Source organism: Blastococcus sp. SYSU DS0828 (genome assembly GCF_054050975.1).
Map to the genome: position 1 here is coordinate 1 of NZ_JBJHAK010000019.1, position 56,280 is coordinate 56,280.

General features: G+C 74.8%; 56 protein-coding genes (1 of these 56 only partly in view). 22 read left to right on the forward strand and 34 right to left on the reverse strand.

What is annotated here, in order from left to right; genetic code table 11:
* Positions 1-424: 424 nt before the first annotated feature.
* The 10 genes from tyrS to ACI79Q_RS14815 are packed head-to-tail and all read right to left on the reverse strand — an operon-like array spanning position 425 to position 10,581.
* Positions 425-1,717, reverse strand: a complete 1,293-nt coding sequence (tyrS, locus tag ACI79Q_RS14770) for a tyrosine--tRNA ligase (protein WP_456591015.1) — start codon at positions 1,715-1,717, stop codon at positions 425-427.
* The gene (locus tag ACI79Q_RS14775; protein ID WP_456614914.1) at positions 1,714-2,379 is read right to left on the reverse strand and encodes a DNA-3-methyladenine glycosylase; all 666 of its coding nucleotides are present in this window, start codon (positions 2,377-2,379) and stop codon (positions 1,714-1,716) included. Before ACI79Q_RS14775 ends, tyrS begins: the two co-directional genes overlap by 4 nt.
* A gap of 2 nt (positions 2,380-2,381) precedes the next feature.
* On the reverse strand, positions 2,382-3,824 hold the full coding sequence (argH, locus tag ACI79Q_RS14780; RefSeq protein WP_456614915.1) for an argininosuccinate lyase: 1,443 nt from the start codon (positions 3,822-3,824) through the stop codon (positions 2,382-2,384).
* Positions 3,821-4,360, reverse strand: a complete 540-nt coding sequence (locus ACI79Q_RS14785; protein WP_456591018.1) for an arginine repressor — start codon at positions 4,358-4,360, stop codon at positions 3,821-3,823. The genes argH and ACI79Q_RS14785 overlap by 4 nt, the downstream gene beginning before the upstream one ends.
* 28 nt (positions 4,361-4,388) lie before the next feature.
* The gene (gene argF, locus ACI79Q_RS14790) at positions 4,389-5,333 is read right to left on the reverse strand and encodes an ornithine carbamoyltransferase (protein ID WP_456591019.1); all 945 of its coding nucleotides are present in this window, start codon (positions 5,331-5,333) and stop codon (positions 4,389-4,391) included.
* Positions 5,330-6,520: an acetylornithine transaminase gene (locus ACI79Q_RS14795; protein ID WP_456614916.1), complete on the reverse strand. Its 1,191-nt coding sequence runs from the start codon at positions 6,518-6,520 to the stop codon at positions 5,330-5,332. The genes argF and ACI79Q_RS14795 overlap by 4 nt, the downstream gene beginning before the upstream one ends.
* Entirely contained in the window at positions 6,517-7,488 is a 972-nt protein-coding gene (gene argB, locus ACI79Q_RS14800) for an acetylglutamate kinase (RefSeq protein ID WP_456591021.1), read from the reverse strand. The genes ACI79Q_RS14795 and argB overlap by 4 nt, the downstream gene beginning before the upstream one ends.
* A gap of 59 nt (positions 7,489-7,547) precedes the next feature.
* On the reverse strand, positions 7,548-8,699 hold the full coding sequence (gene argJ / locus ACI79Q_RS14805; protein ID WP_456599412.1) for a bifunctional glutamate N-acetyltransferase/amino-acid acetyltransferase ArgJ: 1,152 nt from the start codon (positions 8,697-8,699) through the stop codon (positions 7,548-7,550).
* Entirely contained in the window at positions 8,696-9,736 is a 1,041-nt protein-coding gene (argC, locus tag ACI79Q_RS14810; RefSeq protein WP_456614917.1) for an N-acetyl-gamma-glutamyl-phosphate reductase, read from the reverse strand. Before argC ends, argJ begins: the two co-directional genes overlap by 4 nt.
* 59 nt (positions 9,737-9,795) lie before the next feature.
* On the reverse strand, positions 9,796-10,581 hold the full coding sequence (locus ACI79Q_RS14815; RefSeq protein WP_456599410.1) for an alpha/beta hydrolase: 786 nt from the start codon (positions 10,579-10,581) through the stop codon (positions 9,796-9,798).
* 55 nt (positions 10,582-10,636) lie between these two features.
* Here ACI79Q_RS14815 and ACI79Q_RS14820 point away from each other — a divergent pair, with 55 nt between their 5' ends.
* Together ACI79Q_RS14820 and ACI79Q_RS14825 are read left to right on the forward strand one after the other, a co-directional pair.
* Complete coding sequence (locus ACI79Q_RS14820; protein ID WP_456591030.1) at positions 10,637-11,485, forward strand: tryptophan 2,3-dioxygenase; 849 nt, start codon at positions 10,637-10,639, stop codon at positions 11,483-11,485.
* A 4-nt stretch (positions 11,486-11,489) separates the two neighbouring features.
* The gene (locus tag ACI79Q_RS14825) at positions 11,490-12,767 is read left to right on the forward strand and encodes a kynureninase (RefSeq protein WP_456614918.1); all 1,278 of its coding nucleotides are present in this window, start codon (positions 11,490-11,492) and stop codon (positions 12,765-12,767) included.
* 89 nt (positions 12,768-12,856) lie between these two features.
* Here the strand turns inward: ACI79Q_RS14825 and ACI79Q_RS14830 are convergent, their stop codons facing one another.
* The 4 genes from ACI79Q_RS14830 to pheS form a co-directional block, all read right to left on the reverse strand.
* Positions 12,857-13,201: a hypothetical protein gene (locus ACI79Q_RS14830; protein ID WP_456591032.1), complete on the reverse strand. Its 345-nt coding sequence runs from the start codon at positions 13,199-13,201 to the stop codon at positions 12,857-12,859.
* A gap of 104 nt (positions 13,202-13,305) precedes the next feature.
* Positions 13,306-14,145: an SDR family NAD(P)-dependent oxidoreductase gene (locus ACI79Q_RS14835; protein WP_456614919.1), complete on the reverse strand. Its 840-nt coding sequence runs from the start codon at positions 14,143-14,145 to the stop codon at positions 13,306-13,308.
* On the reverse strand, positions 14,138-16,600 hold the full coding sequence (pheT, locus tag ACI79Q_RS14840) for a phenylalanine--tRNA ligase subunit beta (RefSeq protein ID WP_456614920.1): 2,463 nt from the start codon (positions 16,598-16,600) through the stop codon (positions 14,138-14,140). The genes ACI79Q_RS14835 and pheT overlap by 8 nt, the downstream gene beginning before the upstream one ends.
* The gene (gene pheS, locus ACI79Q_RS14845; RefSeq protein WP_456597939.1) at positions 16,597-17,664 is read right to left on the reverse strand and encodes a phenylalanine--tRNA ligase subunit alpha; all 1,068 of its coding nucleotides are present in this window, start codon (positions 17,662-17,664) and stop codon (positions 16,597-16,599) included. Before pheS ends, pheT begins: the two co-directional genes overlap by 4 nt.
* 184 nt (positions 17,665-17,848) lie before the next feature.
* Between pheS and ACI79Q_RS14850 the strand changes: the two genes are divergently transcribed.
* Complete coding sequence (locus ACI79Q_RS14850; protein WP_456591036.1) at positions 17,849-18,691, forward strand: EamA family transporter; 843 nt, start codon at positions 17,849-17,851, stop codon at positions 18,689-18,691.
* A gap of 70 nt (positions 18,692-18,761) precedes the next feature.
* Positions 18,762-21,011: an EAL domain-containing protein gene (locus ACI79Q_RS14855; RefSeq protein WP_456591037.1), complete on the forward strand. Its 2,250-nt coding sequence runs from the start codon at positions 18,762-18,764 to the stop codon at positions 21,009-21,011.
* 54 nt (positions 21,012-21,065) lie between these two features.
* On the opposite strand, the gene ACI79Q_RS14860 is transcribed toward ACI79Q_RS14855, so the two are convergent.
* The 6 genes from ACI79Q_RS14860 to ACI79Q_RS14885 form a co-directional block, all read right to left on the reverse strand.
* Positions 21,066-21,725: a TetR/AcrR family transcriptional regulator gene (locus tag ACI79Q_RS14860; protein ID WP_456599405.1), complete on the reverse strand. Its 660-nt coding sequence runs from the start codon at positions 21,723-21,725 to the stop codon at positions 21,066-21,068.
* Positions 21,726-21,884: 159 nt separating this feature from the next.
* A complete protein-coding gene (locus tag ACI79Q_RS14865) occupies positions 21,885-22,697 on the reverse strand; it encodes a TrmH family RNA methyltransferase (protein WP_456591039.1) in 813 nt (270 codons plus the stop codon).
* Between the two features lie 214 nt (positions 22,698-22,911).
* Entirely contained in the window at positions 22,912-23,301 is a 390-nt protein-coding gene (rplT, locus tag ACI79Q_RS14870; protein ID WP_135097047.1) for a 50S ribosomal protein L20, read from the reverse strand.
* A gap of 41 nt (positions 23,302-23,342) precedes the next feature.
* The gene (rpmI, locus tag ACI79Q_RS14875; protein WP_456591040.1) at positions 23,343-23,537 is read right to left on the reverse strand and encodes a 50S ribosomal protein L35; all 195 of its coding nucleotides are present in this window, start codon (positions 23,535-23,537) and stop codon (positions 23,343-23,345) included.
* 88 nt (positions 23,538-23,625) lie between these two features.
* A complete protein-coding gene (infC, locus tag ACI79Q_RS14880; RefSeq protein ID WP_456562349.1) occupies positions 23,626-24,201 on the reverse strand; it encodes a translation initiation factor IF-3 in 576 nt (191 codons plus the stop codon).
* A 413-nt stretch (positions 24,202-24,614) separates the two neighbouring features.
* Positions 24,615-25,106 (reverse strand): PH domain-containing protein, encoded by a 492-nt coding sequence (locus ACI79Q_RS14885; protein WP_456591041.1) that lies wholly within the window; start codon positions 25,104-25,106, stop codon positions 24,615-24,617.
* A gap of 52 nt (positions 25,107-25,158) precedes the next feature.
* Between ACI79Q_RS14885 and ACI79Q_RS14890 the strand changes: the two genes are divergently transcribed.
* From ACI79Q_RS14890 to ACI79Q_RS14900, 3 genes are all read left to right on the forward strand, one after another.
* Positions 25,159-26,208 (forward strand): MBL fold metallo-hydrolase, encoded by a 1,050-nt coding sequence (locus tag ACI79Q_RS14890; RefSeq protein WP_456591042.1) that lies wholly within the window; start codon positions 25,159-25,161, stop codon positions 26,206-26,208.
* Positions 26,187-26,750 (forward strand): uridine kinase family protein, encoded by a 564-nt coding sequence (locus ACI79Q_RS14895; protein WP_456597932.1) that lies wholly within the window; start codon positions 26,187-26,189, stop codon positions 26,748-26,750. The genes ACI79Q_RS14890 and ACI79Q_RS14895 overlap by 22 nt, the downstream gene beginning before the upstream one ends.
* 94 nt (positions 26,751-26,844) lie before the next feature.
* Positions 26,845-27,963: a uroporphyrinogen-III synthase gene (locus tag ACI79Q_RS14900; protein WP_456591044.1), complete on the forward strand. Its 1,119-nt coding sequence runs from the start codon at positions 26,845-26,847 to the stop codon at positions 27,961-27,963.
* Between the two features lie 15 nt (positions 27,964-27,978).
* On the opposite strand, the gene ACI79Q_RS14905 is transcribed toward ACI79Q_RS14900, so the two are convergent.
* Positions 27,979-28,554, reverse strand: a complete 576-nt coding sequence (locus ACI79Q_RS14905) for a GNAT family N-acetyltransferase (RefSeq protein WP_456614921.1) — start codon at positions 28,552-28,554, stop codon at positions 27,979-27,981.
* 186 nt (positions 28,555-28,740) lie between these two features.
* On the opposite strand from ACI79Q_RS14905, the gene ACI79Q_RS14910 reads away from it, so the two are divergent.
* From ACI79Q_RS14910 to ACI79Q_RS14920, 3 genes are all read left to right on the forward strand, one after another.
* Positions 28,741-30,177 carry an MFS transporter gene (locus ACI79Q_RS14910; RefSeq protein WP_456614922.1) on the forward strand — a complete coding sequence of 479 codons (1,437 nt, stop codon included), beginning with the start codon at positions 28,741-28,743 and terminating at the stop codon, positions 30,175-30,177.
* Positions 30,178-30,304: 127 nt separating this feature from the next.
* A complete protein-coding gene (locus ACI79Q_RS14915; protein ID WP_456614923.1) occupies positions 30,305-31,096 on the forward strand; it encodes a hypothetical protein in 792 nt (263 codons plus the stop codon).
* A 96-nt stretch (positions 31,097-31,192) separates the two neighbouring features.
* Positions 31,193-31,366: a hypothetical protein gene (locus ACI79Q_RS14920; RefSeq protein ID WP_456614924.1), complete on the forward strand. Its 174-nt coding sequence runs from the start codon at positions 31,193-31,195 to the stop codon at positions 31,364-31,366.
* Here ACI79Q_RS14920 and ACI79Q_RS14925 read toward each other — a convergent pair.
* On the reverse strand, positions 31,363-31,989 hold the full coding sequence (locus ACI79Q_RS14925) for a class I SAM-dependent methyltransferase (protein ID WP_456614925.1): 627 nt from the start codon (positions 31,987-31,989) through the stop codon (positions 31,363-31,365). The two genes, ACI79Q_RS14920 and ACI79Q_RS14925, sit on opposite strands and share 4 nt — an antisense overlap.
* Positions 31,986-32,933: an NAD(P)/FAD-dependent oxidoreductase gene (locus ACI79Q_RS14930; RefSeq protein ID WP_456614926.1), complete on the reverse strand. Its 948-nt coding sequence runs from the start codon at positions 32,931-32,933 to the stop codon at positions 31,986-31,988. The genes ACI79Q_RS14925 and ACI79Q_RS14930 overlap by 4 nt, the downstream gene beginning before the upstream one ends.
* Before the next feature lie 68 nt (positions 32,934-33,001).
* Between ACI79Q_RS14930 and ACI79Q_RS14935 the strand changes: the two genes are divergently transcribed.
* On the forward strand, positions 33,002-33,595 hold the full coding sequence (locus tag ACI79Q_RS14935; RefSeq protein ID WP_456599399.1) for a helix-turn-helix domain-containing protein: 594 nt from the start codon (positions 33,002-33,004) through the stop codon (positions 33,593-33,595).
* On the opposite strand, the gene ACI79Q_RS14940 is transcribed toward ACI79Q_RS14935, so the two are convergent.
* The 3 genes from ACI79Q_RS14940 to ACI79Q_RS14950 are packed head-to-tail and all read right to left on the reverse strand — an operon-like array spanning position 33,585 to position 39,149.
* Positions 33,585-34,019 carry a Rieske (2Fe-2S) protein gene (locus ACI79Q_RS14940; RefSeq protein ID WP_456591052.1) on the reverse strand — a complete coding sequence of 145 codons (435 nt, stop codon included), beginning with the start codon at positions 34,017-34,019 and terminating at the stop codon, positions 33,585-33,587. The two genes, ACI79Q_RS14935 and ACI79Q_RS14940, sit on opposite strands and share 11 nt — an antisense overlap.
* On the reverse strand, positions 34,016-36,544 hold the full coding sequence (gene nirB / locus ACI79Q_RS14945; protein WP_456614927.1) for a nitrite reductase large subunit NirB: 2,529 nt from the start codon (positions 36,542-36,544) through the stop codon (positions 34,016-34,018). Before nirB ends, ACI79Q_RS14940 begins: the two co-directional genes overlap by 4 nt.
* Position 36,545: 1 nt before the next feature.
* Entirely contained in the window at positions 36,546-39,149 is a 2,604-nt protein-coding gene (locus ACI79Q_RS14950; RefSeq protein ID WP_456614928.1) for a molybdopterin oxidoreductase family protein, read from the reverse strand.
* 147 nt (positions 39,150-39,296) lie between these two features.
* Between ACI79Q_RS14950 and ACI79Q_RS14955 the strand changes: the two genes are divergently transcribed.
* The 8 genes from ACI79Q_RS14955 (at position 39,297) to ACI79Q_RS14990 (ending at position 45,483) form a co-directional block, all read left to right on the forward strand.
* Positions 39,297-40,091, forward strand: coding sequence for a TetR/AcrR family transcriptional regulator (locus ACI79Q_RS14955; protein WP_456614929.1), 795 nt, complete (start codon positions 39,297-39,299; stop codon positions 40,089-40,091).
* 137 nt (positions 40,092-40,228) lie between these two features.
* Positions 40,229-41,011, forward strand: coding sequence for a DUF2382 domain-containing protein (locus ACI79Q_RS14960; protein WP_456599394.1), 783 nt, complete (start codon positions 40,229-40,231; stop codon positions 41,009-41,011).
* A 116-nt stretch (positions 41,012-41,127) separates the two neighbouring features.
* Positions 41,128-41,748, forward strand: a complete 621-nt coding sequence (locus ACI79Q_RS14965) for a hypothetical protein (RefSeq protein ID WP_456614930.1) — start codon at positions 41,128-41,130, stop codon at positions 41,746-41,748.
* A gap of 121 nt (positions 41,749-41,869) precedes the next feature.
* The gene (locus tag ACI79Q_RS14970; protein ID WP_456614931.1) at positions 41,870-42,532 is read left to right on the forward strand and encodes an N-acetyltransferase; all 663 of its coding nucleotides are present in this window, start codon (positions 41,870-41,872) and stop codon (positions 42,530-42,532) included.
* A 49-nt stretch (positions 42,533-42,581) separates the two neighbouring features.
* Entirely contained in the window at positions 42,582-43,481 is a 900-nt protein-coding gene (locus ACI79Q_RS14975; protein ID WP_456599392.1) for an alpha/beta hydrolase fold domain-containing protein, read from the forward strand.
* A gap of 129 nt (positions 43,482-43,610) precedes the next feature.
* Positions 43,611-43,961, forward strand: coding sequence for a YciI family protein (locus ACI79Q_RS14980; RefSeq protein ID WP_456599391.1), 351 nt, complete (start codon positions 43,611-43,613; stop codon positions 43,959-43,961).
* A 5-nt stretch (positions 43,962-43,966) separates the two neighbouring features.
* Positions 43,967-45,205: an RNA polymerase sigma factor gene (locus tag ACI79Q_RS14985; RefSeq protein WP_456599390.1), complete on the forward strand. Its 1,239-nt coding sequence runs from the start codon at positions 43,967-43,969 to the stop codon at positions 45,203-45,205.
* Entirely contained in the window at positions 45,202-45,483 is a 282-nt protein-coding gene (locus ACI79Q_RS14990) for a DUF1905 domain-containing protein (protein ID WP_456591285.1), read from the forward strand. The genes ACI79Q_RS14985 and ACI79Q_RS14990 overlap by 4 nt, the downstream gene beginning before the upstream one ends.
* 54 nt (positions 45,484-45,537) lie before the next feature.
* On the opposite strand, the gene arfB is transcribed toward ACI79Q_RS14990, so the two are convergent.
* The 3 genes from arfB to yidD are packed head-to-tail and all read right to left on the reverse strand — an operon-like array spanning position 45,538 to position 47,555.
* Complete coding sequence (arfB, locus tag ACI79Q_RS14995) at positions 45,538-45,978, reverse strand: alternative ribosome rescue aminoacyl-tRNA hydrolase ArfB (RefSeq protein ID WP_456597914.1); 441 nt, start codon at positions 45,976-45,978, stop codon at positions 45,538-45,540.
* A 22-nt stretch (positions 45,979-46,000) separates the two neighbouring features.
* Positions 46,001-47,023 carry a phosphotransferase gene (locus tag ACI79Q_RS15000; protein ID WP_456597913.1) on the reverse strand — a complete coding sequence of 341 codons (1,023 nt, stop codon included), beginning with the start codon at positions 47,021-47,023 and terminating at the stop codon, positions 46,001-46,003.
* A 46-nt stretch (positions 47,024-47,069) separates the two neighbouring features.
* Positions 47,070-47,555, reverse strand: coding sequence for a membrane protein insertion efficiency factor YidD (gene yidD / locus ACI79Q_RS15005; protein ID WP_456591288.1), 486 nt, complete (start codon positions 47,553-47,555; stop codon positions 47,070-47,072).
* Between the two features lie 32 nt (positions 47,556-47,587).
* On the opposite strand from yidD, the gene mmuM reads away from it, so the two are divergent.
* Positions 47,588-48,481, forward strand: coding sequence for a homocysteine S-methyltransferase (mmuM, locus tag ACI79Q_RS15010; RefSeq protein WP_456614932.1), 894 nt, complete (start codon positions 47,588-47,590; stop codon positions 48,479-48,481).
* Positions 48,482-48,548: 67 nt separating this feature from the next.
* Here the strand turns inward: mmuM and ACI79Q_RS15015 are convergent, their stop codons facing one another.
* Positions 48,549-49,406: an SDR family oxidoreductase gene (locus tag ACI79Q_RS15015; protein ID WP_456597911.1), complete on the reverse strand. Its 858-nt coding sequence runs from the start codon at positions 49,404-49,406 to the stop codon at positions 48,549-48,551.
* 217 nt (positions 49,407-49,623) lie between these two features.
* Complete coding sequence (locus ACI79Q_RS15020; RefSeq protein ID WP_456614933.1) at positions 49,624-49,755, reverse strand: hypothetical protein; 132 nt, start codon at positions 49,753-49,755, stop codon at positions 49,624-49,626.
* A 171-nt stretch (positions 49,756-49,926) separates the two neighbouring features.
* On the opposite strand from ACI79Q_RS15020, the gene ACI79Q_RS15025 reads away from it, so the two are divergent.
* Positions 49,927-52,482, forward strand: coding sequence for a DEAD/DEAH box helicase (locus ACI79Q_RS15025; protein WP_456614934.1), 2,556 nt, complete (start codon positions 49,927-49,929; stop codon positions 52,480-52,482).
* 47 nt (positions 52,483-52,529) lie between these two features.
* Here the strand turns inward: ACI79Q_RS15025 and ACI79Q_RS15030 are convergent, their stop codons facing one another.
* The 3 genes from ACI79Q_RS15030 to ACI79Q_RS15040 form a co-directional block, all read right to left on the reverse strand.
* Positions 52,530-54,044 carry an aldehyde dehydrogenase (NADP(+)) gene (locus ACI79Q_RS15030; RefSeq protein WP_456614935.1) on the reverse strand — a complete coding sequence of 505 codons (1,515 nt, stop codon included), beginning with the start codon at positions 54,042-54,044 and terminating at the stop codon, positions 52,530-52,532.
* A gap of 55 nt (positions 54,045-54,099) precedes the next feature.
* Entirely contained in the window at positions 54,100-55,014 is a 915-nt protein-coding gene (gene kdgD / locus ACI79Q_RS15035; protein WP_456588716.1) for a 5-dehydro-4-deoxyglucarate dehydratase, read from the reverse strand.
* 153 nt (positions 55,015-55,167) lie between these two features.
* Positions 55,168-56,058: a LysR substrate-binding domain-containing protein gene (locus ACI79Q_RS15040; RefSeq protein WP_456588715.1), complete on the reverse strand. Its 891-nt coding sequence runs from the start codon at positions 56,056-56,058 to the stop codon at positions 55,168-55,170.
* Positions 56,059-56,198: 140 nt separating this feature from the next.
* Between ACI79Q_RS15040 and ACI79Q_RS15045 the strand changes: the two genes are divergently transcribed.
* Positions 56,199-56,280, forward strand: partial view of a universal stress protein gene (locus tag ACI79Q_RS15045; RefSeq protein ID WP_456588714.1) — the 5' end (the start) only. 308 nt of this gene lie beyond the right edge of the window; 82 of the gene's 390 nt are visible here — the first part of the coding sequence; its start codon is at positions 56,199-56,201; its stop codon lies beyond the right edge, outside the window.

Sequence of the window (56,280 nt, forward strand, 5' to 3'; positions counted from 1 at the left end):
TAAGCACGCCGCCAGCGTTCGTCCTGAGCCAGGATCAAACTCTCCGTAGATGATTTGATCGCAGCTGAGAACCGCGAGCTGACACTCGCGATATCAATCAACCAAAGGAATCCCAGCCCCAACCACACAGTGGCCAGGGCACGGGGTATTACTTGGCACTGACTTTCGGCACGCTGTTGAGTTCTCAAGGAGCGGACGCGCAAGAACTAGACCCTCGCGGGCTTCGTCCCTGGCTGGATGTCCAACTCTACGCCGGTTTCCAGTGACCCGCTACCCGGGCCCCGGTCCGGCGGCCCTTCCGGGCCGCGCGGCGCAAAGAGAAAGTTACACGGCGCCCAGGGGCGGGTCAAACCCGGGGTCCGTGACGCCCGACACGCTGCGGCCACGCCCCCGACATCGACCGTTCACACGGGGCGCGGCGGCCTCAGCCGGCCCGGCGCACGCCCGCGATCGACCGCTTCCCCCTGCGAAGGACGAGCCACCCCCCGGGCAGCCAGGCCCCCTGCGCCGGCACGGCGTCGGCATCGGTGATCCGCTCGTTGTTGAGGTAGGCGCCGCCCTCCTTCACCGTGCGCCGCGCCTCGGACAGGCTGCCCACGAGCCCCGTCTGCTGCAGGAGCTGGGCGATCGTCGGCACGTCGCCGCCCACGGTGGTGCTCCCGGCCTCCTCCAGCGCGGCCGTCAGGGTGGCTGCGTCGAGGGAGGCGAGGTCGTCCCGGCCGAACAGCGCCCGCCCGGCTGCCTCGGCCTGGCGGAGCTGCTCGGGGCCGTGCACGAGGAGGGTCAGCTCCTCGGCCAGCGCCCGCTGCGCCGCCCTGGCTGCCGGCCGCTCGAGGCTCTCGGTCACCAGGGCCGCCACCTCCTCGGCGGGACGCTCGGAGTAGAGGGGCAGCCACGCGCGGGCGTCGGCGTCCTCGGCGTTCAGCCAGAACTGGAAGAAGGCGTACGGCGACGTGAGCTTCGGGTCCAGCCACACCGCCCCGCCTTCGGACTTCCCGAACTTGGTGCCGTCGGCCTTGGTCACCAGGGGGGTGCTCAGCGCGTGCACCCGCGCACCCTCGGTCCGCCGGACCAGGTCGATGCCCGCGGTGAGGTTGCCCCACTGGTCGGAGCCGCCGGTCTGCAGCGTGACCCCGTGCCGCCGGTGCAGCTCCCGGTAGTCGTTGGCCTGCAGGATCTGGTAGCTGAACTCGGTGTAGCTGATGCCCGCCTCCGAGTTCAGCCGGGCCGACACCGCCTCCTTGGCCAGCATCTGGCTGACCCGGAAGTGCTTGCCGAGCTCGCGGAGGAAGTCGATCGCCGACACCGGGGCGGTCCAGTCCAGGTTGTTCACGTAGATCGGGGGGCGCGCCCCCTCCGCCTCCGCAGGCAGCTCCAGGAAGGGTGCGACCTGCTCGCGGATGCGCTCCACCCACGTGGCGACGGTGTCGCGGTCGTTGAGCTGGCGCTCGGAGGACGGGCGCGGGTCACCGATCAGGCCGGTCGCCCCGCCCACGAGCACCACGGGCTGGTGCCCGGCCCGCTGGAGGGCGCGCAGGACCATGAACTGGAGCAGGTGCCCGACGTGCAGGCTCTGCGCGGTCGGGTCGAAGCCGGCGTAGTACGCGACCGGACCCTCGGCGAGATGGGCGCGCAGCGCGGCCTCGTCGGTGCTCTGGGCGATCAGCCCGCGGCGGTGCAGCTCGTCGATCACTCCGGGCTCGGTTGAGGGGGTCACGGGGGTCCATCCTGCCCGGCGCGCCTGCGCCGCGGCTTCCCACCCGCCCGGAACGGGCTCACCGACGGAGCGCCGGTCTCCCAGAAGCGCCACGGGAGCTCGGCGGCCACGCTGATGCCGACCCGCGGTCCGGCGGAGACGGCGGCCGGCGCCGACCCCCGGTGCAGCCGCACGGGCGAGCCCGGGTCCAGCAGGTCGGTGCCGAGATCGGCGCGCCCGATGCCCAACGCCTGGGTGAGCCGGGCGGGTCCACCGGCGAGGTCGCGCGGGGTGCGGGCGGAGGGTCGGCGCGCGCGGGCCAGCTCCTCCCCCACGACCACCTCACCGGCGCGCAGCAGCACCGCCTCGCCGTCGCCCTCGGGGCCCACCACGACATTGGCGCACCAGTGCACGCCGTAGGAGAAGTACACGTAGAGCCGCCCGGGTGGTCCGAACATGATCGCCGCCCGCGGCGTCGGGCCCCGGTGCGAGTGCGCCGCGGGATCGATCCCGGACCCCGAGTAGGCCTCGACCTCGGTCAGCCGTAGCGCGACCGTGCCCTCGGGGCGCTCGGTGACCACCCAGCAGCCGAGCAGCGAGCGGGCGACGACGTCGACCGGCCCGAGCAGGTCCTCCGCGCGGACGAGGGGGCCGGGCCCGGGCCGGGCGGGGTGGGACGACACGCTCAGAGGGCCGGCGCCACCGGCGACGACGACGCCCAGCGCCCGTGCTCGGAGGCGAGGTCCTTCAGCGTCGCGAGCTGCTCGGCGACCCGCTCGGGCGCCGTCCCGCCCCGGGTGCTGCGGGCGGCCAGCGCGCCGCGGACCGACAGGACCGAGCGCACGTCGGGGGTCAGCCGCTCGTCGATGCCGGCCAGCTGGTCGTCGTCGAGCTGGTCGAGCTCCAGGCCCGCCTCCTCGCTGAAGGCGACCATCGCACCGCTGATCTCGTGCGCCGAGCGGAACGGCACTCCCTGGCGCACCAGCCACTCCGCGACGTCGGTGGCGAGCGCGAAGCCCTGCGGTGCGGCGGCCTCGAGCACCTCGGGGCGGAGCGTGAGCGTCGCGATCATCCCGGAGACCGCGGGCAGCAGGAGGAGCAGCTGGTCCATGGAGTCGAAGACCGGCTCCTTGTCCTCCTGCAGGTCCCGGTCGTAGGCGAGCGGCAGACCCTTGAGCATGGTGAGGATGCCGGTCAGGTTGCCGACGAACCGGCCGGACTTGCCCCGCGCCAGCTCGGCGATGTCGGGGTTCTTCTTCTGCGGCATGATCGACGAGCCGGTGGCCCAGGCGTCGTCGAGCCGGGCCCAGCCGAACTCGGTCGACGTCCAGAGCACGACCTCCTCGCCCAGCCGGGAGAGGTGCACGCCGAGCAGCGCGGCGACGAAGCAGAACTCCGCGGCGAAGTCGCGGTCGCTCACGCCGTCGATGGAGTTGTCCGAGGCGCGGTCGAACCCGAGCTCGGCGGCGACGGCGTCGGGGTCCAGGGGCAGCGAGGAGCCGGCGAGGGCGCCGGAGCCGTAGGGGCTCACGGCCGCGCGCTTGTCCCAGTCGATCAGCCGGTCGACGTCGCGGGCGAAGGAGTGGGCGTGCGCGAGCAGCTGGTGGCTGATGAGCACCGGCTGGGCGTGCTGCAGGTGCGTCATCCCCGGGGCCGCGACGTCGCGGTACCGCTCGGCCAGGCCGAGCAGCGCGAACTCCAGGGAGGAGAGCTCGCCGACCAGCGCCCGCACGGTGTGACGCAGGTAGAGCCGCAGGTCGGTGGCGATCTGGTCGTTGCGGCTGCGGCCGGCGCGCAGCTTGCCGCCGAGCGCGCCGAGCTTCTCGGTGAGGCCGCGCTCCAGGGCCTCGTGCACGTCCTCGTCGCTCTCGATCGCGGTGAACGTGCCGGCCTCGACCTCGTCCGAGAGCTCGCGCAGTGCGCCGAGCATCTGCTCCAGCTCGTCGTCGGTGAGCAGACCGGCGCGGTGCAGCACGCGGGCGTGCGCGCGCGATCCGGCCAGGTCGAACGGAGCCAGCTGCCAGTCGAAGTGGGTCGACTTGGACAGCGCCGCCATCGCCGGCGACGGGCCACCGCCGAACCGTCCGCCCCAGAGGCGGGTCTGCGATCCAGGTGCCGTGCTGCTCACGTGCCGGGTTCCTCTTCCAGGTCGGCGCTCAGTTCGGGATAGACGGCCGGCGTGCGCTGCGCGAGCGCCCGCAGCCGGTCGGCCAGGGCCGGCCCCCCGTCGGGCGCGCGGGAGACGACCAGCAGAGTGTCGTCCCCCGCGATGGTGCCGAGCACGTCGGGGAGGCCGACCTTGTCCAGCGCGGAGGCCAGGAACTGCGCCGCGCCGGGCGGTGTCCGAAGGACCGCCAGGTTGGCGCTGCCCTCGGCTCCGGTCAGCAGGTCGGCGAGCAGGCGGGTGAGCCGGGCGGGCGCGGCCTGCGCCGGGCGCAGCGGCGCGTTCTCCGGCGGCAGCACGTAGGACGCCGGAGCGCCGTCGGAACCGCGCAGCTTCACCGCGCCGAGCTCCTCCAGGTCCCGCGAGAGCGTCGCCTGGGTGACCTCGATGCCCGACTCGGCCAGCAGCACGGCCAGCTGCGTCTGCGAGGTGATCGCCCGCGCCTCGATCAGCTCGCGGATCCGTGCCTGGCGCGCCGAGCGGGTGAGGGCGGAGGTCACGCGCGCCCTCCGGGACGGACGGGCCCGGTCACGACCGCTCCAGGAGCCACGCGAGCAGCGCCTTCTGGGCGTGCAGCCGGTTCTCCGCCTCGTCCCAGACCGCGCTCTGCGGGCCGTCGATCACCTCTGCGGCGATCTCCTTGCCGCGGTAGGCCGGGAGGCAGTGCAGGACGACGGCGTCGTCGGCGGCGCGGGCGAGGGCGGCGCCGTCCAGCGCATAGGGCAGGAACGGTGCGACGCGCGCGTCGTACTCGTCCTCCTGCCCCATCGACACCCAGGTGTCGGTGACCAGCACGTCGGCGCCCTCGGCGGCCTGCGCGGCGTCGGCGGTCCAGGCCACCGAGCCCCCGGTCCCCGCCGCGATCTTCGCTGCGCGGTCGAGGACCGCCGGGTCCGGCCGGAACGACTCCGGTGAGCCGATCCGCACGTGCATGCCGGCGGTGGCGCCGCCGAGCAGGTAGGAGTGCGCCATGTTGTTGGCGCCGTCACCGAGGTAGGTCATCGAGCGCCCGGCCAGCGAGCCCTTCCGCTCGATCACCGTCTGCAGGTCGGCCAGGATCTGGCAGGGGTGGTACTCGTCGGTGAGCGCGTTGACCACGGGCACCCGGCTCACCGACGCCATCGCCTCGATGCGGTCCTGGCCGAAGGTCCGCCAGACGATCGCGGCGGCCTGGCGGTCGAGCACCCGGGTGGTGTCCTCGATCGGCTCGCCGCGTCCCAGCTGGCTGCTGCCGGCGTCGATGACCAGCGGGTACCCGCCGAGCTCGGCGACGCCGACGGAGAACGACACCCGGGTGCGGGTGGAGGGCTTGTCGAACAGCACCGCCACGGCCCGGGGCACCCCGTTGGCCGCGCGCAGCGGGGTGGGCGCCTCGGCGGTGTGCCGGGTCGCCTTGAGCGAGGCGGCCAGGGCGAGCACCTCGGCCTGCTCGGCCGGGGTGAGGTCGTCGTCCTTGAGGAAGTGCCGGGTCACTGGTGGTTCTCCATCGCGGTGTCGAGGGCGGCAGGGAGCCCGGCCACGAAGGCGTCCACCTGCTGGTCGGTCAGGACGAGCGGCGGCGCGAGCCGGAGCACGCCCGGCGCGACGGCGTTGGTCAGGAAGCCGGCGGCCCGCAGCGTGGTCTCCAGCGGCGCGGCGACGTCGGCGGTGAGGACGACGCCGAGCAGCGCGCCCCTCCCCCGGACCCCGCTGATGCCCGGGTGCCCGAGCGCCTCGATGCCGGCGGTGAACCGGTGCTCGAGCTCCTTGGCCCGCTCCAGCAGGCCCTCGTCGCGGATGGTGTCGAGGACGGCCAGAGCGGCGGCGGCGGCGATCGGGTTGCCGCCGAAGGTGGAGCCGTGCGAGCCGGCCGTCAGCAGGTCGGCCGCCTCGCCGAAGGCGAGCATCGCCCCGATCGGCAGCCCACCGCCGAGCGCCTTGGCCAGCGTGACGACGTCGGGGTGCAGGCCGTCGGCCTGGTGGGCGAACCACGAGCCGGTGCGGCCGATGCCGGTCTGCACCTCGTCGACGGCGAACAGCGCCCCGGCACCGGACGCCGCCGCGGCGGCGGCGGCGAGGTAGCCGGCGGGCGCGGGCAGCACGCCGCCCTCCCCCAGCATCGGCTCGAGCAGCACCATGGCGGTCTGCTCGGAGACCGCCGTGGCCAGCGCCGCCTCGTCGCCGTAGGGCACGTAGGAGACCCCGCCCGGCAGCGGCGCGAACGCGGCCGCCTTCGACGGCTGACCGGTGAGCGCCAGGGCGCCCATGGTCCGGCCGTGGAAGGCGCCCTCTGCGGTGATCACCTGCGAGCGGCCGGTGAGCCGGCTGAGCTTGAAGGCCGCCTCGTTGGCCTCGGCGCCGGAGTTGCAGAAGAACACCCGTCCGGGCCGGCCGGCGAGCTCCAGCAGCCGCTCGGCGAGCTGGATCCCGGGTTCGTGCATGGCCAGGTTGGAGACGTGGCCCAGCTTCGCCGCCTGCGTGGTGATCGCCTCGACCACCTTGGGGTGGGCGTGGCCGAGGATCGTCGTGGCGATGCCGCCGAGCAGGTCGGTGTACTCGCGGCCGTCGACGTCCCAGACCTGCGCTCCGGCGCCGTGGTCGAGCGCGACCGGCGGCGCCTTGTAGTTGTTCATCATCACGGCCGACCAGCGGCGGGCCAGCTCCTCGGTGTGCGTCGTCATGCTGTGCCCTCCTTCTGGTCCCTCGCCGGGACGACCATCGTCCCGGTGCCCTCGGTGGTGAACGTCTCCAGGAGCAGGGCGTGCGGCGTCCGGCCGTCGACGACGGTCGCCCGCTTCACCCCGCCCTCGACCGCGCGCAGGCAGGCGGCCATCTTCGGGATCATCCCGGCGTCCAGCGTGGGCAGGATCTCGGCCAGCTCGCGGGCGTCGATCTGCTGCACCAGCGACCCGCGGTCGGGCCAGTCGGCGTAGAGGCCCTCGACGTCGGTGAGCACGACGAGCTTGACCGCGCCCAGCGCCGCGGCCAGCGCCGCGGCCGCGGTGTCGGCGTTGACGTTGTGGACGACGCCGTCGGCGTCCGGCGCGACGCTCGCGACGACGGGGATGTGCCCGGCGTCCAGCAGCGCGGTGACCGGGGTGGTGTCGACCGCGGCGATGTCGCCGACGAGCCCGACGTCGACCGGCGCGCCGTCCACGACCGCCGTGGTCCGCCGGGCCGTGAACAGCCCGCCGTCCTCGCCGGAGAGGTGCACCGCCATCGGGCCGTGCTGGTTGATCAGCCCGACGATGTCGGGGCCCACCTGGCCGGTGAGCACCATGCGGACGACGTCGATGGTCTCCGGCGTGGTCACCCGCAGGCCCCCGCGGAACTCGCTGGTGATGCCGAGCTTGGCCAGCATGGCGTTGATCTGCGGCCCGCCGCCGTGCACGACGACGGGGAGGATGCCGCAGGTCCGCAGGAAGACCATGTCCTCGGCGAACGCCCGGCGGCAGGTGTCGTCGACCATGGCGTGCCCGCCGTACTTGATGACGACGACCTTGCCGTGGAACTCCTTGAGCCAGGGCAGCGCGCCGGTGAGCACGGCGACCTTCGCGGCGTCGCCCTCGGGGTCCTTGGTGCGCATGACCCGGCTGGTGCCGACCCGGCGGGGCAGCCTGGGCGGGGGCGCCGGCTCGTCGATCCGCACGTCCGGGGGCGTGGGGTCCTGAGGTGCAGCGTCCTGAGGTGCGGGGTCCTGGTGCTCGCTCATGTGGAGTAGGCCGAGTTCTCGTGCACGTAGGCGATGGACAGGTCGTTGGTCCAGATGGTGGCCTGCTCGGCGCCGGCGCGGAGGTCGACGTCGATGGTGATCTCCCGGCCGGTGAGGTCGACGCCCTCCCGCGGGTCGCCGATCGCGCCGCCCCGGCAGACGGTGACGCCGTTGATGGTGACGTCGACCTGGTCGGGCTCGAACGCGGCGTCGGTGGTGCCGATCGCCGCCAGCACCCGGCCCCAGTTCGGGTCGTTGCCGAACAGCGCGGTCTTGAGCAGGTTGTTGCGGGCGCAGGCCCGGCCGGCGGTGAGGGCGTCCTCGACGGTCGCGGCGTTGCGGACGGTGATGGCGATGTCCTTGGTCGAGCCCTCGGCATCGGCCAGCAGCTGCATCGCGAGGTCGGTGCAGGCGGCGGTCAGCGCCTCGGTGAGCTCCGCCTCCGTGGGGGCGGAGCCGCTCGCGCCGTTGGCCAGGGCGATGACGGTGTCGTTGGTGGACAGACAACCGTCGGAGTCCACGCGCTCGAAGCTGACAGCGGTCGCCGCCTTCAGCGCCCGCTGCAGGGCGTCGGGGTCGGCGGCGGCGTCGGTGGTCAGCACGACGAGCATCGTGGCCAGGCTCGGGGCGAGCATGCCGGCGCCCTTGGCCATCCCGCCGACGGTCCAGCCGCCCCGCTCCTGCGCCGTCGTCTTGGGCACGCTGTCGGTGGTCATGATCGCCCGGGCCGCGTCGGCCCCGCCGTCCTCGGTCAGCCCCTTCACCGCGGCGGTGACGCCGGCGGTCAGCCTGTCCATGGGCAGCCGGACCCCGATGAGGCCGGTGCTGGCGACCGCGACGTCGACCGCGCCGATGTCCAGCTGCGCGGCGGCATGCTCGGCGGTGGCGTGGGTGTCCTGGAAGCCCTCCGGCCCGGTACAGGCGTTGGCGCCGCCGGAGTTGAGGACAACGGCCCGGCAGCGCCCGCCGGCCAGCACCTGGCGGCTCCACAGCACCGGCGCGGCCGGGAAGCGGTTGGTCGTGAAGACGGCGGCCGCGGCGTCGTCCGGGCCGGTGTTGAGGACGACGGCGACGTCGCGGTCGCCGCTGGACTTCAGGCCGGCGGCCACGCCGGCGGCGGCGAAGCCCTTCGGTGCCGTGCACGTCATGGCGCTACTCCTACGACCGGCAGGCCGGTGGTCTCGGGCAGGCCCAGGGCGAGGTTGGCGCACTGGATCGCCGCTCCCCCGGTGCCCTTGGTCAGGTTGTCGACGGCCGCCACGACGACCAGCCGGTTCGCGTCGGCGTCCACGGCCAGCTGCAGGGCGACGGTGTTGGCGCCGAGCACCTGCGCCGTGGTGGGCCACTGCCCCTCGGGCAGCAGGTGGATGAACGGCTCGTCGGCGTAGGCCTGCTCGTACGCCGCGCGCGCGGCGGCCGCGTCGGTGCCGGGCGTCAACGGGGCCGAGCAGGTGGCGAGGATGCCCCGGCTCATCGGCACCAGGGTCGGGGTGAAGCTGACGCCCACCGGCGCACCGGCGGCCTGCGAGAGGCCCTGGATCATCTCCGGCGTGTGCCGGTGCACTCCCCCGACGCCGTAGGCGCTCGCCGCGCCCATGACCTCGCTGCCGAGCAGGTGCGGCTTGGGCGACTTGCCGGCGCCGCTGGTGCCGCTGGCGGCGACCACGACGACGTCGGGCTCGACCAGGCCGGCGGCCAGCGCCGGGGCCAGCGCGAGGGTGACCGAGGTCGGGTAGCAGCCCGGGACGGCGATCCGCGTCGCGTCGGTCAGCGTCTCGCGCTGCCCTGGCAGCTCGGGCAGGCCGTAGGGCCAGGTGCCGGCGTGCACGCCGCCGTACCAGCGCGCCCAGGCGGCGGGGTCGTTCAGCCGGTGGTCGGCGCCGCAGTCGATGACCAGGGTCTCCGCCGGGAGTTGGTCGGCGATGGCTGCGGACTCGCCGTGGGGCAGCGCCAGGACGACGACGTCGTAGCCGACGAGGCTCGCCGCGTCGCTGGGCTGGACGACCATGTCGGCGAAGGGCAGCAGGTGGGGTTGCAGCTCACCCAGGCGTCGGCCGGCGCTCGAGTTGGCGTGCACCCCGGCCAGCCGGAGGTTCGGGTGCCCGGCCAGCAGCCGGCACACCTCGCCCCCCGCGTACCCGGTGGCGCCGGTGACCCCGACCGTCCACGTCTGCGCTGCGCTCACAATGCATGACCATACACGACCATGCATGACCGTTCATGCGGGTTCCCCGGACCCGGGCGTCATCTCGCGCCGCCGACGTCGTCGAGCGCCCCCAGCACCGCCGGCCAGGCGGCGCTGCGCGGATCGACCACCGCGAAGTGACCGGCCGGCACCGTGGTGAGCACCGCGGCCGGGTGGCGCCGGGCGTAGGACTCGGCGACCTCCCGCGGGACGATGCGGTCGCCCGTCCCGTGCACGATGCGCACCCGGCCCCGGGGCGCGGGCAGCCGGACGGGGTCCAGGTCGGGCCGCGCCACGGCGTCGTCCCCCAGGAAGGAGGCGACCGCGTCGCCGTCCAGGCCCAGGACCTGGGCCCGCTGCAGGTCCGCGACCGGCGCGAGCGCCACGACCCCGGCCGGGGTGTCCGGGGGCTGGACCGTGGCGGCAGCCAGCAGCGCGAGGTGCCCGCCGGCGGAGTGCCCGGTGAGCACGAGGCGCCGCCCGGGCCGGCCGGGGAGCTCCTCCGCCCGGGCCGCCCAGCGCACCGCCGCGTCCACGTCGCCGACGGTCAGGTCGGGGCGGCCGGGCACGCGCCGGTACTCGGGGGTCACCGTCGTCCACCCGGCGGCGGCCAGCGCCTCGGTCATCGGCCGCAGGTGCACGCGGTCGTACGCCGGCCGCCAGAACCCGCCGTGGAGCACGACCAGCAGCGGCCGGTCGCCCCGGGCGCACCGGCCGAAGCGGACGTCGGCCACCTGGTCCGGGCCCGGCCCGTAGGTCAGGACGGCGTCCGGCGCGGAGGCCGGCCGGGTCAGGACCGACCGGTCCTCACCTCCGGCGCCTGCCCGGCCGCGCAGACTGGTCATGCGGTAGTACTACCGGACCGCGGAACGCGTCACCGGATCCGGGAGGAGCGGCGCCATGGCGATCGAGGACGGGGTCCGGCCGCTCGAGGAGGGCGTGCAGACCGACTTCAGCGCACGGATGAGCTACGGGGGCTACCTCGGGCTGGACACCCTGCTGTCGGTGCAGCGCCCGATCAGCGACCACCACGACGAGCCACTGTTCATCATCCAGCACCAGACCACCGAGCTGTGGCTGAAGCTGGCGCTGCACGAGCTGCGCGCGGTCCGCGCGGACTTCGACCGCGACGACGTCCAGCACGCCCGCAAGGGCCTGGCGCGGGTCAAGCACATCCTGCGCACCATCACCGAGCAGTGGTCGGTCCTCGCGACCCTGACCCCTAGCGAGTACGCCGAGTTCCGCGGCGTGCTGGGCAACTCCTCGGGCTTCCAGTCCTACCAGTACCGGGCCGTGGAGTTCCTGCTCGGCAACAAGAACGAACGCATGCTGGCGGTCTTCGCCGCCGAGCCGGCCGCTCAGGAACTGCTCACCGAGCTGCTGGACTCGCCGACGGTCTACGACGCCTTCCTGCGGTTCCTGGACCGCCGGGGGCACCCCGTGCCGGAGGAGGTGCTGCACCGCGACGTCCGGCAGGCGTGGGTCGAGACCCCGGCGCTGCTGCCGGTGTACCGCACGATCTACGGGGACACCGAGGCGCACTGGGCGGAGTACGCCACCTGCGAGGACCTGGTGGACCTGGAGGACGGCGTCCAGCTGTGGCGGTTCCGGCACCTGCGCACGGTCCAGCGCACCATCGGGTTCGCCACGGGCACCGGGGGGAGCTCGGGGGTGGACTTCCTCCGGCGCGCCCTGGACCTGACCTTCTTCCCCGAGCTCTACACGGTCCGGTCCGGGATCGGTGCCTGATCCCGTGACCGCTGCCTCGATGGGTCGCGAGCCATCGCCCGACGTGCTGGACCTGCTCCCGGCCGGGGTCACCGAGCGGGCGGCCCAGCTCGACCGGCTCGACCCGCTGGCAGACCTCCGGGACGAGTTCGTCCTGCCCGAGGGCGTGGTCGCCTACCTCGACGGGAACTCGCTCGGCCGTCCGCTGAGGGTCACCCGCGACCGGCTCACCCGTTTCGTCGACGGCGAGTGGGGTGAGCGGCTCATCCGGGCGTGGGACGAGCACTGGATGGACCGCCCCACGGCCGTGGGCGATGCCATCGGCCGGGTCGTGCTCGGGGCGGCGCCGGGGCAGACGGTCGTCGGCGACTCGACCACGGTCATGCTCTACAAGCTGCTCCGGGCGGCGCTGGACGCCCGTCCCGACCGGGCGGAGATCGTCGCCGACACCGAGAACTTCCCGACCGACCGGTTCGTCCTCGACCGGGTCGCCGCGGAGACCGGCCGCACCGTCCGCTGGATCGAACCCGACCCGGCGACGGGCGTGCAGCCGGCGGAGGTGACCGGGCTGCTGAGCGACCGGACGGCGCTGGTGCTGCTCAGCCACGTCGCCTACAAGTCCGCCTACATCGCCGACGTCCCGGCCATCACGGCGGCCGCCCACGAGGCCGGGGCGCTGGTGCTGTGGGACCTCTCCCACTCCGCGGGCGCGGTCGACGTGCGGCTGGACGCCGACGAGGTCGACCTCGCCGTGGGCTGCAGCTACAAGTTCCTGAACGGCGGGCCGGGCGCCCCGGCCTTCGGCTACGTGGCCCGGCGGCTGCAGGAGGACCTGGTGCAGCCGATCACCGGGTGGATGGGCGCCGCGGACCCGTTCGCGATGGGGCCGGAGTACGTGCCGGCGGCCGGCATCCGCCGGTTCCTCAGCGGTACGCCGCCGATCCTCGGGATGATCCCGGTCGAGGACATGCTGGCGTTGATCGACCGGGCGGGGATGCCGGCGGTCCGGGCCAAGTCGGTCGAGCTGACGGAGTTCGCGATCGCCGTGGCCGACGAGGTCCTGTCCCCGCTGGGCGTGACGGTCGCCTCCCCGCGGGATCCGGAGCGCCGGGGCGCGCACGTGACCCTGGAGCACGACGCGATGAAGACGGTCGTGGCGGAGCTGTGGCGGCGGGGCGTCATCCCGGACTTCCGGCGGCCACGCGGGCTGCGGGTCGGCCTCTCCCCGCTGAGCACGAGCTTCACCGAGGTCGCCACCGCGCTGGCGCACGTGCGGCAGATCCTGGCCGACCCGGCCGGCTGACGGGTCGGCGCCGGCCCCGACCCGGTCAGGCGGTTCTCACGGCCGGGCCCTGCGCCGGAGACGGCCGGCACCTCGCTGGGGACCGGAGGTCAGGTCGGGAGCGACCGCGCCCGGTGGGTCCACGAGGCCACCGCGGCGGCCAGCAGGAGCAGCGACGGCAGCAGGAGGGCCAGCCCGATCCCCAGGCCGTTCAGCAACGACCACCCGACGGACACGGCCGCCAGCACGACCAGGACCGCGGGCGCCCGCCGGGACGCCGTCGCGCTCTCCACCCACAGGGCGAGCGCCGCGCACGCCAGCGGGACGCCGAAGAGCAGGAACGCGAACGCCCCGCTGTCCGCCCACACCATCCGCCACAACCAGGCGGTCACCGCGACGAGGCACCCGAGCGAGAAACTGATCAGCATCCGCGCACCCGAGGAACCAGCGGTCATGACACATCTCCCGACCGGCCCGGGGTCGGCACCGTCGCGCCGGTACCGCACCGTGGCACTCCGGTGCGGCGCGGTCAACGGTCGTGTGCCCGCTCCGGGAGAGGTCAGGCCACCGGGTCGTCGTCGCCGTAGGGGCGCAGGCGGAGCTGGCGCGCGGCGTCCTCCGGGGTCACCGAGCCGACGACGTCGAGGTCGTCGGCGCCCGCGCGCAGGAACCGGCCCGACCACTGGTCCAGCTCGCCGGCCGCGATCGCCGCGACCAGCTCGACCACCTTCTCGGGCGGCGTCCAGTCGGTGTAGCCCTCCCACATGCGCATCGACCGGGTCATCGGGGTGTCCACGACGCCCGGTGACAGGTCGAAGGCGCGCACGTCGGTGCCCTCCAGGGCGCCGGCCAGGGCCTCGGTCATCCGCATGAGACCGGTCTTGGCCACCGAGTAGGCGGAGTACTCCGGCCGCGCCCGCACGCTCATCCCGCTGGCGATGTCCACCACCCGACCGCGGTTGCGCAGCACCATCCACGGCACCACGGTCCGCGCCAGCAGGAAGCCGCCCTTGATGTGGCTGGTGACGACGTCCCACCACTGGTCGGGGTCGGCCTCCCAGAGCGGCACCTCGAGCTCGTCGATCAGCCCCGCGTTGTTGACCAGCAGCTCGACCGGGCCGAGCTCCTCGCGGACCCGGCCCACGGCTTCCTCCACCGAGGCCCGGTCGGTGACGTCGGCGGCGACGGCGAGGGTCCGGGCACCGGTGGCCTCGGCGACCTCGGCCATGGCGGTGCGCAGCCGGTCCTCGGTGCGTGCCAGCCCGGCCACGGCCATGCCGCGCGCGGCGAGGCCCTCGACCAGGTGCCGCCCGATCCCGGTGGACGCGCCCGTGACCAGTGCCACCGAACCCGACAGGACGGCCCCGTCGCGGGGAGGACGGGGTCCTTCGTCAGCCACGGAGCTGCGCTCCGTTCGCGACGACGGCGGCGGCGACCGCGGCGTCGAAGGCGACCCGCGCCTCATCGCTGGTCAGCGTCCGGTCCGGCGCGCGGAACGTCAGGGAGTACGCCAGCGACTTCTGCCCCTCGGGCACCGAGCTGCCGGTGTAGACGTCGAACAGCCGCAGGTCCTCCAGCAGCTCGCCCGCCCCGCTCCGCAGCACCGCCTGCACCCGGGCCTCGGGCTCCGTCTCCGGCACGAGCAGCGCGAGGTCCATGCGGACCGGCGGGAAGGCGGAGATCGACCGCGCCTGAGGCACAGGCGGCACGGGCAGCGCGTCGGCGTCGAGCTCCATCGCCGACGTGCGGGCCGGCAGCCCCAGCGCCTCGCAGACCTTGGGGTGCAGCTCGCCGGCGTACCCGACGACCCGGTCGGCGACGAGCAGCGCGGCGCACCGGCCCGGGTGCCAGGGCGCCCGCTCGGCCTGCTCGACGGTGAGCTCGGCGCCGGCTGCCTCGGCCACGGTGCGGGCGGCCTGCACGGCGTCGGCCCACTCGGCCGGCCGGCCCGACCCCCACCAGCCGCGGGGCTCGCGCTGCCCGGTGAGGACGACGGCGACGTGCCACGGCTGCGCCGGCACCGCACCCAGCAGGGCGGCCAGCGTCGCGTCGTCCGGGCGGCGGTCGGCGCCGGGCAGCGGGGCGGCGGCGCCGCTCCCGCCGGGGAAGACCGAGCCGTGCTCGAAGAGGGCGACGTCGCGGAGCCCGCGGGCCAGGTTGCGGCCCAGGGCGGCGAGCAGCCCGGGCAGCAGCGTGGTCCGCAGCGCCGGCGCCTCCTCCGACAGCGGGTTGCGGACGGTGATCACCCGGCGGCGGTCGTCGTCGGCGGGCAGGCCGAGCGCATCGAGCTGCGCCGTCCCCACGAAGGGGAACGCGGGGGCCTCCACGTAGCCGGCGTGGGCCAGCGCCCGGCCGATGCTGCGCCGCCGCCGCTGCCGCTCGGTGAGCCCGCCACCCGGCGGGGCGGTGGGCAGGATCGAGGGGATCTCGTCGAACCCGCGGAACCGCACGACCTCCTCCACCAGGTCGGCCGGCTCCTGCAGGTCGCCGCGCCACGATGGCGGGGTGACGCGCAGCGCGTCCCCGTCGCCGCTCACCTCGGCGCCGACGGCGGTGAGCACCTCGAGCACCTGGGCCCGGGTGTAGGGAACACCGGCGATCCGGCCGGGCAGCCCGGCATCCAGCGCGATCGCCGCGCGCGGCGCGCGGACGTCGACGTCCACCGGCGCGCCGACGACCCGCGCACCGCCGTGCTCGACGAGCAGCGCCGCCGCCCGGGCCAGGGCCACGACGGTGACCTCGGGATCGGTGCCGCGCTCGAAGCGCTTGCCGGCCTCGCTGGGCAGCCGGTGCCGGCGCACCCCGCGCGAGATGCCGTTCTGCTCCCAGTGCGCGGCCTCCAGCAGCACCGCGGTGGTGGCGTCCCCGATCTCGGTGGACGCCCCGCCCATGACGCCGGCCAGCCCGATCGGGCCGGACCCGTCGGTGATGAGCAGGTCGTCGTCGGTGAGCGCGCGGTCGGCGCCGTCCAGGGTGGTGAGCCGCTCCCCCGCCGTCGCCCGGCGGACCGCGATCGGGCCGGTGACGGCGGCGCGGTCGAAGGCGTGCATCGGCTGGCCGAGCTCGAGCATCACGTAGTTGGTGACGTCGACGGCGAGCGAGATGCTGCGGATCCCGCACTGCGCGAGCCGGCGGCGCAGCGGCCACGGGCTCGGCGCGGCCGGGTCGAGGTCCTCCAGGGCGAGCATGGAGAAGCGGTCGCAGCGGTCGGGGTCGGCGACGGTGACCTCCCACGCCGGGGCACCCGACCAGTCGGGCAGCGGCAGGTCGGCCGGATCACGCCAGGTCACGCCCAGCACGCCGGCCAGGTCGCGGGCGATCCCGCGCAGCGACATGGCGTAGCCGCGGTCCGGCGTCACCTCGAGGTCGAAGACGACGTCGTCCAGGCCGAGGACGTCGGCGGCGGGGGTGCCCGGCTCGTAGCCCTCCTGCCCCAGCACGAGGATCCCCGCGTGGTCCTCGCCGATGCCCAGCTCGCGGACCGAGCAGATCATCCCGTCGGAGACGTGGTCGTAGGTCTTCCGCGCGGCGATGGCGAAGTCCCCGGGCAGCACGGCGCCCGGGAGCGCGGCCACCACCAGGTCGCCGACGGCGAAGTTCCGGGCGCCGCAGACGATGCCCCTCGGCTCGCTCTCCCCCACCGCGACCTGGCAGTAGCGGATCGGCTTCTTGAAACCGGTGAGCTCCTCGATCTCGAGCACCCGGCCGACCACGAGCGGGCCGGTGGTCACCGGCGGGCGGACGACGTCCTCGACCTCGAAGCCCAGCCGGACGAAGGCGTCGTCGAGCTCCTCGACGGTGATGCCCGCCGGGAGGTCGACGAGCTCGGACAACCAGCTGACGGGGACCTTCACTGCTCAACTCCGAACGGCAGGGTGAAGCGGACGTCGGCCTCGGCGATGTCGTGCATGTCCGACACCGCGGAGCGGAACTGCAGGGCCCGCTCGATGCCCATGCCGAACGCGAACCCGGTGTACTCGTCGGGGTCGACCCCGCAGGCCCGCAGCACGCGGGGGTTCACCATCCCGCAGCCGCCCCACTCGACCCACTGCGGGCCGTCGCGGTGCTCGGGGAACCACACGTCGAACTCCGCCGACGGCTCGGTGAACGGGAAGAAGTGCGGCCGCCACCGGGTGCGCGCGTCCGGGCCGAACAGCTGGCGGGCCAGGTGGTCCAGGGTGCCGCGCAGGTGGGCCATGGTGAGCCCGCGGTCGACGGCCAGACCCTCGACCTGGTGGAAGACGGGCAGGTGCGTCGCGTCCAGCTCGTCGGTGCGGTAGACCCGGCCCGGGGCGACGACGTAGATCGGCGGCTGCCGGTCGAGCATGGTGCGCGCCTGGACGGGGCTGGTGTGCGTGCGCAGCACCAGGCCGGAGTCCTCGGGCGCGACGAAGAACGTGTCCGACAGCCACCGGGCCGGATGGTCGGGGCCGAAGTTCAGCGCGTCGAAGTTCAGCCACTCGGCCTCGAGCTCCGGGCCGTCGGCGACCTCGTACCCCATCCCGACGAAGACGTCGGCGATCCGGTCCATGAGGGTGGTGAGCGGGTGCCGTGCGCCGCGGGGGTTGCGGTCCCACGGCAGCGTGACGTCGACCTGCTCCTCGGCCAGCACGCGGGCGTCGCGCTCGGCCTCGAGCTCGGCCTTCCGCGCCTCGTAGGCCTCGGTCACCGCGACCCGGGCGGCGTTCACCCGCTTGCCGGCGTCGCTGCGCGCGGCCGGGGGCAGCGCGCCCAGCTCGCGGCGGGCGAGCAGCACGGGAGCGCGGTCGCCGAGGTGCGCCGGGCGGGCGGCGGCCAGCGCCTCCAGGTCCGCGGCCGCCGCGAAGGCCCCGAGCGCGGCCCGCACCGCCTCGTCGAGGGCCTCGGGCGAGAGGGCGGCGACCTGCTTGGGGTCGTAGGGATCGTTGGCGCCAGACACGGGGAGCCATTCTGCCCGCCCACCGCCTGCGCCCGCGCCTGGGTTCCGGTGCGAGGATGCCGGACGTCGCCGGAACCGGCGTCCAGGCTCACCCCGGCCCCGTCCAGAGGCTCGTGCCGAGCGGGCGAGGCGCGAGGGGGACGGGGTCCTTCCACTGATCACGAGGGAGCTTCCGGAGGTGGGCGTGGCCGTCGTGCTCGCGCTGGCGTCCGCCGTCGTCTACGGCGCCGCCGACTTCCTGGGCGGGCTCGCCAGCCGCCGGGCGTCGGTCTCCGCAGTCGTCGCGGTGTCCCAGGCCGCCGGGCTGCTGGCGCTGGTGGCGCTGCTGCCCTGGCTCGGCGGGCCGGTCACCGCGGCGGACCTGGCCTGGGGCGCCGCCGCCGGGCTGGCCGGTGCCGGCGGCCTGCTGGTCTTCTTCCGCGCGCTGGCCGGCGGGGTGATGAGCGTCATCGCCCCGGTCACCGCGCTCACCGCCGCCGCCGTGCCGGTGCTGGTCGGCGTGCTGGACGGCGAGCGCATCGGCACCTGGGCGACGGCGGGCATCGTGCTCGCCCTGGCCGCAGTGGTCCTGGTCTCGGCCGAGAGCGGGCTGCGGGCGCTGCGCGCCGCCCGCCCCGCCAGCCTTGGGCCCGCGCTGGTCGCCGGAACGGCGTTCGGCCTGTTCTTCGTGCTGCTGGACCGCACCTCCGCCGACGCCGGCCTCACCCCGCTCGTCGCCGCCCGGCTCGCCTCGGTGGTGCTGGTGGTCGGGGTCGCGCTGGCCACCCGGCAGTCGCTGCAGCCGGGGCGCGCGGCGCTCCCGCTGGTGCTGGTCTCCGGATTGGGCGACATGACGGCCAACGCGCTGTTCCTCCTGGCCACGCAGCAGGGCGGCCCGCTGGCGATCACCGGCGTCCTCGCCTCGCTGTACCCGGTCAGCACCGTCGTGCTCGCCCAGCTCGTGCTGCGCGAGCGGCTCGTGCCGGCCCAGCTGACCGGGCTGGGGGCCGCCGCGGCCGCCGTCGTCCTGATCACCCTGCCCGGCTGACTCCCCCCTTCGGGGGAGGGTGCGGGGACCCGGCTCCGGCCCCGGCACCCGCCGGCCGATCCCCCCCTCCGTGGACCCCGTGCGCCCCGAGCTCGACGCTGCCCTCGCCGCGGCCCTGCGCCCCGGCGGGGTGCGCAGCGTCTTCCAGCCCATCGTGGAGCTCGACACCGGCGCGGTCGTCGCCTACGAGGCCCTCGCGCGCGGACCCGAGGGGCCGCTGCAGCGACCGGATCTGCTCTTCGCCGCCGCCCGCGAGGCGGGTGTGCTCGCCGAGCTGGACGCCGCCTGCCGCGTGGCCGCCTTCTCCGGCGCGGTCGGGCACGGGCTGCCGGCTCCGCTGGCCCTCTTCGTCAACGTGGAGCCCGAGGTCCTCGACACCGCCCCGCTGGACGAGCTGCTGGCGATCGCCGGCTCCGCCCCCGGCGGCCTCCGGGTGGTCCTGGAGATCACCGAGCGCGCGCTCGCCGCCCGTCCGGCCGAACTGCTGCGCACGGTCGCCCGCGTCCGCGAGCTGGGCTGGGGCGTCGCCCTGGACGACGTGGGCGCCGAGGCGATGTCGCTGGCGTTCATGCCGATCCTGCGTCCCGACGTGGTGAAGCTCGACCTGCGGCTGGTGCAGGAACGCCCCGGCCCGGCCATCGCCCAGATCATGAACGCGGTCAACGCCTACGCGCAGGCCACCGGGGCCGCGGTGCTGGCCGAGGGCATCGAGAACGACGCCCACCTGGCCATGGCCCGGGCGCTGGGCGCCACCCTCGGCCAGGGCTGGCTGTTCGGCCGCCCCAGCCCGGAGCCGGCCTGCGAGCGCCCCCTCGGATCACTGCCGGCGCCGGTCGCGCCCCCCGGCTCCGGCACCGAGCCCGGCTCACCGTTCGCCTGCCTGCCCGCGGGTACCGCGCTGCGCCGGGCCCCGAAGGCGCTGCTCATCGAGCTCAGCAAGCAGCTCGAACGGGAGGCGCTGCGCCTCGGCGAGACCTGCGTGGTCACCGCGACCTTCCAGGAGGCCCGGCACTTCACCCCGTCGACGACGCAGCGGTACCGCGACCTGGTGGAGCGCACCGGCTTCGTGGCCGCCCTCGGCGAAGGGCTCCCCACCGAGCCGCTGCCCGGTCTGCGCGGGACCGACCTGGCCGGGGACGACCCGGTGCGCGGCGAGTGGGACGTCGTCGTCCTGGCCCCGCACTTCGCCGTGGCGCTGCTGGCCCGCGACCTCGGGACGACCGGCCCGGACCTGCAGCGGGAGTTCGAGTACGCCCTGACCTACGACCGCGACGTCGCCGTCCGCGCCGCGGGCAGCCTGCTGGGCCGGGTCGCGCCCCGCGCCGGCCGGACGCTCCCCGCCGCACCCACCCGCTCCGCGGTACGGCCCGGCTCCCCGGCGCCCGCGGGGCTCGACCTGCTCGGCGACGCCGGTCTGGTGCGGCGCGCTCTGGAGGCGACGCCCAGCGGCGTGTGCCTCGTCGACGTCCGCCTGCCCGACCAGCCGCTCGTGTACGTGAACCCGGCCTTCGAGCGGCTCGCCGGGGTGCCGCGCGAGGAACTTCTCGGCCGCAACTGCCGCTTCCTGCAGGGCCCCGACACCGACCCCGGAGCGCTGGCCCGTATCCGCGCGGCGATCGCGGCCGGCGAGGAGTGCCGCGAGGTGCTGGTGAACCTCCGCGGCCCCGAGCGCACCCCCTGGTACAACGAGCTGCACCTGGCGCCCGTCACCGACGCGGCCGGCGCCGTGGTCCAGTACATCGGCGTCCAGGTCGACGTCACCGAGCAGGTGCTGGCACAGCGGGCACTGGAGCAGGAGCGCGACCGCGCCCGCGGATACCTGGCCCGGATCGAGGAGTTGTCGGTCACCGATCCGCTGACCGGGCTGGCGACCCGCCGGCACGTGCAGGAGCAGACGGAGACCGCGCTGTGGAACGCGCGCGGTGCGGGCGACGCCGTGGCGCTGATCGTCGTCGCCGTCGACGGGCTCGCCGCGATCGAGGACCGCTACGGGCCGGCCGCCGCCGAGGAGCTGCTGACCGCCACGGGGCAGCGGCTCCGCGGCCGGCTCCGGCGGGGAGACCTCGTGGCGCGCTGGGCCCGTGACTCCTTCGTGGTGGTGCTCCCCGGCCTCGCGGCCGACAGTGCCGTCCGGGAGGCGGCACGGATCCGCGCCGAGCTGGCAGAGGCGGCCGGCGGCCCGGTGGCGCTCGACGGCACGCCCGTGGTCGCCGGGGTCAGCACCGGTGCCGGCTGCTACCCCGCCGACGCCGACGACGTCGCCGGGCTGCTGTCGGTCGCCGAGCGCGCAGCCGGGCGGCTGCCGGTCGCGCGGCGCTGAGTCGGCGCACCATCCCTCTGCCCGCGACCGGGGCTGCCTTCTCGGCGGCGGCGCTCAGCCGCGCGGCGGGAGCAGCGTGCCCAGTCCGCCGTCGGCGAGCTCGGTGAGCTGGTCGACCAGGTCGGCGGCGGACACCGTGCGGGCCCCCGACCACCAGTGCGTGGCCAGCTGGACCATGCCCACGACGCCGTAGGCCCACGTCATCGCGCCGTCGACCGGGCGGCCGGCCTCGGTGAGCCGGGCAGCCAGCAGGCCGCCGAGCGCGGTGGCGACGGCGTGCTCGGTGGCCGCGACGAGATCCGCCCGCCCCGCGCGCCCGGCCTGGGCGTAGGCGAAGCGGTAGAGCGCGGGCTCGTCCTCGATCAGCGACACGAAGGCGGCGATCACCGTCCGGAGCTGGGCACGGTCGTCGGCGCGGCCGGCGGTCAGCTCGCCCAGCAGGCGGGGCAGCAGGATGGCCTGGGAGATGCGCTCCAGGACGGCGTCGATCAGCTCATCCTTGTCGCTGAAGTACCGGTAGATCACCGTCTTCGACACCCCGGCGCTGCGCGCCACGTCGTCGACGGAGAAGTCGGGACCGGCCAGGCGGACGGCCTCGACGGCTGCCCCGACGAGGTCCTCCCGGCGCGCCCGCCGGTGCTCGGTCCACCGCGAACGGCGTCCGTCCGTCGGAGGGATCGCCGGCGCATCGGCGACCTGGTGCACGTGTTCCACGGTGACAGCCACCTTCCCTCGCGGCCCTGCTCGACGTACCGGGGAGAGCCTGTCCGCAGCCATCATCCCTCCGTCCCGCGCCGCGGGGGGGACGAGCACGTCCGGTCGACCGCGAGGCTCCGTCCACCCGGTGTTGCCCGGCTCCGCCGGCAGGTCCGCCTACGCGCCCGCGGTCGAGGCCGACTGCGCGAGCTGCGTGGTGTAGAGGCAGATCGCGGCGGCCGCGGCCAGGTTCAGGCTCTCGGCGCGACCCCGCATGGGGATGCGGACCCGCGCGTCGGCCAGTTCCGCGAGCGCGGCGGGCACGCCGCGGGCCTCGTTGCCGAACAGCCAGAGCACCGGCCCGCCCAGCCGGCCGTCGGCGACGAGCTCCGGCAGCTCCGCCTCTCCCCCGCCGTCGGCCGCCAGCACGGTCACGCCGGCGCCGCGGACCGCCGGCAGCAGCTCGCCCAGCGGTGCGCCGCGGACGACGTCGACGTGGAACAGGCTGCCCGCGCTCGACCGCACCGCCTTGCCGCCGTAGGGGTCGGCCGAGCCCGCGCCGAAGACCACCGCGCCCGCCCCGCAGGCGTCCGCCGTCCGCAGCACGGTGCCGGCGTTGCCGGGGTCGGCCAGCTCGGCGAGCGCGACCGCGAGTCGCGGCGGCGCCGTCGTCAGGGCCGCGGCGGGGACGTCGCGCAGCGCGCAGACCGCCACCAGCCCCTGCGGCGTCACCGTCTCCGACAGCCCCGCGGCCGCCTTCTCGGTGACCAGCCGCACCGGGACCGGCGCGGTGGCGAGCAGCTCGGCGTGCCCCTCGGCCGCGGCCTCGGTGGCGAACACCTCCCGCACGCCGGCCGGATGGGCCAGCGCCTCGGCGACCGCCTGCCGCCCCTCGGCGAGGAAGAGGCCGGCGGCGTCCCGGCCGGCCCGACGGGTCAGCTTGCGCGCGGCGGCGATCCTCGCGGAGCGCTCGGTGAGCAGCTCGGTCACGCGGTCTCCTCCCCGTGCGAGATCTGCACAGTGGCCCTCATGGGGCGCTGATGGGGGCGAGTGTGCAGATCTCGCCCGGGACAGACAACGACGCCGCCGGCGCCGGCCGCGGAGGGCCGGTCACCGACGGCGTCGGTTGGTGAGGTGCTGGAACGGCCATCCTGCAGGGTCCCGCGCCGAGCGTGCGAGGCGTGGGGGGCAGGGTGGTCCTTTCTCAGGCGGCCTGGGTGCCGGTCGCCTCGGGGTTCGCGGCGAGCGCGGCCCGCGAGCTCTCCACCAGGGCGGCGAAGGCGGCGGGCTCGTTCACGGCCAGCTCGGCGAGGACGCGGCGGTCCAGCTCGATACCGGCGAGCTTCAGCCCCTGCATGAACCGGTTGTAGGTCATGTCGTTGAGGCGGGCCGCCGCGTTGATCCGGGTGATCCACAGCTTGCGGAAGTCACCCTTGCGCGCCTTGCGGTCGCGGTAGCTGTAGGTCGCCGAGTGGAGGATCTGCTCCTTGGCCTTGCGGTACAGCCGCGACCGCTGGCCCCGGTAGCCGCTGGCCGCCTCGAGGGTCGTCCGGCGCTTCTTCTGGGCGTTGACCGCCCGCTTCACGCGTGCCACGGAAGTGCTCCTGTCTCTCTAAAGGTCGGTGGAGGGGACGCTCAGATGCCCAGGAGCTTCTTGAGGTTCTTGGCGTCGGCCGGGGAGACGACCTGGTCCTGGTCGAGCCGGCGCTTGCGGGTCCCGGACTTGTGCTCGAACTTGTGCTGGTTGTTCGCCTGCTCGCGCATGAGCTTCCCGGTGCCCGTGATGCGCACCCGCTTGGCGGTGCCCTTGTGGGTCTTCTGCTTCGGCATGTCCTCGGTCCCTGTCGTCTGGTGTCGGTGCGCGCGGCGGCACGGAGCCGCCGCGGCCACCGGCCGTCTTCGGTGGTGCTGGTGCCGGTCAGGCGCTGGGCGCCTGCTCCTCGGCCTGCTCGCCCTTCGGGCGGCGCTTCTCCTGCGCCGTCTGCGCGCCCTTGTGCGGGGCGATCACCATGACCATGTTCCGGCCGTCCTGCTTCGGGTTGGACTCGACGACGCCCAGCTCGCTGACGTCGGCGGCCAGCCGCTGCAGCAGGCGGTAGCCCATCTCCGGGCGCGACTGCTCGCGGCCTCGGAACATCACGGTGATCTTGACCTTGTCGCCGCCCTTGAGGAAGCGCTCGACGTGGCCCTTCTTGGTCTCGTAGTCGTGCGGGTCGATCTTCAGGCGCAGCCGCATCTCCTTGATGACGGTGAGCGCCTGGTTCCGCCGGGCCTCGCGGGCCTTCTGGGCGGACTCGTACTTGAACTTCCCGTAGTCCATGAGCTTGGCGACGGGCGGCCGGGCCATGGGTGCGACCTCGACCAGGTCGAGCTCGGAGTCCTGTGCCAGGCGCAGCGCCTCGCCGATCGACACGATGCCGACCTGCTCGCCCTCGGGGCCGACCAGGCGGACCTCGGGGACACGGATGCGGTCGTTGATGCGGGGCTCGGTGATGGCCTCTCCTTACGCTGCTGCGTGGGAGGAGTCGCTGGCCCATCCGGGCGCCGACGGACAGAAGGCCCCGTGAGCGTCTGCTCACGGGGCCCACTCGCCGGTGGCCCACGACCCGTGCAGGTCGTGCGCACGCGATCACCGACCGGTGGCCGGTGCTCGCGATCCGGGACCTGGGCGCCTGGAGGGCGTCAGGTGGGAGCGGGCTCCTCTTGGATCAGCGGCCCTGGGCAGGGCCGCCGGGTGGTTCGCGCGCCTCGATGTAGCGGGGAGGCACGTCCATGCTACAGCGTCCCGAGCCCCCCGGTCATTCCCCCCTGCGGCGACGTGCCGGACCAGCCGGCGACGTGCTGGAACGGCCCCGTCCCGAGGCTCGCCCCGAGCGGAGCGAGGGGTGAGGAGGACGGGGCCCTCTTTCAGTCGTCGTAGAGGAGGGGTGGCCGGACCGGGTCCTGCGCCCGGGCCGCGGCGTGCAGGGCGCGCAGCCCCTCGACAGCGCGGACTGCCCGCTCCCCGTCGGCGGCCTGCAGCGCGAGCAGGGAGACCTCGTCCCCGTTCTCCAGGAGGAGCGCTCCCCACGCCGACTTCCGCTCGAACCGGACCGCCCGCACCGCCGTCCACGGCAGCTCGTGGTGGACGACGACGTTGCGGACGCGCACGCCCGCAGCATCGGCGTCGACCCGCGACCGGCCCAGGAACACGATCCCCGCACCGAGGACGAGGCCCAGGCCGGCGATGGCCACCTGGTCGTCCAGGCCGTAGTCCACCACCGTGTTCTGGGTCGAGGGCAGGCCGAGCGCGACCAGCAGGGCCACCAGGACGACCACCCCCGCGACGGCGGTCAGCAGGAGCCGCAGCCGGCGGGGGGCGACCGAGACAGCAGGCAGGGGATCCGGGGAACCGCTCACCAGCCCATGGTGTCAGCCCGGGTGCCGGCGACGGCTGGCAGAGTGCGACGTCGTGGAGATCACCGGCACCGCCCAGCGCGCGGCGTGGGACGACCGCGCCATGCCCCCGGTCGAGCGGCTGCGCGGGGACCTGTGGTCGGTCCCGGTGCCGATCCCGCACAACCCGCTGCGCTACGTGAACGTCTACGTCCTCGCCCTCGACGGGGGCGGGCTGGGCCTGGTCGACACCGGGTGGGAGAGCGAGGCCGGCTGGTCGGCGCTGACCGAGGGGCTCGCCTCCCTCGGTGGCTCGATCGAGGACGTGCGGGGCGTGCTCGTCACCCACCTGCACTTCGACCACCTGGGGCTCGCCGCCCGCGTCCGGCAGGCCAGCGGCGCCTGGATCGCCATGCACCCCGCCGACGCCGACGCGGTCCGCCGGCTGACCGCCACCGACGCGCAGGCGGCCGTCGACGACGAGGTCGAGTTCCTCGTGCGCCTGGGCGCTCCGCGGGACGAGGCGGTGGGGGACGTCGGAGGCGCGGAGAACCTCTCCGGCTTCACCCGCATGGCCGTGCCCGACCGGCTGCTGGAGGACGGCGACCGCGCCGCCTTCCCCGGCTGGTCGCTGCGTGCGGTCCACACCCCGGGTCACACCCCCGGCCACCTCTGCTTCGCCGAGGAGCGCACCGGTCTGTTCTTCTCCGGGGACCACGTCCTGCCGCGCATCAGCCCGAACATCTCCAGCACCCGAGGCGGCTCCCCGGACCCGCTGCGGGACTACCTCGGCTCGCTGGCCGCCGTGCGGGAGCTCGACCCGTCCGAGGTGCTGCCCGGTCACGAGTGGCGGTTCCGCGGCCTGGCCGACCGCGCCGACGCGCTCACCGACCACCACGAGCGGCGGCTGACCGAGCTGCTCACCGCGATCGCCGAGCACCCCGGGGCCACCCCCTGGGACCTGGCCGCCCACCTGACCTGGTCCCGGCCGTGGGACCAGTACGCGCGACGGATGCGGATCTTCGCGGTGACCGAGACCGACGCCCACCTGCGGCTGCTGGCCAGCCGGGGCCTGGTCGTCGGGGACGGCGGTGCGGTGCCGACGTGGACCCTGCGCCCGCGCTGACCGCGGCCGCCCTGGCCGACCGGGTGCTCGGTACCGCCCCCCGGCTGGCCGCCACGCGGCTGGTCTGCGTGGACGGCCCGGCCGGCTCGGGCAAGACCACCCTCGCCGCTCGGCTGGCCGCCGTCCTCCCCGGGGTCGTCGTCACCGTCCACATGGACGACCTGTACGCGGGGTGGACGCTCACCGGCGCTCCGGCGCGGCTGTCCGCCGGCGTGCTGCGGCCGCTGGCCGAGGGGCGGCCGGGCAGCTACCACCGCTACGACTGGGCGGCCGGGCGCTTCGCCACCGGACCGACGCCGGTGCCCGTGCCGGCGGTGCTGGTCGTCGAGGGCTGCGGCAGCGGGGCACGGCCGGTCGACCCCTGGGCGAGCCTGCGGATCTGGGTGGAGGCCGACCCATCGATCCGGCTGGCCCGGGGCCTGGCCCGCGACGGTGCCCACCTCACGGGCGAGTGGCGGCGCTGGCAGCTGACCGAGGCGGCTCACTACGCCGCCGACGGCACGCGCGCCCGGGCCGACGTGGTGGTCGACGGCGGACGGTGACCCGGCTCACGTCCGACCGGGCGCGCCGGGTCGCGACACACATCGGTAACGCCGGACGGCGACCATGGAGACCGACCGCACGCGAGGGGGACACGTGACCGACACCGTCCGGGAACAGCCGACCGAGCTGCCGCTGGCCGGCTACACCGTCGCGGTGACCGCCGCCCGCCGCAAGGAGGAGCTGGGGGCGCTGCTGGACCGCCGCGGCGCCCGCGTCGTCTACGCCCCGGCGATCCGCATCGTCCCGCTCTCCGACGACACGGAGCTGGTCGCGGCGACGCGCCGGGTGCTGGCGGCCCCGGTTGACCTGGTGATCGCGACCACCGGGGTCGGCTTCCGCGGCTGGCTGGAGGCCGCCGAGGCCTGGGACCTGCCCCTGGTCGCGCACCTGTCGGGCTCGCGCGTGCTGGCCCGCGGCCCCAAGGCGCGCGGAGCCATCCGCGGGGGCGGCCTGGTCGACGCCTGGTCACCGGAGTCGGAGTCGTCCGCCGAGGTGCTCGCACACCTGCTGTCCGGGGCCGAGGGGCCGCTGGCCGGGCGGCGGATCGCCGTCCAGCTGCACGGTGATCCGCTGCCCGATCTGGTCGCCGGCCTGCGGGAGAGCGGCGCGGACGTGCTCACCGTCCCGGTGTACCGCTGGGTGCCGCCCGAGGACGTCACCCCGGTCCGCCGCCTGGTCGCCGGCATCGCCGCCGGTGCGGTCGACGCCGTCACGTTCACCAGCGCGCCGGCGGCGGCGAGCCTGCTGCAGGTGGCCGACGAGACCGGCCACCGGGAAGCGCTGGTGGCGGCCTTCAACGACCGCGTGCAGGCGGTCGCCGTCGGCCCCGTCACCGCCGCGCCGCTGGACGCGGCCGGGATCCCGTCCTTCCAGCCGGCCCGCGCGCGCCTGGGGGCGCTGGCCCGCGAGGTGGTGGCCCGGCTCCCCGAGCGGGACCCGGTGCTGCAGGTCGGGCCGCACACCCTGCAGGTCCGCGGGCACGCCGCCGTCGTCGACGGGCAGCTGGTCGAGCTGCCGCCGGGACCCCTGGCGGTGCTCCGGGAGCTGACCCGCCGGCCCGGCCACGTCCTCCCCCGGGCCGACCTGGTGGCCGCGCTCCCCGGCGGCGGGGACGGGCACGCGGTCGAGATGGCGGTGACCCGGCTGCGCGCGGCGCTCGGCGCGCCGCTGGTGGAGACCGTCGTCAAGCGCGGCTACCGCCTGCGGGTGTGAGACGCCGGCGCAGCCTCAGCGCAGGTCGAGGCGCATCAGCACGCGCGGGAAGCCGTTGACGACGGAGCCGGTGTCGGCGGCCTTTCCGAACCCGGCGCGCTCGAACAGCGCGCGCGTGCCCACGTAGGCCATGGTGAGGTCGACCCGCTGCCCGTCGTTGTCCACGGGGTACGCCTCGACCGCAGGGGCCCCGTGCGCGCGGGCGAACTCCACGGCGCCCGCGACGAGGTGGTGGGCCAGCCCCCTCCCCCGGTGGCCGGGGCGCACCCGGACGCACCACAGCGACCAGACGTCGAGGTCGTCGATCCGCGGGATCCTGCGGTTGCGGGCGAAGCTCGTGTCGGAGCGCGGGTGGATCGCCGCCCAGCCCACCACCTCGCCGTCGTCGTAGGCGAGCACCCCCGGTGGCGGGTCCTCCCGCACCAGCTGCCGCACCCGCTCGCCGCGCGCGGGCCCGACCAGCTCGCGGTTCTCCTTCGACGTCGGGAGCCGGTAGCTCAGGCACCAGCACACGTTCGCGTCCGGCCGCTTCGGGCCGACCATCGTCGCCACGTCGGCGAAGCGGACGGCCGGGCGCACCTCGATCGCCATGCGGCGATGGTGGCACGGCCCACCGACCACCCGGCCGGCCGCGTGCTCACACCGCGCGATCGGCGCGGTGAGGGGGTCGTTCCCGAGAGGTCACACGAGCGCGGCCACGCGGAAACGGCCGGTTCCTAGCGTCGGACGCCACGAGGAGCCGCCCGTCGGGCGGCCGGGGAACCGAGGGATGCGCCCATGACCACCACCCCCACCGCCCGCCCCACCGGCGAGCTGGCCGCACCGGCCTCCGCCCCTCCCGCCGCGGCCCGGCGCGGCCCCCGCTGGATCGACGACTACGACCCGGAGGACCCGCGCTTCTGGGCCTCGCCGCAGGGCCGCCCGGTGGCCCGGCGCAACCTGGCGTGGTCGGTGCTCGCCGAGAACATCGGGTTCAGCGTCTGGCAGATGTTCAGCGTCGCCACCGCGGTGCTGGCCTCGATCGGCTACGGGTTCACCAGCGACCAGCTGTTCTGGCTGGTCGCCACCGCCGGCCTGGTGGGCGCGATCATGCGGGTGCCCTACACCTTCATGCCGGCGCTGGTCGGCGGCCGGAACTGGACCGTGGTCAGCGCCGCCCTGCTCTTCGTCCCGGTCACCCTCCTCACGATCGCCGCGACCACCGGGCAGCCGTACTGGTTCTGGGTGCTCACGGCCATCACCTGCGGCTTCGGCGGGGGGAACTTCGCCTCGTCGATGGCGAACATCTCCTTCTTCTACCCGGACAAGGAGAAGGGCTTCGCGCTCGGGCTCAACGCCGCCGGCGGCAACATCGGCGTCGCGATCATCCAGCTCGTGGGCCCGCTGGCGGTCACCCTCGGCGCGCTCGCCGTCGTGGGCGGCAGCACCGGGACGACCGACGGCGGTGAGGCCCGGTACGTGCAGAACGTCGCGCTGATCTGGGTGCCGTTCATCCTGCTGGCGGTCGCCGGCGCGTGGTTCGGCATGAACAACCTGTCCGGCGCGAAGGCGAACGTCGCCGACCAGGCGGCGATCGCACGCCGGAAGCAGACCTGGGTGATGTCGTTCCTGTACATCGGCGCGTTCGGCTCGTTCATCGGCTTCTCCGGCGCCTTCCCCCTGGTGCTGGCCAACGAGTTCGCCGCCGACACCTACCGCTACGCCTTCCTCGGCCCGCTCGTCGGCTCGCTGTCGCGGCCGTTCGGCGGCTGGCTCGCCGACCGGGTGGGCGGGGCGCGGATCACCGTCGTCACCTTCGTCGGGCAGGCGGTGGCCATCGGCGCGGCGATCGCGTTCCTGCGCGCCGGGAGCTTCGGCGGCTTCCTCGCCAGCTTCCTCGTGCTCTTCGCCGTCGTCGGCATGACCAACGGCTCGACCTACCGGATGATCCCGATCATCTACCGGGCCGAGGCGGCCGCCGGGTACCCCGGCGACAGCCCGGCGGAGGTCCTCTACCGCGCCCGGCGCGACACCGCCGCCGCGGTCGGCATCATCTCCGCGGTGGGCGCGCTGGGCGCCGTCTTCATCCCCCGGGTGGTCTCGGAGTCCTACGGCGCCACCGGCGGCGTCGAGACGGCTCTGCGGAGCTTCTGCGGCTTCTACGTCGTGTGCGTCGCGGTGACCTGGTTCGTCTACCTCCGGCGCGGCACGCTGATGCAGCGCGCCGGCGTCTGACGAACGGGCCGGCGCACCGCCGGGTCCGCCCTCCGGGGCCGGGCCCGGCGGTGGGCCGTGGCCCCAGCGGGTGAGCCCGCCCCGTCCCGGGGTGCAGCGACACCGCCGCAGCGACGAAGATCGCCGGGTGACCGCAGCCGAGGAGACCAGCACCGGGCGCACCCTCATCGAGGCCGGGAGCCCCGTCGCCGGGTCGATGAGCGGGGCAGCGGCGACGGTCGTCTTCGAGCCCGCGGCGGCGCGGGTGCAGGTGGACGACCGGTTCGCCGCTGTGCTGCGCACGACCGCGGAGGACGCCGCCGGCGTCTCCGGAGCGCGGGAACGGGTGCGGGCCGGTGCTGCGCTGGCGTTCGCGGTGGAGCACGCGGTGACCGTCCACCGCGCCGGCCGGGCGATGCGGACCGACGGCTTCTTCACCGCCCGCCCGGGCAACCGCCCGGTCGCCGACGAGCTGGCCGAGGCCGTCCTGCTCGCCGCCCGCTCGTCCACCGACGAGCGGCGGGTGCGCCACCTCGGCTACCTCCTGGCCGAGGTCGCCGTCTCCCCCGACATCGACGCCGAGCTCGTCGGCCGCGCGCTGCGGCTGATCGGGACGCTGGGCTGGCGGCAGCTCGCGCTGCTCGCCGCCGTCGGCCGGCGGGATCGGGTGCCGCTGCCCATGACGCCGCTGGACGACGACCCCCGGGGGTGGGTGGCGTGGGGCGCGCGGGAGGACGTGGCCGACCTGCAGCGCGCCGGCCTCCTCGACCCGCCGCCCGCCCGGCCGCGTCCCGGCGGTGCGGCGCTGCCCCGGCTGCGGATGGCCGACCTGCGGCTGACCCGTCGGGGTGTGCTGGTGCACCGGCTGCTCGTGCTGGAGGTGCTGCGCGAGGAAGCCGTGGCCGCCGCCCTCGCCGAGCTGGGCCTGCCCCGCAGCTGACCCGCGGCGCATCGTTGCCGATTCGTTACCGGATCCGGTGGTCCGTTCCACTCCCCTGACGCGTCTACAGGGCAGAGGGACGGAAGGGAGGCCGCGATGCCCGGGAAGCACGACCAGCGACCGGAGAGCGCCGCGCTGATCGCCGCGCGCCAGCTGGCCGAGGAGGCGCGTCACCGCCGGGCGGGGGGCCACCTGCGCCGGCGGCGGCAGCCGGCAGCGGTGGCGGCGGCTGGAGCGGCATCCCGCGGACGGGCACCGGGAGCGCACTAGCCTCGCCGTCGCGCGACGAGCACCGTGTCCGGAACGGGGTTGCCGGTCCGCTCCGCCGCCCCGGGGTCCCGGTCCCGGGTCTCGGTGACGACGTCCGCCCACTCCACCGGGTCGAGCGCCGCCGCGACGTCCTCGGCCGTGTAGAGCACGCCGGGGTCGTGCGTGTGGGTGTGCCCGTGACCCCGCCCCTGACCGTGGAGGTGGCCGACGACCAGGAGGGTGCCGCCCGGCGCGACGGCGGCCGCGAGCCGTCGGAAAACGCCCTCCCGGTCGGTCCAGCTCGCGTGCAGGTAGTGCGCCGTCACCAGGTCGAACCGGCGCTCCGGCGGTGCCCACCCGTCCAGGTCGGCGTGCAGCCACTCGATCCGGCCGTCCAGGCCGCGGGCGCGGGCAGCCTTCCCGCCGCGCTCCAGCGCGACGGGCGAGAAGTCGACCGCCGTCACCCGCCAGCCCCGTTCGGCGAGCCAGAGGGCGTCGCCGCCCTCGCCGCTGCCGGCGTCCAGCGCGGTCCCGGGCGCCAGCCCGGCCGCCTCGACCACGAGCTGCCGGTTGGGGCGACCGCTCCACACCGCCGGCGCCGAGCGGTACAGCTCGTCGTAGGACTCCCGGTCGACGGCGCTCACGCGGCCACGCTCCGCTTCGCGGCCACCGCAGCCGCGGTGTCCTCCTCGATCAGGTCCGCGTTGATCATCGCGCCGGCCCGCAGCCCCTGCGCCGCCGCGACGATCACCTGCGCGCTCAGGTCGCCGGCGTTGCCCGCCACCCACACGCCGGGCACGTCGGTGCGCCCGGTCGGGTCGGCGGGCAGGTGGGTGCCCAGCACCGTTCCGTGCATCTCCATCGGCACCGGCACGGCCCCCAGGTCGGCGACCAGCTCGGCGTTGGCGACGAAGCGCGGCGCGACGACGACGGCGTCGCGCTCGACGACCTCCTCGGAGGCGAGCCGCACGTCCGCTGCCCCCTCCAGACCGGCGACCTCGCCCCGCACGATCCGGACGCCGCGGGCCGCCAGCCGCTCGAGCTCTTGGTCCGTCGGCTCCGCGCCGGTGTGCACGAAGAGGGTGACGTCGTCGGTCCACTGCCGCCACAGGTTCGCCGCGTAGGCGCCCATGGGGCCGGTGCTGAGGATGCCGACCGCGCGGTCGCGCACCTCCCAGCCGTGGCAGTAGGGGCAGTGCAGCACCGTGCTCCCCCACCGCTCGGCCACCCCGGGGATCCCCGGCAGGTCGTCGGTCAGCCCGGTGGCCAGCAGCACCCGCCGGGCGCACACCCCCGCGCCGCCCTCCAGATCGAGGGCGAACCGGTCGTCCTCGCGGCGGACCGAGACGACGCGGCCGGAGACGATCTCCCCGCCGTAGCCCTCCACCTCCCCGCGACCGACCGCGTACAGCTCGGCCGGCGGGGTGCCCTCCCGGCCGAGGTAGTTGTGCACGTGCCCGGCCGGTGCGTTACGGGGCTCCCCCGCGTCCACGACCAGCACGCTGCGCCGGGCGCGGGCCAGGGTGAGCGCTCCGCTCAGCCCTGCCGCGCCGCCTCCGATGACCACCACGTCGTATCGCTCGTCCATGCCCGCCACTCTGGACCGGAGTGAGTCCCTGTGGCAACGAAGCTTGCTGCGATGGCAAACTGCACGCCATGACGGACGACGACGTGCTGCAGAACGTGGGCCCACGGCTGCGCGCGCTGCGCAGCGAGCACGGCCGGACGCTGGCCGAGGTCGCCGAGGACACCGGCATCTCGGTGAGCACGCTGTCGCGGCTGGAGTCGGGCGGCCGCCGGCCCACCCTGGAGCTGCTGCTCCCCCTGGCGCGCGCGTACGGCGTGGCCCTCGACGCCCTGGTGGACGTGCCGGCCCCGGCCGATCCGCGGGTGCACGGGCGCCCCATCCAGCACGCGGGCGCGACGATGGTGCCGTTGACCCGGCAGACCGGTGGGCTGCAGGCCTACAAGCAGGTCATGCCGCCGCGCTGGCACGCCGACAACACCGAGCAGAAGGTGCACGACGGCTACGAGTGGCTCTACGTGCTCTCCGGACGCATCAGGCTGCGGCTCGGCCCCCGCGACTTCGTGCTGGAGCCCGGGGAGGTCGTCGAGTTCGACACCCGCGTACCGCACGCCTTCTCCAACCCGTTCCCCGAGCCGGCCGAGGCGCTCACCCTCTTCGGCCCCCAGGGCGAACGCATGCACGTCCGCGCCCGCCCTGCGGCGTCCGCTGAGCTCACACGGTGACGACCACGTTGCCGTCCTGCTCGCGCACGGGGTGGACGCGGATCGGTGCGGCTCCCGACGTCGAGGCGCCGTCGTCCCAGCGGTAGGCGAACAGGTGCAGCGGGCAGACCAGCACGTCGACGTCGGTCTGCCCGTCGGCGAGCGGTCCGCCGGCGTGCGGGCAGGCCGCCTGGGTGGCGTGCAGCGAGCCGTCGCGCAGCCGGAAGACCGCCACCTGCACACCGCCGGCGACGAACGCCCGGCCTTCGCCGAACGGGATGTCGGCCACCCGGCCCACCACGTGCTCGCGACCCTGGATCGGCGCGGCCGGCCCGGGCGTGCTGACGCCCGTGGCAGGGCTGCCGGTTTCCGTGCCGGGCGTGGTCGGGCGGGCCGGCTCGCGCGTGTGGTCGAGCCGGGCGGCGGCGGGGCTGCTCAGGCTCATCGGACCGGCACCTTCGGCAGCGGGATCAGCGGGAGCGACGGGCGGAACTGCCCGGGCGTGGCCGGTTCCCTGCCGTCCTGCCCCCAGGGATCGGTGTAGGCGTCGACCGACTTCTGCATGTTCGCGTCGAGGTCGGCGACGATTCCCTCGCTGTCCTCGAGCAGCACGGCCTTGATCTTCTCCAGCCCGATCCTCGGCACGAAGTCGTAGGTCCGCTCGAGCCAGTTGGCGTTCTCCCGGTAGTACTGCATGAAGCGCCCGGCCAGGGTGATGACCTCCTCCGGGGAGCCGACCGTGGCCAGCAGGTCGCCCTTGCGGATGGTGGCCCCGGCGGCGCCGCCGACGTAGACCTCCCACTTCCCGTTGCCGATGGCCACGACCCCGACGTCCTTCACGTAGGCCTCGGCGCAGTTCCGCGGGCACCCGACGACGGCGAGCTTCATCTTCGCCGGGCTCTCGATGCCCTGGAATCGCGTCTCCAGGTCGATCCCCAGTTGCGTCGAGTCGCCGAGCCCGAAGCGGCAGAAGTCGCTGCCCACGCACGTCTTGACCGTGCGGAAGCTCTTGCCGTACGCGTAGCCGCTGGGCATGCCCAGGTCGGCCCACATCGCCGGCAGGTCCTCCTTGCGGACACCGAGCAGGTCGATCCGCTGGCCGCCGGTCACCTTGACCATGGGCACCTCGTACTTCTCGGCGACGTCGGCGATCTTGCGCAGCTGCGCAGGTGTGGTGACCCCGCCCTTCATCTGCGGGACGACCGAGAAGGTGCCGTCGCGCTGGATGTTGGCGTGCACCCGGTCGTTGATGAACTCGCCGTCCTTCTCGGGGACGAAGTCGTGGCCCCAGATCATCTTCAGCAGCGAGGTGAGCCCCATCTTCGACTTCGCGTCCTCCTTCCCGCCGGGCGCGAGCGTCGCGAAGACCGCGGACACGCTCCGCAGGTCGTGCTCCCGGATGGCCCGTATCAGCTCGGGCTTGGGCATGGGGACGCCCGGCACGTACCAGGACGCCGCGGGGTCCTCGGCGAGGTCGCCGTCGGCGGCCCACTCGACGATCTGCTTCACCAGCGACTTGCACGAGCCGCAGCCCTTGCCGGCGCGGGTGCGGTCCATGACCTCGCCGACGCTGCCGCAGCCACCGCTGACCGCACCGCAGATGTCGCCCTTGGTGACGCCGTTGCAGTTGCACACCTGGCTGTCGTGCGGCATGTCGGCGACGCCCACCTCCTCCGCCCCGTCGGAGAGGTCGACCAGCAACCGGATCCGCTCCTCCGGCAGCGGGGCACCCCGGTCGAACGCCTGGGTGAGGAAGGCGACCTTGCGGGTGTCACCCAGCAGCGTCGCGCCGACCAGCTTGTCGTCGCGGATCACCACCGACAGGTGCACGCCGCGCTTGGGCTCGGAGATGACCAGGAACTCGTCGTCGTCCCGCTCGGGGGTGCTGATCCCCATCACGGCGACGTCGACGCCGGCGACCTTGAGCTTCGTGGCGGTCCGGCTGCCGTGGTACTCGGCGCCGGGGTCCGTGCCGGTGAGCACGTCGGCCAGCACCTTCGCGTGCTCCCAGGCCGGCGCGACGAGACCGTAGACCTCACCGCGGTGCTGGGCGCACTCGCCGATGGCGTAGACATCGGGGTCGTCGGTGCGCAGCTGGTCGTCGACGACGATGCCGCGCTCCACCTCCAGCCCGGAGCGCAGCGCGATGTCTGCGTGCGGCCGCACGCCCGCCGCGACCACGAGCAGGTCGCAGTCCAGCCGCCGGCCGTCCTTCAGCAGCACCCCCTCCACGTGCCCGTTCCCGAGCACCTCGGTGGCCAGGACGTCGAGGTGCACGGTGATGCCGAGGGACTCGACGCTCTTCTTGAGGATCGCGCCGGCCTCGGCGTCGAGCTGGGCGTTCATCAGCCACGGCATGGCGTGCACGAGCTCGACCTGCAGGCCGTGGCCCTGCAGCGCCCGCGCCGCCTCCAGGCCCAGCAGCCCGCCGCCCATGACCACGGCTCGCCGGCAGCGGCCGGTGGCCTCGAGCATGGCCCGGGTCTCGTCGATGGTGCGGAAGCCGTACACGCCGGGCAGCAGGGCGCCGTCGTCGGTCCGCACGCCGGCCATCGGAGGGATGAAGGAGTAGCTGCCGGTGGCCAGGACCAGGTGGTCGTAGGGCGTGACGCTGCCGTCGGCGGCGTGCACCTGCTTGGCCGCGGTGTCGATCCGCTCGACCCGGACGCCGGCGCGCAGGTCGACGCCGTTGTCGGCGTACCAGTCGTGGGAGTTGAGGACGATGTCGTCCTCGTGCGACTCCCCGGCCAGCACCGGCGAGAGCATGATCCGGTTGTAGTTGCCGTGCGGCTCGTCGCCGAAGACGGTGATGCGGAACTGCTCGCCGCCGCCGCGCTCGAGCACCTCCTCGACGAAGCGGGCACCGGCCATGCCGTTGCCCACCACGACCAGCCGGCCGCGGGGATCGGGGTCGTCGTCCAGGTGCAGCGTCGTGGCGGCGGTGAGGCGCGCGCCCAGGATCGTCGTCATCTCAGACCTCCACCAGTCCCAGGTCGACCACGATCTCGCCCGTGACGCCCTCGGGGGCCGCCGCGTGCAGCTCGACGACGGAGCCGCCCACCAGGTCCTCGACGACGCGCAGCGGCACGTGGGTGTCGGCCTTCGCCCCGATCGGGAACCAGCGCATCGGCTCGCCGTCGCGCACCAGCAGCACGTAGACCAGCTCGGTGGTCGCGTTCCCGCCGCGGAAGTACAGGGCCTGGGCGCTGCATCCGGGGGGCACGGTGTAGCGCAGCGCCGGGTCGACGGGGCCGGGCTTGGCCAGCCCCTCGCCGGTGATCGGGAAGACGCCTTGCAGGAAGCGGGGGGTGCTCTTCACGGGGGTTCTCCTGATCGTCGCGGAGCGGGACGTCGTCGAGCGGGACGGCGGGTGCGGAACGGGCGCGGGGGCGGGCCGGTGGCCGGCCGGTCGGGGCTGGGTGGCCGCGGGCGGGGGCGGGATCTGCTCCTCGGGACCGGCGACGCGGGCGACGGCGACGGCGCAGACCTTGAAGGGCGGCATCTTCGACGTCGGGTCGAGCGCATCGGCGTCGGTGAGGGCGTTCGCGCCGGCCCAGTGGAACGGCACGAAGACGACGTCCGGCCGGATCGTGTCGGTGACCTGGGCGTGGAACCGTGCGCGGCCGCGGCGGGTGGTGAGCTCCACGACGTCGTCCTGCGCGATGCCGAGCCGGCGGGCGAGGTCGGGGTGCAGCTCCGCCCGCGGGCTCGGCGCGACCAGCTGGAGGCTGCGCGTGCGGCGGGTCTGGGTGCCCGACTGGTACTGGGCCAGGACCCGGCCGGTGGTGAGCACGTAGGGGTGGTCGGCGTCGGGGAGTTCGTGGGCGTCGGCGTGCTCGACCCGGAGGAACCGGGCCCGGCCGTCGGGGGTGGCGAACCGCTCGGTGAACAACCGTGGCGTGCCGGGGTGCTCCGGGGCGGGGCAGGGCCAGAAGACGCCGCGCTCCTCGTCGATGCGCCGGTAGCTGATGCCCGCGTAGTCGGCCGCTCCCCCGGCGCTCGCGCGGCGCAGCTCCTCGAACACCGTCTCCGGGTCGCCGCTGAACTTCTCGCCGACCCCGAGGCGGCCGGCCAGCTCGGCGAGCAGCTGGAGGTCGTCGCGGACGCCGTCGGGCGGGTCGAGTGCCCGGCGGCGCCGGATGACCCGGCCCTCGACGTTCGTCATCGTCCCGGCCTCCTCCGCCCACATGGCGCTGGGCAGGACGACGTCGGCCAGCTCCGCGGTCTCGGAGAGGAAGAAGTCGCTGACGGCGAGGAAGTCCAGGTCGCCGAGCCGGCTGATGACCCGGCGCGCGTCGGGCGCGCTGACCGCGACGTTGCTGGCCAGCACCAGCAGGGTGCGCACGCCGCCGTCGCTGCCGAGCGCGTCGAGCAGCTCGAACGCCGACCTCCCCGGCTGCGGGAGGTCGTCGGGGTCGACGCCCCAGACGGCGGCGACGTGCGCGCGGGCGGCGGGGTCGGCGAGCGAGCGGTAGCCGGGCAGCTGGTCGGCCTTCTGCCCGTGCTCGCGGCCGCCCTGCCCGTTGCCCTGGCCGGTGATGGTGCCCCAGCCGCTGCCCGGCCGGCCCGGCAGGCCCAGGGCGAGGGCGAGGTTGATCCACGCCTGGGCGGTGTCGGTGCCGTTGCGGTGCTGCTCGGCGCCGCGCGCGGTGAGGATCATCGCCTTCTCCGCCCGGGCCAGGGCGAAGACGGTGCGCCGCTGGTCGGGAACGGGCACGCCGGTGAGCCGCTCCACCCGGTCGGGCCAGTACGCGCCGACGCCGGCCCGCACGTCCTCGAACCCGGTGGTGCGGGCGGCGACGTACTCCTCATCGACCAGCCCCTCGGCGAGCGCGATGTGCAGCAGCCCGTTGGCCAGCGCCAGGTCGGTGCCGGGCAGGGGCTGCAGGTGCAGGGCGGCGTTCCGGGCGGTGGCCGTCCGCCGGGGGTCGACGACGACGTGCTGCGCGCCCCGCTCGCGGCCGGCGTCGAACCACTGCATGGCCGGCGGCATGGTGTCGGCCGGGTTGCTGCCCACGAGGACGACGACGTCGGCCTCGGCGATGTCCGACAGCGGGAAGGGCAGCCCGCGGTCGATGCCGAACGCGCGGTTGGCCGCGCCCGCCGCCGAGGACATGCAGAACCGGCCGTTGTAGTCGATCGCACTGGTGCGCAGCGCGATCCGGGCGAACTTGCCGAACTGGTAGGCCTGCTCGTTGGTCAGTGATCCCCCGCCGAAGCAGCCGACGGCGTCGCGCCCGTGCTCGCCCTGGGTGCGCTCGATCGCGGCGACCACCCGGTCCAGCGCCTCGTCCCAGCTCGACTCCACCAGCGGGCTGGTGCGGTCGCCGGGCACCGCGCGGACCAGCGGGCGGGTGAGCCGCTCGGGGTGGTCGAGCAGCTCGGTCGACGACCAGCCCTTGGAGCAGAGACCACCGCGGTTCGTCGGGAAGTCCAGCGGGACGAGCGTGGCCGGGCGGTCGCCGGCGGTGACGGCCATGCCGCACTGCAGGGAGCAGTAGGGGCAGTGCGTGTTCGTCGTACGGGAGGTGCGCATGCCCTCGATCGCGGCGGCGGGAGACACGGAGGCGGGCACGGGAGCCAGCCTCGGGGGCGGGCGTTTCCCTTCGTGGACCTCGGCGTCAACGCTGGGTTCCGTCGGCCTCACACCAGGGTGCCCGGCGCTGTGCGGCCGCCACCCAGCATGATCACCGGCAGATCTCACCGACCGAGGGAGAGACCGATGACCGAGCCGGACCCGGCCGCCGACCCCGACAGCCCCGAAGGCCGTGGTGGAGCAGCCGCGGCGGTGCCGGCCGCTCCACCCGGCGCCGGCCGCGCCGGGCTCGACCGGCGCCGCATCCTCGGCGCGGCCATCGAGTTCATCGACGCCAACGGCCTCGCCGCGCTGACCATGCGCCGGCTCGGGGCCCACCTCGGCGTGGAAGCCATGGCGCTGTACCGCTACGTGCCCGGCCGCGAGCAGCTGCTCGACGGGGTCGTGGAGTCGGTCGTGGACGAGCTCTACGGCGACCCGGACGTGCACCTGAGCGCCTCCCACGGCTGGCAGGACTACCTGCAGCGGCTGGCGCACGGGGTCCGGCGGATCGCCCTGGCCCACCCGGAGGTCTTCCCCCTGGTCGCCACGCGTCCCCCCGCCGCCCCGTGGGTCCGGCCGCCGCTGCGCAGCCTCCGCTGGGTCGAGTCCTTCCTCGACGCCCTGATCGACAGCGGCTTCACCGAGGCCGCCGCGGTCGCGGCGTACCGGGCGTACTCCAGTTTCCTGCTGGGACACCTCCTCCTGGAGGTGTCCCAGCAGGGGGTGAAGATCAGCCCGGAGGACCAGCCCGAGGAGGTGCCCGACGCCGCGGCCGGCACGGACCTGGACGCCTACCCGACCGTCGTCCGCCTCGAGCCCCTGCTGTCGCTCGACGAGTCGGCTGCCGAGTTCGAGGAGGCGCTGGAGAACCTGCTCGGTCGCCTGGAGACCGTGCTGACCGAGGGGCGCGCCCCTCGCCGCGGGGACCCGCGCACCTGATCCCGGGGGCACCGCGCGCCGCGCCGCGAGATGCGTTTACGTCGTAAATGCACGGGCACCGGAGGGGCTGTCCCCGTCTGCGCGAGATGCGGCGGGCCGGGGCATCCCTCCCCCTCGTCCCGCCAGGAGTTCCGCGCATGATCACCGAGCACCAGCTCAGCGACGTCATCGGCAGCACCGCCGTCGGCCCCGACGGCGAGCTGGGCACCGTCGGCGAGGTCTACCTCGACGACGAGACCGGCCGCCCGGAGTGGGCCACCGTCCGCACCGGGATGTTCGGCACCAAGGAGACCTTCGTGCCCTTGGCCGACGCCGACATCTCCGGCACGGAGCTGCGCGTGCCCTACGCCAAGGACAAGGTGAAGAACGCCCCGAACGTCGACGCCGACGGGCACCTGTCCCCCGCGGAGGAGACCGAGCTGTACCGGTACTACGGCCTGGCCACCGCCGGGACCGACACCACCCGCGCCGACACCACCGGCACCGACACCGACACCGCCCGCGGGGCCGTCGGTCACGACACCTCCGGGCCCACGACCGACGACGCGATGACCCGCTCGGAGGAGCGGCTGCACGTCGGGACCCAGCGGGTGGAGGCCGGTTCCGCCCGGCTGCGCAAGTACGTCGTCTCGGAGAACGTCTCGCAGACCGTGCCGGTGTCGCGCGAGGAGATCCGCGTCGAGCGCGAGCCCATCACCGACGCCAACGTCGGCGACGCCCTCGACGGCCCGACCATCTCCGAGGAGGAGCACGAGGTCGTGCTGCACGCCGAGCGCCCGGTCGTGGCGAAGGAGGCCGTGCCGGTCGAGCGCGTGCGCCTGGACACCCAGACCGTCACCGAGCAGGAGACGGTCACCGGAGAGGTCCGCAAGGAGCAGGTGGAGCTGGACGTCGAGGACACCGACGGCCCCCGCCGCTGACCCCGGCCCGCAGTCCGGCGGCGTCGGCGCGGCCCCGTGCCCGCCGACGCCGCCGGACCCCGCACCACCGGCCGGCGCCCCCGCCCGCCGCCCCCCCTCCTCGAGGAGTTCCCCGCATGTCCACCCCAGCTTCTTCCCCGCACGGCGACGACGCCGGCATCCGCACCGACGGAGCGCACCCCACCCGGGGCGCCGGCCGTGACGCCGTGGACGCGCAGCACTCCCGCTACGGCGGCATCAAGTGGGGCGCAGCGTTCTTCGGCTGGCTCTCCGCCAACGGGCTGGCCGTCCTGCTGGTCGCCCTGATCAGCGCCGCAGGTGTCGCCGTCGGCCTCACCCAGGGCGTCCCGTCGGTCGAGGAGGCCACCGAGCAGGCGGACACGATCGGCATCGTCGGCGGCATCGTCCTGCTGGTCGTCCTCTTCCTCGCCTACCTGGCCGGCGGGTACGTCGCCGGCCGGATGGCGCGCTTCGACGGGGCCCGCCAGGGCATCGCCGTGTGGGTCATCGGCCTGCTCGTCGTCCTCGCGCTGGCCGTGGCCGGATTGCTCTTCGGCTCCGAGTACAACGTGCTCCAGCAGCTCAACCTGCCGCGCATCCCCATCGACGAGGGCACCGCCACGACCGGCGGCATCATCGCCCTGGTCGCGGTCCTGGTGCTGACCCTCGTCGGTGCCGTCCTCGGCGGCAAGCTCGGCGAGCGCTACCACCGCAAGGTCGACCGCGCCGGCTTCTGAGAGGACCCCCTGCCCCCCGCCACTCGCAGGCTCGCGGCGGGACCCTGCAGGGGGCCACGAGCGGGGGCCGTCCCGCCGGGGCGGCCCCGTGCGCGTGCCGGGCACGTGGTGGGATTCCGGGGTGACCCCCTCTGGCCCGATCGTCCGGCGGATCGACGACCCCGACGAACCGGGGCCCGACGTCCGGGTGGCCGAGCAGCGCGACGTCCCGGCGATCGCCGCCACCCTCACCGTCGCCCTGGCCGACTCCCGCTGGACCCGCTGGGCCCTGCCCGACGACGGCCGCATGCAGCGGCTCACCCGGCTGCACGAGCTCGACGCCGCCCACCGCGGCGTCGCCACCGGCACCGCCTGGGTCACCGAGGACCGCGACGCCGTCGCCGTCTGGGAGCCGCCGGCCGGCGCGCCCGGCACCCGGCCCCTGCCGGACGACGTGCGCGCCGCCCTGGCGCGTGAGCTCCCCTACCTCTCCGGGGACCGCGCCCGGGTGGTCGCCGAGACCGAGGCCCTGGTGACCGCCGCGCTGCCCGACCGGCCGCACTGGCGGCTGCGGCACCTCGGTGTCCGGCCCTCCGCCCGCCGGCGCGGCCTGGCCGCTGCCGTGCTGGCGCCGGTGCTGGTGCGCTGCGACGCCGAGCGGACGCCCGCCGCGGCCGCGGTGTTCGGGTGGGCGAACGTGCGGTTCTTCCGCGGGTTCGGCTTCCAGGTCACCGAGACCACCCGCACCACCGACGACGAGCTGCCGTTGTGGGTCCTCGTCCGCGAGCCGCTCTCGCTGAGCTGACCGCCGTCCGGAGCCCGGACGCCCCCGACCTGCCGACCCCGGAGGCCCCGTGCCCAGCCCTGCCAGCCGCCTGCTCCCCCCGCTGCTCCGCCTGCTCCGCTTCCGGCGGGAGTTCGAGCGCCCGGAGCTCATGCTGCGCGGCGTCCAGGAGCGCATGCTGCGCCCGGCGCCGTACGGACCGCCACGGGGGCTCGGCCCGGTCGAGATCGCGGTGGACGTCGGCCACGCGACCGGCTGGCCGGTCTACCGCGTCCTCCCCCGCACCCGGATGCCGGACCGTGCCGCCGTCTACGTGCACGGCGGTGCCTGGGTGAACCAGATCCACCCGTTGCACTGGCGCCTGGTCGCCCGGCTCGCCGCCCGCAGCGGCGCCGCGATCACCGTGCCCGTCTACCCGCTGGCGCCGGTGGGGACGGCGGCGACGGTGGTGCCCCAGGTGGCCGACCTCGTCGGCGCGCTGGTCGACCGGTACGGCGCCGGGCAGGTCACCGCGGTGGGCGATTCGGCCGGCGGTCAGATCGCGCTGTCCGCCGCCCAGCTCCTGCGCGACCGGGGCGTGCCACCGCTGCACCGGACCGTGCTCGTCTCCCCCGCGCTGGACCTGACCCTGGCCAACCCCGAGATCGACCTCGTCGAGCCGCAGGACCCCTGGCTGGCCCGCCCCGGCACCCGAGCGGCGATCGAGCTCTGGCGCGGCGACCTCCCGCTCACCGATCCGCTGGTCAGCCCGCTGTTCGGGGAGCTGGCCGGGCTCGGTCCGCTGACCGTCTTCAGCGGTACCCGCGACATCACCAGCCCGGACACCCGGCTGCTGGTCGACCGCGCCCGCGCGGCCGGAGTGCCGGTCGACCACCACGAGGAGGAGGGCCTGGTGCACGTGCACCCGCTGCTGCCGGTGCCTGAGGGCCGACGGGCCCGGCGGGTGATGGCCGCCGTCCTCGCCGGCTGACGCGGCGGGCGCGGCGCCGGTCCTGGCCGTGCGGAGATTTCCGCGCGAAGGTGTCGATCCGGCCGGTCCCCGCTCGTACAGGGGGTGAGCGACCGGCACCGGACCGGCGCCGAACCCCAGGAGGCAACCATGGCCCAGTACCTGCTGAGCATCATCCAGCCGGTCGGCGAGGTCCCCCCGCCGGAGGAGCTGGCGCCGGTGATGGAGCAGCTGGCGGCGCTCAACGCGGAGATGCAGGCGGCAGGCGCCTGGGTCTTCGCCGCTGCGCTGCACCAGCCGGAGGCGTCGACCGTCGTCCGCGCCGAGGGCGCCGACGTGCTCGTCACCGACGGCCCCTACGCCGAGGCCAAGGAGTTCATCGGCGGGTTCGACGTGATCGAGGCCGACGACCTGGACCAGGCCCTCGGCTGGGCCGGCAAGCTGGCCCGTGTCCTCGGCGGCCTGCCGGTCGAGGTCCGGCCCGTCGCGCAGACCTTCTGACGCCCGTGGACGACGCCGTCGCCGAGGTCGAGCGGGTGTTCCGCGCGCACCACGGCCGGGCGGTCGCCGTCCTGATCCGCCTCCTCGGCGACGTCGACGCCGCCGAGGAGGCGGTCCAGGAGGCCTTCCTCACCGCCCTCGCCCGGTGGCCGGTCGAGGGGATCCCGCCGAGCCCGGCCGGCTGGATCGTCACGACCGCCCGCCGCCGGGCGATCGACCGCTGGCGGCGGGAATCCGTGCGCACCGACCGGTACTTGCAGGCCGCGCTGCTCGGCGGCGCCCCGGAGCCCGTCGAGGAGGGACCCGTGCACGACGACCGGCTGCGCCTGATCTTCACCTGCTGCCACCCGGCGCTGGCCACACCGGCCCGGGTGGCGCTCACCCTCCGGCTGCTCGGCGGCCTCACCACCACCGAGATCGCGGCGGCGTTCCTCGTGCCCGAGGCCACCATGGCCCAGCGCCTCGTGCGCGCGAAGGCCAAGATCCGCACGGCCCGGATCCCGTACCGGGTGCCGCGGGAGGCGGAGCTGCCCGATCGGCTGCCGGCCGTGCTCGCCGTCGTCCACCTGGTCTTCACCGAGGGGCACACCGCCACGTCCGGGGACCGGCTCGTGCGCCCGGACCTGTGCGCGGAGGCGATCCGGCTCGGCCGCCTCCTGGCCGAGCTGATGCCGGACGAGCCCGAGGTCACCGGCCTGCTGGCGCTGATGCTGCTCACCGAGTCGCGGCGACCTGCCCGCAGCACGGCCGACGGCGACCTCGTGCCGCTGGCCGAGCAGGACCGGTCGCGGTGGGACCGGCAGCTGATCGGCGAGGGCCAGACGCTGGTGCGGCAGTGCCTGCGGCGCGATCGCCCGGGCCCGTACCAGCTGCAGGCCGCGATCGCCGCCGTCCACAGCGACGCGCCGACGGCGTCCGACACCGACTGGCGGCAGGTCCTGACGCTGTACGACCAGTTGCTGGCGTTCGCGCCGGGCCCGGTCGTCGCGCTGAACCGCGCCGTCGTCGTCGCCGAGGTCGAGGGGCCGGCCGCCGGGCTGGCGCTGGTGGACCGGCTGGAGCTCCCCCACGACCACCTCCTGCCCGCCGTCCGCGCCGAGCTCCTGCGCCGCCTCGGCCGCACCGCCGACGCGCGGGTCACCTACGACGCCGCCCTCCGGCTGGTCCGGAACGACCGCGAGCGGGCGTACCTGCTGCGGCGCCGCGATGAGTTACCGGTTCCGCTCCGGTCTACGGAGGCATGAACCCTTCCACCACGCTGGACCTCACCTTCACCGCGCCCATCGAGAAGGACGGCGCCTTCCCGACGTACCTGGTCGTGCCGGACTCCGCGGAGCTCCTGGGCACCCGTCGGGCGGTGAAGGTGACCGGCACCGCCGACGGGTACGCCTTCGCGGCCACCCTCATGCCGTCGGGCACCGGCCCGCACTGGCTGCCCCTGCGCGCGGCGATCTGCTCGGCCATCGGCAAGAGCCAGGCGGGCGAGGAGGTCACGGTGCACCTGCAGCAGCGGCTGAGCTGACCGGCCGGTGCGGGGACGTTCCCGCGGGGACGTTCCCGCGGGAACGTCCGACCGTCAGTCCCAGTTGCGGCGCTGCTTCTTCAGCTGGCCGCGCTGCTTCTTCGCCTCGATCCGCCGCTCCTTCGAGCCACGGGTGGGCTTGGTGCGCCGCCGGGCCGGAGCCGGCGGGGCCAGTGCGGCACGCAGGACGGCCGCCAGGCGCTCGCGGGCGGCCTGCCGGTTGCGCAGCTGCTGCCGGTGCTCGCTGGCGACGACCGTCAGCACGCCGTCGACCAGCCGGGTCCCGAGCCGTGACGCCAGCCGTGCCCGCTGGTGGTCGCTGAGGCCCGGGAGGTCCAGGGGCGAGACCGAGAGCTCCACCCGCGAGTCGGCGGTGTTCACGCCCTGTCCGCCGGGGCCCGATGACCGGGAGAACCGCCACGACAGGGCGGCCGCGGGCACGACGAGGGACCCGGTGACGGCGAGGTCACCGGAGGGGTCGTCGGTCAGGGGCACCGCACCAGTCTGGCCGACGGGGTCAGCGACCGGGCGGCAGCGGTCCCCGCTCCAGCTGCTCGGCGGTCCAGCCGGCCACCTGGCCGGCCCACTCGGCGCGTTCGGTCGGGTGCACGCCGCGCAGGATCCGGCGCCAGGTGAGCGCGCGCTGCAGCGGGGCGACGTGGAGCGCCAGATCGCACTGCCGCCGCAGGTCCTCGGCCGCGCCGAAGTCGAGCCACTGGTCGAGGTAGGCGTCGCGCAGCCGGCGCAGCGCCGGGTCGCCATCGGGCAACCGGAGCACGCGGCCGGCGAACCGCAGGGCGACCAGCAGGACGAGGAACGGGTGGGCCACCGAGGCGTCGCCCCAGTCGAAGAAGCGGTGGCGGCCGTCGCGGACGAACACGTTCCCGTCGTGCAGGTCGTCGTGCTGCACGGTGGCCGGGAGGCCGCCGTCGGCGAGCTCCCGGCACGCTCCCGCGTACTCGCCGAGGCGGGCCAGCACGCGGGCGCGGGCGTCGGCGGCGAGGCCGTCGGGGCGGCCGGGCCGCTGCGCCTCGTCGTCGGCCAGCAGGTCCTCCACCAGCTCGGGCAGGCGTTCCGGTCGGTGGTCGGGCACGCCCAGGCCCACCAGCTCCTCGGCGTGCTCCGCGACCTCGACCTGCAGGCGGCCGTGGTCGGCGAGCATCGCCGCCCACGCGGCGGGCTCGGTCGAGCCCGTCCCGCGGAGCGTCGGCCCGCCGTCGGGCAGGAGCACCAGCCGTCGTTCCCGATCCACCGCGATCGGCGGCAGCACCCACTGCGGCGCCCAGCGCCCGAGCGCTTCGGCCAGCACCGGCTCCTGGGCGGACCCGGGCCCGACCGCCTTCAGCCACACCGCGCCCCCGCCCCGCACCGGGATGCGGAAGGCCGTGGACCAGGCCCGCACGTGCGGCTGCTCCGGCGGGCCGTCCGGCTCGAGCCCCGCGCGTACCAGCCGAGCCGCAGCCCAGTCCAGGGCGGCGGCCCGCCACGCGGCGTCGCGCCACGTCGCGGAACCCGCCGTCGCGCCGTCCCCGGGGGTCACCGCCGCACCGTAGGCGACCACCCCTGGGGCTGACCCCGGCGAGGGGTCAGGCGGGCACCGGATCGGCACCGGCAGCCGCACCGGGGCGGCAGCGCACGAGGCGGCGGAGGGTCAGCCAGGAGCCGCGCAGCGCGCCGTGGGTCTCGAGCGCCGCGATCGCGTAGGCCGAGCACGTCGGGGTGAAGTGGCAGCACGGCCGGCGCTTCGGGCTGATCTCCCGCTGGTAGTAGCGGACGGCGGCGATCAGGTGGGCCGCCGCGCCGCTGCCCTGCCGGCCCTCCCGGATCGCCGGCAGCGAGCGCGGTGCGACCAGCAGCAGGTCCATGCCGCACCCGACGGCGTTGGCCAGGCAGCAGCCGGTGTTGAGGAACAGGAGATCGCGCAGGCACGAGTCGTTGCGCCGGCCGTAGCCGTAGCCGGGCGGCGGCCCGTACCCGCGGCGGTAGTGGCCCGCGTAGTGCCCGCGGTAACCGCCCCCGTACCGGGGACGCCGCCGACGAGGACCCCAGCCGCTGCTCCAGATGAACACCATGGACAGCCCTGTACCGCGGGATGATCGAAGGCATGCCTCCGCTGGCCGATGCGCTCGCCGCCGGACCCGTCGTCCTCGACGGGGGCCTGTCCACCGAGCTGGAGGCGCGCGGTCACGACGTCTCCTCGGCGCTGTGGTCGGCGCGGCTGCTGCGCGACGACCCGGCGGCGATCGTGGCCGCGCACGCGGCGTTCGCGGCCACGGGTGCCCAGGTGGCCACGACGGCCAGCTACCAGGCCACCGTGGCGGGATTCGCCGCCGCCGGCGTGGGCGCGACCGAGGCGCGCCGGCTGATCGCGTCGTCGGTGGCGCTGGCCCGGGAAGGCCAGGGGCCGGGGTGGGTGGCCGGCTCGGTCGGCCCGTACGGGGCGATGCTCGCCGACGGCTCCGAGTACACCGGCGGTTACGTCTCCGAGGTGGGTGTCGAGCGGCTGCGGGAGTTCCACCGGCCGCGGATGGCGCTGCTGGCCGACGCGGGCGCGGACGTGCTGGCCTGCGAGACGGTGCCGGCCGCCGCCGAGGTGGAGGCCCTGCTGCTGGAGGCGCAGGCGCTGGGTGTGCCGATGTGGCTGTCGCTGACCACCGTGGTGGACGACGATGGCGTCGCCCGCACCCGCCGCGGCGAGCGGGCGGCCGACGTGTACGCGATGGCCGCGAGCGTCGACGAGGTGGTCGCCGTCGGCGTCAACTGCACCGCGCCGTCGGCGCTGCCAGCGGCCCTGCGCGCCGCGGCACCGGCCGGCAAGCCACTGGTCGCCTACCCGAACAGCGGTGAGAGCTGGGACCCGGCGTCCCGGTCGTGGACCGGGACGCCGGGGATCCCCGGGCATGCCCTCGAGGAGTGGCAGGCCGCGGGCGCCCGGCTGGTCGGCGGCTGCTGCCGCGTCCGCCCGGCCGACATCGCCCGCATCGCGACGATGACGTGACGGAGCGGCCCCGGTGCAGGGCCCCACCGCGAGCCTGCGAGCGGGTGGGGGGCACCGGGGCCCTTTCTCAGAGGATGGGCTTGCCGCCGGTGACGGCGATCCGCGCGCCGGAGACGTAGGAGGCCTCGTCGCTGGCCAGCATCACGTAGACGGGCGCCAGCTCGGCCGGCTGCGCGGGGCGGCCCAGCGGCACCTGCTGGCCGAAGCTGTCGACCTTCTCCTCGGGCATCGTCGAGGGGATCAGCGGCGTCCAGACCGGGCCGGGGGCGACGCTGTTGGCCCGGATGCCCTTCTCTGCGTACAGCTGCGCGAGGCTGGCGGTGAAGTTCGCGATGCCGGCCTTGGTCATGGCGTAGGCGATGAGGTTGGGGCTCGGGTTGTCCGAGTTCACCGACGACGAGTTGATGATCGAGGCACCCGGCTGCATGTGCGGGATGGCGTCCTTGGTCAGGGTGAACATCGCCGAGAGGTTCGTGGCGACGGTGAAGTCCCACTCCTCGTCGGAGATCTCCTCCAGCGAGTCGTGGCTCATCTGGAAGGCGGCGTTGTTGACCAGGATGTCGACCCGGCCGAACTCCTCGACGGCCTTCGGGATGATCGTCTTGCAGTGCGCCCGGTCGGAGATGTCGCCGGGCACGAGCACGCACTTCCGGCCGGCCTGCTCCACGTACTTCGCGGTGTCCTGCGCGTCCTCGTGCTCGTTGAGGTAGGAGATCAGGACGTCGGCGCCCTCGCGGGCGAAGGCGATGGCGACGGCGCGGCCGATGCCGCTGTCCCCACCGGTGATGACCGCGGCCTTGCCGGTGAGCCTTCCGGAACCGTGGTAGCTCTCCTCGCCGTGGTCCGGCTTCGGGTCCATCTCCCCGAGCGTGCCCGGAACGCTCTGCTGCTGGGCGGGCTGGGTCTCGGGACGGGGTGATGACATGACGGTCCTCCGGAGCGACTGGCAGCGGGCGCGGGCCCCTGCGGCCCGCACCTCCTGCTCCGCGCGCTACCCCGGCGGAACCCCGCGGAACCGGCGGGTGTCGGCTGCACAGCACACGACCCGGGCGGTGGGAGAGGCGCACGTCGTTGTGCACCCCTCCTACCGCCCGGGTCGGGTGTCTCGCTCCGCCACGTCCCGGGGAGGACGCGGCCCTCCGTCACGCCGCGCGCGCCACCGGGGCCTGGTTGGCCGTGGCGCCGAGCGGCACCCAGCGCATCTCGAGCCGACGCCGGCCCGCGGGGTCGGTCACCACGGTCCACCGGCACTCCGGGCAGAAACGTCCACGCATGGTCCCAGCCACCTTTCGTTTACCTGTTGTTCACCTTCCTCTCCGATTACGACGCACCCCACACATCGCCACACTCGTCGTTACCGGATCGTTACCGTCTCTCGGACACGAACGCCCTACCGGACCTGGCTCAGCGGAAGCAGCAGGTCGTCGGGCACGCTGGTAGCCCTGATGACCACGACCGCCGCTCCCCCGCTGCTCGACGACCCCGCCGACCTCTCCGCGCTGCGCGTGAGGGGCGGCGATCCCGACGAGCTGTTCGCGGCCTTCGCCGCCTGGGCCGAGGCCGGCGGCACGCCGCTGTACCCGGCCCAGGAGGAGGCGCTGATCGAGCTGGTGAGCGGCGCCAACGTCGTCCTCGCCACCCCGACCGGCTCCGGCAAGTCGCTGGTCGCCACCGGCGCGCAGTACGCCGCGCTGGCCGCCGGCCGGCGCAGCTACTACACCGCACCGATCAAGGCGCTGGTCAGCGAGAAGTTCTTCGCGCTCTGCGGCATCTTCGGCGCGCAGAACGTCGGCATGCTCACCGGCGACGCGGCGGTCAACCGGGATGCCCCGATCATCGCCTGCACCGCCGAGGTCCTGGCCAACATCGCGCTGCGCGAGGGCAGCGAATCGGAGCAGCTCGCGGACGCGCTCGTCGTGATGGACGAGTTCCACTTCTACGGCGACCCCGACCGCGGCTGGGCCTGGCAGGTCCCCCTGCTGGAGCTGCCGAAGGCGCAGTTCCTCCTGATGAGCGCCACCCTGGGCGACGTCACCTTCCTGCGCGAGGACCTCACCCGCCGCACCGGCCGGCCGACCGCGCTGGTCGCCAACGCCGTCCGCCCGGTGCCGCTGCACCACTACTACGCGACGACGCCGATGCACGAGACGATCCAGGAGCTGCTCGACACCCAGCAGGCGCCGGTCTACGTCGTCCACTTCACCCAGGCCTCCGCGCTGGAGCGCGCACAGGCGCTCATGAGCGTCAACGTCTGCAGCAAGGAGGAGAAGGCGGCGATCGCCGAGATGATCGGCGGCTTCCGGTTCTCGTCGGCCTTCGGGACGACGCTGTCGCGGCTGGTCCGCCACGGCATCGGCGTCCACCACGCCGGGATGCTGCCCAAGTACCGGCGGCTGGTCGAGCAGCTCGCCCAGGCCGGGCTGCTCAAGGTCATCTGCGGCACCGACACCCTGGGCGTCGGCATCAACGTGCCGATCCGCACCGTCGTCTTCAGCGCGCTGTCGAAGTACGACGGCACCCGCACCCGGCTGCTGCAGGTGCGCGAGTTCCACCAGATCGCCGGCCGGGCCGGCCGCGCGGGCTACGACACCGCGGGCACCGTCGTCGTCCAGGCGCCCGAGCACGAGGTGGAGAACCTCAAGCAGTTCGCCAAGGTGGCCGACGACCCGAAGAAGCGCCGCAAGCTGGTGCGCAAGAAGGTCCCCGACGGCATGGTGCCGTGGAGCGAGTCGACGATGAACCGGCTGGTCGAGGGGGAACCCGAGAAGCTGACCAGCCACATGCGGGTGACGACGGCGATGATCCTCGACGTCGTCGACCGGCCGGGTGACCCGTTCACCGCGATGCGCCGGCTGCTCACCGAGAACCACGAGCCGCGCAAGAAGCAGCTGAAGCTGATCCGCGACGCGATCGGCATCGCCCGCTCCCTGCTGCAGGCCGGCGTCCTGGAGCGGCTGCCCGAGCCGGAGCCCGACGGCCGCCGCTACGACCTGACGCTGGACCTGCCGCCGGACTTCGCGCTCAACCAGCCGCTGTCCACATTCGCGCTGGCCGCCATCGACCTGCTCGACCCCGACTCGGACACCTACGCGCTCGACGTCGTCAGCGTCATCGAGGCCACGCTCGACGACCCGCGCCAGATCCTCGCCGCCCAGCTCAACAAGGCCAAGGGCGAGGCGGTCGCGCAGATGAAGGCCGAGGGCATCGAGTACGACGAGCGGATGGAGCTGCTCGAGGAGATCAGCTATCCCAAGCCGCTGGAGGAGCTGCTCGGGCACGCCTTCGAGGTCTACCGGCAGTCCAACCCGTGGGCCGCCGACGGTGCGCTGTCGCCGAAGTCGGTGGTCCGGGAGATGTGGGAGCGGGCGTTCACCTTCCGGGAGTTCGTGAACACCTACGGGCTGACCCGCGCCGAGGGGGCGGTGCTGCGCTACCTCTCCGACGCGTTCAAGGCGCTGCGCTCGGGGGTGCCGGCCGCGGCGCGCACCGAGGAGGTCACCGACCTCGTCGAGTGGCTCGGCGAGCTGGTGCGCCAGGTCGACTCCTCGCTGCTGGACGAGTGGGAGGCGCTCACCGATGCCGACCAGGGGCCGGTGGCGGAGGTCGCCGTCCCCGCCCGGCCGCGCCCGCTGACCGGCAACGAGCGGGCGTTCACCGCGATGGTCCGCAACGCGCTGTTCCGCCGCGTCGAGCTGTGGGCCCGCCGCCGCTGGTACGACCTGGGCGAGCTGGACGCCGGCTCGGGCTGGGACGCCGAGCGCTGGGGCGAGGTGGTGCAGGCCTACTTCGCCGAGCACGGCGAGGTGAACACCGGCGCGGACGCCCGCGGCCCCGCACTGCTGATCTGGGACAAGCGCCCGGACGTCTGGCGCGTGCGGCAGATCGTCGACGACCCCGAGGGCAACCACGACTGGGGCTTCGACGTCGAGGTCGACCTCGCGGCCTCCGACGAGGAGGGCGCAGCCGTCATCCGGCTCGTGGACGCCGGCCGCAGGGACTGAAGCGGTGGATCTGCGTCACCGCGCACGACTGATCGGCGGCGACCCGCTCAGCCCCGGGGCAGCTGCAGCTTCCCGTCGACCCGCCGCGGGATGCCCTGGTAGCCGTCCGTCAGCTCCTCCGGCAGCACCTCGGCGGGAGCGCCCTGCCAGGTGACCGGCCGCAGGAACCGGCGGATCGCCGTCGTCCCCACCGAGGTGTGCTGGGAGTTGGTCGACGGCCACGGCCCGCCGTGGTGCTGGGCCCAGGAGACGGCGACGCCGGTCGGGTAGGCGTCGTAGACGATCCGGCCGGCCAGCGTGCGCAGCTGCTGCGAGACGGCGAGCGGCAGTTCGGTCTCGCCGTCACCGCGCAGCACCGTGGCGGTCAGGGACGAGGGAAGAGCGGCGAAGGCGGCGAACAGCTCGTCCTCGCCGTCGTAGCGGGCGACGACGCTCACCGGTCCGAAGCACTCCTCGGTGACCTCCTCCGGCAGGTCGGCGGCGGCGGTGGTGAGCAGCCGGGGGACGGCGCGGAAACCCTCGTCCGGGGCCTGCTCGCCCCGGGCCACCTCCTCGACGCCCGGTGCGGCGGCCAGGCCGTCGGAGATGCGGCCGTATGCGGCGGCGATGCCCTCGTTGAGCAGCACCGGTGCCGGCGCCGAGCGGACCGCCTCGGCCATCGCGTCGACGACCCGGTCGCCCTCGGGGCCGACCGGCACGAAGGCCAGCCCGGGCTTGGTGCAGAACTGGCCGCCGCCGAGCGTGATGGAGCCGACCAGCTCGCGGCCGATGGTCTCGCCGCGCTCGACGGCGGCCTGCGGGGTGACGACCAGCGGGTTGAGGCTGGACAGCTCGCCGAAGAACGGCACCGGGTCGGGACGCCGCTCGATGATCTCCAGCAGCGCGCGCCCGCCGTTGACCGAGCCGGTGAAGCCGACCGCGCGGATCGCCGGGTGGGCGACGAGGTCGGCCCCGGCCTGCAGCCCGTGCACGATGCCGAGGGTGCCCTCGGGCGCTCCGGCCTTGCCGGCGGCCTCGGCGAGCACCTCGAACACCAGCTGCGACGTCGCCGGGTGGGAGCCGTGCGCCTTGACGACGACGGGGCAGCCGGCGGCCAGCGCCGACGCGGTGTCACCGCCGGGCACCGAGAAGGCGAGCGGGAAGTTGCTCGCGCCGAACACGGCCACCGGACCGATCGGCACGAGCATCCGGCGGAGGTCCGGCCGCGGGCCCATGGGGGTGTCACCCGCGTGGTCGATGGCCGCCTCGAGGTAGCTGCCCTCCTCGAGCACCTCGGCGAACAGCCGGAGCTGGTAGCAGGTCCGGGTCAGCTCGCCGTTCAGCCGGGTGGTGCCCAGCGCCGTCTCGCGGTCGGCGACGGCCACGACGTCCTCCCGGCGCCCCTCCAGGGCGTCGGCGAGGGCGCGCAGCAGGGCGGCACGGCCTGCCCGGCCGAACTCGTCGAGGGCGGGCGCGGCGGCCAGCGCCGCGGCGCAGAGGCGGTCGACCTCCTCGGTGGTGGTCTCCTGGGCGACGACCTCGGCGGCCTCGCCGGTTCGGGGGTCGATGCTGACGACGTCCATGGGGTGCTCCTCAGGGGTGCGGGGTTCAGCGGGGCGCGTCGAGGCAGGTGCGGGCTCAGGAGACCTTGGAGACCAGGGCCGTCAGCTCGGCCAGCTCCGCCTCGGTCAGGTCGGTCAGGGGCGGGCGCACCCGGCCGCCGTCCCGGCCGACGGCGGTCAGCCCGGCCTTCACGATCGAGACCGCATAGCCCTTGGCCCGGTCGCGGATCTCGGTGTAGGGCAGCACGAAGTCGTTGAGCATGCCGTACACGGCGCCCCTGTCCTGCGCGCGCACGGCGGCGTAGAACCTGAGCGCGAACTCCGGGAGGAAGTTGTAGAGCGCCGAGGAGTACGTGGTCACGCCCAGCTGGAGGAGCGGCAGCGCGAACGTCTCGGCGGTGGGCAGCCCGCCGATGTAGATCAGCCGGTCACCGACGCGCGCGTAGGTGCGCGTCATCTGCTCGATGTCCCCGACGCCGTCCTTGAGCCCGATCAGGTTGGGGTTGCGTTCGGCCACCTCGGCCACCGTGGTGTCGCTGAGCACCGCGTTGGCCCGGCTGTAGACGATGACGCCCAGGTCGGTGGACCGGCACACCGCGCTGATGTGCTCGACCAGGCCACGCTGGCTGGCCTCGGTCAGATAGGGCGGGAACAGCAGCAGCCCGGATGCCCCGGCTGCCTCGGCCGCGCGTGCCTGCGCCGCGGACACCGCCGTCCCGCCGGTCGCCGGGGCGATGACGGGGACCCGCCCGGCGACCTCGTCGACGGCGACACGCACGACCCGGTCCAGCTCCGCGGAGGTCAGCGAGAAGCCCTCGCCGGTGCCGCCGGCCGCGAACAGGCCGGCCACGTCGAAGCTCGCCTGCCAGGCCAGGTGCTTCCGGTACCGGGGCTCGTCGAACTGCAGGTCGGCGTCGAAGTGGGTCACCGGGAAGGAGAGCAGGCCGGACTTCAGCCGGTCGGCGAGAGCATCCGGGGCAAGCAGCGTCACGGGTGGGTCCTCGGGTCCGGCGGGTCCGCTCCGGGGGCGCTACGGCGCACCGGGTGGCGGCGGTCGGCATCACGGTAGGAAGGCGGATGGATGCGTGTCCAAGAGCGATTGCGTATCGCTCGATGCCCTCAGAACATGGTCAGGCCGACACCGTCACCCGGTGGTTCGCCGTTCGAGGACCTCCAGCACCCGCCGGAGCGCCGGGTTCTTGGCCTGCTTCGCCCACAGCAGGTGCAGCTCCACCGGCTCGGGCACCGCCGTCTCCAGCCGCACGAACCCGACGCCGTCGATAGGCAACCGGGCGGCCGAGCCGGGGACGAAGGCGATGCCGCGACGGGCCGCCACGAGCCACAGCATCGTGAGCACCTGACCCACCACGTGCACGGCGTTCTCCGAGGCAACCGGGACGACGCCCACCACGAGGTCGTAGAAGTACCGGGCCCGGGTCGGCGAGTGCATGACCACCGGCTCGGTGGCGAGGTCGGCGGCGGTGGCCGGTCGTCCGAGCTCCAGCAGCCGGTGGCCGACGGGGGCGGCCACGAGCATCGGCTCGCGGTGCAGCAGGCGGGACTGGAAGGTCTCGGCGTCGAACGGCGGGCGGGCCAGGCCGAGGTCGATCTCCTCGTCGAGCAGCGCGGCCACCTGCTCGCGCGTCACCATCTCGGCCAGGTCGACGTCGACGTCGGGCAGCTCGCGCGCCAGTTCGTTGAGCAGACCGCCCAGGACGCCGTAGGTCGAGGCGGCCGTGAACCCGATCCGGACGACGCCACTGGACCCCGACGACACCCGGCGGGCCAGCTCGGGCGCCGAGTCCGCCAGCGCCAGCAGGCGCCGCGCCTCGGCCAGGAACACCTGCCCCGCCGCCGTCAGGGCGACTCGCCGGTTGTCGCGCTCCAGCAGCTGTGCGCCGACCGCGCGCTCAAGCTTCTGGATCTGCCGGCTCAGCGGAGGCTGCGTCATCGCGAGCCGGGCCGCGGCCCGGCCGAAGTGCAGCTCGTCAGCGACGGTCACGAAGCCGCGGAGCTGCTCCAACGTGAAGCCCATGCACGCAAGGTATCGATCCTCGGGGCTTCTCTGCAGCACTGGAATGGAGCACGCCGTCGCCGGGGCTCTCCACGGTTTCCTCACCCGGGCTCTCGGGGACACTGCTCCTCGTCCCCCGCCCGTCCCGCCAAGGAGCCCGCATGACCGTCCTCGTCGGATTCGTCCCCACCCCGGAGGGGCGCGCTGCGCTCGACGCAGGGATCGCCGAGGCGGCCCGCCGCG

Bases quoted from the DNA above. Each gene is read 5' to 3' on its own strand.
- ACI79Q_RS15015 (WP_456597911.1), bottom strand. From the start codon at position 49,406: ATGTCATCACCCCGTCCCGAGACCCAGCCCGCCCAGCAGCAGAGCGTT.
- nirB (WP_456614927.1), bottom strand. From the start codon at position 36,544: ATGACGACGATCCTGGGCGCGCGCCTCACCGCCGCCACGACGCTGCAC.
- ACI79Q_RS14905 (WP_456614921.1), bottom strand. From the start codon at position 28,554: ATGGCGATCGAGGTGCGCCCGGCCGTCCGCTTCGCCGACGTGGCGACG.
- rpmI (WP_456591040.1), bottom strand. From the start codon at position 23,537: ATGCCGAAGCAGAAGACCCACAAGGGCACCGCCAAGCGGGTGCGCATC.
- ACI79Q_RS14935 (WP_456599399.1), top strand. From the start codon at position 33,002: ATGACGGACGACGACGTGCTGCAGAACGTGGGCCCACGGCTGCGCGCG.
- ACI79Q_RS15040 (WP_456588715.1), bottom strand. From the start codon at position 56,058: ATGGGCTTCACGTTGGAGCAGCTCCGCGGCTTCGTGACCGTCGCTGAC.
- ACI79Q_RS14930 (WP_456614926.1), bottom strand. From the start codon at position 32,933: ATGGACGAGCGATACGACGTGGTGGTCATCGGAGGCGGCGCGGCAGGG.
- ACI79Q_RS14820 (WP_456591030.1), top strand. From the start codon at position 10,637: ATGGCGATCGAGGACGGGGTCCGGCCGCTCGAGGAGGGCGTGCAGACC.
- ACI79Q_RS14955 (WP_456614929.1), top strand. From the start codon at position 39,297: ATGACCGAGCCGGACCCGGCCGCCGACCCCGACAGCCCCGAAGGCCGT.
- argJ (WP_456599412.1), bottom strand. From the start codon at position 8,699: ATGACGTGCACGGCACCGAAGGGCTTCGCCGCCGCCGGCGTGGCCGCC.
- ACI79Q_RS14815 (WP_456599410.1), bottom strand. From the start codon at position 10,581: ATGACCAGTCTGCGCGGCCGGGCAGGCGCCGGAGGTGAGGACCGGTCG.
- yidD (WP_456591288.1), bottom strand. From the start codon at position 47,555: ATGGTGTTCATCTGGAGCAGCGGCTGGGGTCCTCGTCGGCGGCGTCCC.
- ACI79Q_RS14830 (WP_456591032.1), bottom strand. From the start codon at position 13,201: ATGACCGCTGGTTCCTCGGGTGCGCGGATGCTGATCAGTTTCTCGCTC.
- ACI79Q_RS14965 (WP_456614930.1), top strand. From the start codon at position 41,128: ATGTCCACCCCAGCTTCTTCCCCGCACGGCGACGACGCCGGCATCCGC.
- ACI79Q_RS15020 (WP_456614933.1), bottom strand. From the start codon at position 49,755: ATGCGTGGACGTTTCTGCCCGGAGTGCCGGTGGACCGTGGTGACCGAC.
- ACI79Q_RS15025 (WP_456614934.1), top strand. From the start codon at position 49,927: ATGACCACGACCGCCGCTCCCCCGCTGCTCGACGACCCCGCCGACCTC.
- ACI79Q_RS14920 (WP_456614924.1), top strand. From the start codon at position 31,193: ATGCCCGGGAAGCACGACCAGCGACCGGAGAGCGCCGCGCTGATCGCC.
- ACI79Q_RS14980 (WP_456599391.1), top strand. From the start codon at position 43,611: ATGGCCCAGTACCTGCTGAGCATCATCCAGCCGGTCGGCGAGGTCCCC.
- ACI79Q_RS14990 (WP_456591285.1), top strand. From the start codon at position 45,202: ATGAACCCTTCCACCACGCTGGACCTCACCTTCACCGCGCCCATCGAG.
- ACI79Q_RS14795 (WP_456614916.1), bottom strand. From the start codon at position 6,520: ATGACGACGCACACCGAGGAGCTGGCCCGCCGCTGGTCGGCCGTGATG.
- ACI79Q_RS14910 (WP_456614922.1), top strand. From the start codon at position 28,741: ATGACCACCACCCCCACCGCCCGCCCCACCGGCGAGCTGGCCGCACCG.
- ACI79Q_RS14940 (WP_456591052.1), bottom strand. From the start codon at position 34,019: ATGAGCCTGAGCAGCCCCGCCGCCGCCCGGCTCGACCACACGCGCGAG.
- mmuM (WP_456614932.1), top strand. From the start codon at position 47,588: ATGCCTCCGCTGGCCGATGCGCTCGCCGCCGGACCCGTCGTCCTCGAC.
- ACI79Q_RS14960 (WP_456599394.1), top strand. From the start codon at position 40,229: ATGATCACCGAGCACCAGCTCAGCGACGTCATCGGCAGCACCGCCGTC.
- ACI79Q_RS15030 (WP_456614935.1), bottom strand. From the start codon at position 54,044: ATGGACGTCGTCAGCATCGACCCCCGAACCGGCGAGGCCGCCGAGGTC.